A 42,789-nucleotide genomic window follows, 5' to 3' on the forward strand; every position below is an offset into this window, starting at 1 on the left:
GGCCACCTGAACGCGTACGGCCGCACCAAGGCCGCCGGCGAGGCGCTGGCGCTCGCCGCGGGCGCCGTGGTGCTGCGGCCCCGGGCCGTCTACGGCACCGGGGACCCGCACCTGGTGCCCCGGCTGCTGTCCCGTGTCCGCCGCGGACGGCTGATGCTGCCGGGGCCCAGCCTCCGCCTCAGCCTGACCGCCGTCGAGAACCTCGCCGACGCCTGCCTGCTGGCCGCCCGCTGGCCGCCGGGCGCGTACAACATCGCCGACCCGGTGCCGTACGACCGGGACGAGGCGGTCAGGACGGTCCTGGGCGCCCACGGCGTACGGGCGCGCATCGGCCACATCCCGCTGCCGGCGGCCCATGCGGCGGCTGCCGCCGTCCAGGCACTGGCCCGGCTCCGCCCCCACGCGCGGCCGCCGTTCACCCGCTACGCCGTCGACCAGCTGGCCCACTCCGTGGTTCTGGACGTGGCCAGGGCCGAGTCCCGCGGGTGGGTGGCGGGCCGCACGCTCACGGACTACGCGACCGCCCTGCGGACCGGGTGAACCGCCGTGGCACGACGGGGCGGCCGTGTCCTCGCGGTAGCGGGGCCCGCGTGAGGACCGTCTCGGCGAAGCCCGCGCCGCATGAGCGATCGGCCGGTCCGAGAACCCCGCCCATGGATGGGGGTCACGGTCGCGGGAAGCGGGCGCGTACGGCGTCGATGCAGGTCTCACGGGAGGTGGGCCCGCCGAAGCGAAGGCGGTCATAGGCCGTGAACGCCGGTTCCAGTGCGTCGAGTTCGTCGACCAGGGCGTGCAGCCGCTCGGACCACTGCGCCGAGCCGGCGTCCGGCTCGTCCGCCGCGGCGCCGATCGCGGTCGTCAGGTGACTCTTGCGCTGGATGGCCGCCGGAGTCACCGAGTGCAGGCACACGTACTGTCCGCTGAGATACGCCGTCCACTCCGCCTTCCCGGTGACCGGGTCGGCCCAGTGAGCGATGAACCACGCTTCGAGCACCTCCACGCCCCCGGCCTCGTCGGCGAGAGCGAACAGGTCGGCCGGCACCATCTCGGCACCGTCGGAGCGCAGATATCCCGGAAGCGGCAGACGCTGCGCCAGCATCAGCCGGCGGACCGCTTCGGCATCGCGGCCCTGGACGGCGCACAGTTCCTCCAGGGTGACGAACTGCGCGCTGACGTACGCGTCATCGGCATCGGTCATCGGATGGTCGCCGTTGACCTCGCGGAACCGCTCGGCGAGCTGCCGCTTCAGGTCTGCTTCCGGCATCGGTCGCCTCCAGCGTTCACCCGCGCGGACATCTCCCGCGCAGGACTCGGCACGCTACCGGCCGGACGGTTCGGCACCGGCCGAACCATCGATGGATCCACGCCGGCACGGCGGACGGCCGTCCTGTCCGTGGCCACCGAGTCCGCGCTGAGGTTCGGGGGCTTCGATCCGGAAGACCGGGCGGCCGCGCCGGGAACAGCCGTCCGGGCGGCACGGTTGCATCGACCGAGGGCCCGGCACCGGACAGGCGGGGAACACGGACGCCGCGAGGTCGTCCGCCTCACGGGGATCCGGGCCCCAGGATTGTTCACGCCCGCCGCACCATCGGACCAAGACGTGTTCTTTTGCAGGAGGACCTTTCATGACTGACCGTCCCTTGACTCTCATGGCAGTGCACGCCCACCCCGACGACGAGGCCACCGGGACCGGAGGGGTCCTCGCGCGGTACGCGGCGGAAGGCATCCGTACGGTCCTCGTGACGTGTACCGACGGCGGCTGCGGTGACGGACCCGGCGGTGTCAAGCCGGGCGACCCGGGACACGATCCGGCGGCGGTGGCCCTGATGCGCCGTCAGGAACTCGATGCCAGCTGCGAAGTCCTGAAGATCAGCGATCTGGAGATGCTGGACTACGCCGACTCCGGGATGACGGGCTGGCCGACCAACGACGCCCCCGGATCCTTCTGGCAGGCCCCCGTGCAGGAAGGCGCGGCCCGCCTCGCGGAGCTCATGCGGCACTACCGTCCCGATGTGGTCGTCACCTACGACGAGAACGGCTTCTACGGCCACCCCGACCACATCCAGGCCCACCGCATCACGATGGCGGCCCTGGAGATGACGGAGCTGACGCCGAAGGTGTACTGGACCACGATGCCCCGCTCGATGATGCGGCGGTTCGGCGAGATCATGCGCGAGTTCCACGAGGAGATGCCGGAGCCGGATCCCGCCGAGGCCGCCGCGCTGGCCGAGATCGGCCTGCCGGACGACGAGATCACCACGTGGGTGGACACCACCGCGTTCAGCGGCCAGAAGTTCGACGCGCTGGCCGCGCACGCCAGCCAGGGCGAGAACATCTTCTTCCTCAAGATGGGCAAGGAGAGGTTCGCCGAGCTGATGGGCATGGAGACCTTCGTACGCGTTCGGGACACCACCGGCTCGTCCGTGCCCGAGAACGACCTCTTCGCGGGACTGCGCTGATCCGCCCGTAGCCCCGGCCGGGCAGGCGTGCGACACCGCGCTCGTCCCCGGACCCCGTGGACCTGAGGGCGGCTGAGCAGGCGGTGCGCGTCAGCTCAGGTCACGCCCCCGGCGGTCTGCTCCGAGCGGAACGGACCGCCGGGGGCGTGACACGACTGATCATTTGATCGCCGCCACCGGCGGGCTGACCGATACTCGCTGACACCCCCACCGGGCGCCGGCCGCTGACCCGACCCGTCCGCGCTGTCCGCCCTGTCCGCCAGCGCGGACCTTCCCGACGGGATCGCTGTACGGCGACTCGGCCCCGTGAGCGGTCAGTTCGCGCCCATCTTCCGTACGGGCACGAACCGCGCCTTCCTGATGTCCGGACCGCCGGACGTCCCGGGGAAGACCCAATAGCCGTGTTCCTCGCGTGGTGTGGAGAAGCCCCGGTAGCCGACGAGCAGTTCGGCACAACCGTCGCCGTCGAGGTCCTCCGCGGCCACGTCCCAGCCGAAGTTGTCCGCGTCCGCGGCATGCGCGGGACGGGTGGTCAGGTGGAGCGCGTAGCGATCGATGGTGAGCGGGGACGCGTAGCCGCCGTCCGGTCGCGACAGCAGGATACTCACGGTGCCTGCCGGCTTGCCGCGCGAGTCCCGGTTCACGATGTCGTCCTGGCCGTCGCCGTTCAGGTCGGCGAGGGCGGGACCCCCGATGTAGCCGACGGTCCGCAACGTTCCGGGTGGGTCCTGGCCGGATATCCCGGACGTGACGGGAAGCCGACTGGTGCGGGCACCCGGGCCGTTCGGGCCGCCGTGCAGGATCGTGCCGTCGGTCCGGATGACGTCCGTGAACCGGTCACCGTCCAGCCTCCCGGCGCCGAGGAGCGGAGTGCTGCGGTCGCCGCCGCGCGAGGGCAGGGGAAGAGCCTTGCTCACGCCGGTGGGCAGCGCGGCCACCGCCGGCCCTTCGGGCGTCCCCCGGTAGTAGCGGGTGTCCACGAGGTCTCGCGGCAGGCGGTCCTCGTCGTACCAGTCGGATCTGCTCTGATCCTCCGGCGGCTCGGGCAGCCCGCCCCGGGTGAGGACGTCGTCGCGGCCGTCCCCGTCGAAGTCGCCGGTGACGAGGGAGGACACACCCACGGCACCGCCCTGTGCGGCCTCGACGGCGACGGTCCTGCGGGGCTCGCCGGTACGGGTGAACGGCCCGTAGAGGATGGTGAAGCAGGCGGTCCGGCTCCGATCGTGGAAACCCGGAGGCTGTACTTCGTGGCCGTCCCGCAGCCCGACCAGGTCCAGCGTCCCGTCTCCGTCGAAGTCACCTGTCGAGCGGAACAGCGGGTATCCGGCGGGAAGCCGCACGGTGTGCGGAGTGCCCTTCCGGCTGCCCCAGACGATGCTCTGTCCGGTCCAGAAGTGGTCGTTGTTGTGCAGGCTGTTCTGGACGAGGAGGTCCGCCAGGCCGTCGCCGTCCAGGTCGCCGGTGAGGTGGGCGGCGCTGTTCGCCGCCAGCGGGCGGGTGCTGGTGGCCGGGTCGAGTCCAGGGATGCTCAGTGAGACGCCGGCTGCCGGGGCGATGCCTCGCGCCGAACCGGTGACGACGACGCGGTGGTGCAACCAGCCGCCGCCTTCCTTCGGGCGGTACCAGGCGTTGAGGTGGACGTCGGGGAAGCCGTCGCCGTTGAAGTCCGTGCGGTTGATCCTCTGTCGGGGGTCTGCCCGGGCGGTGCGGGCCGGGGCAGCGGGTGCGGCCGCGCACACGGCGGGGGCGACGGCCGGTGCCTTGCCGTCCGACTCGGCCGGCGGTGTGCGCTGCGGCAGGCCGGGGTTGCGGTGACCGCCGGAGGAACCAGAGAGGCGGGCGTGCACCGCCACACCCGCGAGGCTCAGCGCGAGGACGACGACGAGGAGGGCGCTGGCGAGACGGCGGCGGGACATGGTCCGAGTCTGGGGCCGGCTGCCGGGCCCGGCCAGGTCCGGGACGTCCCGAGTCGGCAACGGTCACCGAGCGGTCCTGCGGCAGACGCGCTGCGGCTGACGCGCTGCGCAAGAGCCGGAAATCCGTTTGGCGGGTCACCGCGGGCCCTGCTAGCTTCCTGGGAGCCGTGCGAGAGATTGAGGAGGTGGTACCCGTGTACGCAGAATCGACGTGGGTGCTCCCCTCCGGGGTCACGGTCGGGCGGTAGGTCGTCCGGGAGCGCCGTATGCGCACTCCCGAAAGGCACGACCATGCATGTCACTTCTGAGCAGCGTCTCGACGACGGAGTCCTCGAGCGCGCCTTCACCCTCGGCGAGATCCCGGGCATCCTGTGGACGCCCGCGTCCGCATCCGCGTCCGCACCGGTGCCGCTGATCCTCCTCGGCCACCCCACGCTCGGACTGCGCAGGATGTACCCCCGGCTGGCCGGGCGGGCCCGGCACGCGGCGGCGGACGGCTTCGCCACCGCCACCATCGAACTCCCCGGATGCGGTGACCGCCCCCGTTGGGCGGCCGCCGAGCAGGCCCGCGCCGACCTGCGCCGGGCCATGGAGGCCGACGGGCCGGTCGACGACGAGATCATCGACGCCCTCGTCCTGCCGCTCGTCGAGAAGTCGGTCCCGGAATGGCAGACCGCCCTGGACGCCCTGCTGTCACTGCCCGAGATCGGCGGCCCCGTCGGGTACTCGGGAGGAATCATCTCCTTCGGCGTTCGCCTCGCGGTGGTCGAGCCCCGCATCGTGGCGGCCACCTTGTTCGCCGGGAGCCTCGTGCCTCGCGCCATGTATGAGGAGGCCCGCCGGGTCACCATTCCGCTGCACGTCCTGCTGCAGTGGGACGACGAGGGCAACGACCGGCAGGCGGCCCTGGACCTGTTCGACGCCTTCGGCTCCGAGGAGAAGTCCCTCCACGCCCATATGGGCGGGCACACCGGTGTCCCGCCGTACGCGGGGGACGCCGCGGCCCACTTCTTCACCCGGCATCTGAAGTGAGGCCGGGCGGCCGGAGCACCAGCGGACTGTAAGCCGCGCTGCCAGTACCTTCGCTCGCCGGGCGAAGGTACTGGCACTCCGATCACCACGCAGTAATAGGATTCCGATCGATCACGCCGTCGGTCAGGCGCGCGAGCGGGTCGAGCACGAACAGGGCCGACGGTACGTTCCCGCCCGTGGGCCCAGCCGCGGGCGACCGGCAACGGACGCGTCCCGGGATGCGCGAGCAGGGGCGCAGCATGACGTCCGCTTCGAGCACCGCGTCCTGGTCGTGGGTGAGCAGGAGGACGCGGCATGAGCGAGCGCAAGGAACGCCCACTGCTGTTTCTGGACGTCGACGGCCCTCTCCTGCCGTTCGGTGGTGACTGCCTCCAGCGCAAGCCGTCCGGCACCGCGACGGATGCGCACCTGACACGGCTCGACCCGCGCGTCGGGCCTCGCCTCGCGGCACTGCCGTGCGAGCTGATCTGGGCAACGACCTGGGAGGACGAGGCGAACGCCCACATAGCACCGCGGCTCGGCCTGCCACCCCTGCCGGTCGTGCACTGGCCTGAGCCCTCTGGCGCGCGTGAACGCGAGGACCGGTGGTACGGGCTCCACTGGAAGACCCGAACCCTGGCGGCATGGGCGGACGGACGCCCGTTCGTCTGGGTCCACGACGAGATCACCGACGCCGATCAGGACTGGGTGTCCACCCACCACTGCGCCCCGGCCCTCCTCCGCCGCATCGCGTCGTCCCACGGCCTCACCGACGCGGACTTCGCCGTCCTCGATCGATGGCTGCGAACCATGTGAACGTGCCACGGTGCCCGCAGGAGCCGACGACTGCTACCGAAGGTGGTGTCGCCCACCGGCCTGCGTTCCCCGAACAGTAATCCGGTTGCCTCGACTGTTGCCTGGACTGCCGGGTCCGTCCGCCGACTCGCGATCACGCGCCGGGCCCGCCCGCACCGCGCGGACCTCCTCATCCGGGCCAGACGCTGACCGGGGAGGCAGAAGCCAAGGGCTGTCCGCCTGGGCGAAGCGGTCCAGGCCGAGGACGGCGAGGAGGCGCAGTTTTTCGTAGCCCTCGGTGCGCGGCGGGGCGGTGAGCACGAGGAGTGTCTGGGTCTGGTCCTCGGTGAACAGGGCCTGGCAATCGAGTTCGATCGCGCCGAGTTCGGGATGGACGAGCGTCTTGTGGTCCTCGAAGCGCTGGGCGACCTCGTGCCGGGCCCAGAGTTCGGCGAACTCCTTGCTGGCCTTCTGCAGGGTGCGTACGAGTTCACCGGCCTGCGACCGCGGTCCGCGCAGCCCGTGTGCGGCGCGCAGGTTCGCGACCTGGGCGCGGCTCTGCCGGTCCCGGTCGGCCTCGGGGTAGACCGACCGCTCCGCGGGATCGGTGAACCAGCGGTAGATCGCGCTGCGCGCCAGACCGGTGTGCCGGGACGCGTCTCCGAACAGGGCGGCGGCCATCCTGTTCTGCACCAGCGTCTCGCCCAGGTCGGTCAGGATGAGCGCCGGAGTGTCGTCGAGGCGGTCCAGCACCCGCAGCAGGGCGGGGGCGACGTGAGGCGAGGCCGACAGCGACGCCGGTGCGTTGTGCCCGGCTATCCGGTACAGATAGTCGCGCTCGTCGCTCGTCAGCCGCAACGCCCGGGCGAGCGAGGCCAGCATGTGCTCGCTCGGCTGCGGGCCCCGCCGCTGTTCGAGCCGCGTGTAGTAGTCGGTCGACATCACGGCGAGGGACGCGACTTCCTCACGCCGCAGACCCCTGGTCCGCCGGCGCGCGCCCGGGGGAAGGGCGACGTCCTGCGGCTGCAGTGCCTCGCGGCGACGGCGCAGGAAGTCAGCGAGTGCTGCTCGGTCCATGTGGTCGATTATCGTCCGGTCCCGGTGGGCGAGCCAGGGACCGCCGATCCCCCGATAACCGGTCTCTGCACCCGCGACGGCGGACCGGCGACGATCGAGGCATGAACATCTCCGGAAACACCATTTTCATCCCCGGCTCCACCAGCGGCATCGGTCTCGCCCTCGCCCTCGAACTGCGGGCCAGGGGGAACACGGTCATCGTCGGCGGCCGGCGCGCCGAGCTGCTCGAACAGATCGCGGCCGAGCACCCCGGCATCCACACCGTGCGGATCGACACCACAGACACCGCGAGCATCGCCTCCGCCGCGAAGCAGGTGCTGGCCGACCACCCCGACCTCAACGTCCTGGTCACCATGGCCGGTGTCATGCACGTCGAGGACTGGCACACTCCCGCGTCGTTCCTCGCCACGGCCGAGACCACGGTGACCACGAACGTGCTCGGTCCCATCCGGCTCATCGCCGCGTTCGTCGAGCATCTGCAGGCGCGGCCGGACGCCACGATCATCACCGTCTCCTCCGGCCTGGCCTTCACACCGCTCAGGATGACGCCGAGCTACAACGCCTCGAAGGCCGCGATCCATATGCTCAGCGAGTCCGTCCGGCTCCAGCTCGCCGACACTTCGGTGCGTGTCGTGGAGCTCGAACCGCCGTCCGTGCGCACCGCGCTGCTGCCCGGGCAGGAGGACAACGAACTGGCCATGCCCCTGGACGAGTTCGTCACCGAGGTGGTCGGCCTGCTCGAAGCGCAGCCCGACGCGAAGGAGATCCAGGTCGAGCGCGTGAAGTTCCTGCGCTACGGCGAGGCCCGCGGCGACTACGACCAGGTGGTCGAGACGCTCAACGGCGCGGACCCGCACGGGAAGTAGGCCGGAGCGCGCCGACGCCCGTTGGCACCGCCGACGGCCGTACCGGACGCCCAGGGTGCCGAAGCCCGCGAGGACCGGTCCCGGATGCGGGTGACCGACGGGCCCGGTCTATGCCTGGTCGGTGCTGTGCCCCCGGGGCCAGGGCGTGGTTGATACCGCGTCGTACGAAGGCGCGTGCCCGCATGCCCCGGCGGATGCGCCGGACGGGACCGATCGGCGCGGGTTCCGCATACCGGCGCTCACGAATGTCGCGCACCACGTCCGCGGGCGCGCCCAGTTCCAGCAGTTCCGCCAGGGCCTCGCCCTTCGTGATCAGCCGCCCGTCGCGCAGCGTGACGGTGGCGCGGGCCAGGACCAGCAGGCCGAGGTCCACCCGGACGTCACGGAGCCAGAGCAGGGGTTTTCCCGTGGCAGGAAGCCAGAATCCTGCCAGGTCCCGCCGGATGAAATCCTCCAACTGGCCGTGCGTGAGCGGTGGGAGCAGTTCCGCCGGGGACGGGCCATGAAGGGTGAGCCCGCCGTCCAGCAGCTCCCGGCGGGTGACCGGTGTGACCGGTCGTTCGAGGATCATGCCGTGTGCCCAGGTGAGATGGTCCGCCTCCGCTTCGATGAGCGAGCTGGCCGCCATGTACGAGCAGTGCAGCCGGGCCGCGGCCGGCTCTTCGTCCATCAGCCGCTGGTGCATGGCCGCCAGCCGGTCCCTCCGCCCGTCGTCCAGAGGGCTTTCGACGATCGCGATGAGATCGAGATCGCTGCGTCCCGGCTGGAAATCGCCCAGCGCGAGTGAACCATGCGCCCAGACGGCAACGGTCGGCACCACCGACCGCGTCTCGGAGACGAACCGCTCGAGTACGAGGTCTGTCTCCGTCGCCGCCATACGCGGAATCCTCGCACACCACCCCTGCGCCGGGCCTTGCGTTCGCAGGTCACTGCCGCGCGCCCGCAGCCCCTTCGCCGCTCCCACCCTGCCGCTAAGACTGCCCCGCCGGGACCGTCGCTCCGCGCGTTGTTCGCGACGCCGGATGCCCACCATGGCCTGCATCCGGAAAAGCCGGACGGCACCATGGCCGGCATCCGGAAAAGACAGACCGGCAGCCGGCGTCACGTTCGGCGAACCGGGCAGCAGCACCGCATGAAGCCCCGACCGCGTTTCACGTTCGCCGCGACCACGCTCGACGCGCCGGACGCCCACGAGCTCGCACGGTTCTACCGGGATCTGCTGGGGTGGCCCACGCGGAAGGAGGAGCCGGGCTGGGTCGAGATCGCATCGCCCGACGGCGCTGCCCGACTGTCGTTCCAGACGGAGCCGCTCTTCACCCGCCCGCGGTGGCCTGCCGGCCGGCACGAGCAGCAGATGATGATGCACCTGGACATCGAGGTGGACGATCTGCCGTCTGCCGTCGATCACGCCGTCGCACGGGGAGCGACCGTGGCGGACTTCCAGCCCCAGGCGGACGTACGCGTCCTGTGCGACCCCGCGGGCCACCCGTTCTGTCTCTTCGTGGGCAACGGCCCGGACCCCGTGGAGCGGGCGGCCGACGGACCGTGATCACCGCTGCTCCCACTGCTCCTTGGTGATCTCGTACCGCACGCCGCCGTGTTCGGCGCCCTCGACCATCGCCATGTCGGGAGGAGTGGGGATGCTGTCGGTGAGGGTCATCCGCAGCTTCTCCATGATGTTGCGAGAACCGCGGTTCACGGTCATCGTCTCAGCCCAGACCACGCGCACACCGAGCTCTGTGAACCCCTTGGCCAGCAGGGCACGCGAACCTTCGGTGGCATAGCCCTTGCCCCACGCCGCCTGCCGCAGCCGGTAGCCGAGTTCGGCCTCGTCCAGCGGACCCTGCGGCTCGGGTCGCAGGCAGAACCAGCCGATGAACACGCCGCCTTCCTTCTCGTGCGCGGCGAACAGTCCGAGATCGCCGCGCCACTTCTCGTAGGCGGCGACGATGCTCGGCAGTTGGCGCTCGCGGACGACCTTCGGGGCGGTCGGTGCGCCCCCGCTCAGGTAGCGCATCACCGCGGCGTCGCTGTCCAGCTCGATCAGCAGGTCCGCGTCGTCGAGAGTGAAACGGCGCAGGATCAGCCGCTCGGTTTCCAGATAGGTGTCCACGAAGTGGATCGTGCCCAAGGCGCGCCGGGCGGTTCAACCTCTTTTCCGATGGGGCAGCGGGCTCGGCCGGCCCGTCCCGTTCGGTGCGCCCGTCGACGAATCCGCTTGCCACGATGGCCCCGGCATCCCGTCAGGTCAGCGCCAGGAGTTCCGCGTTGGCGCGCTCGGTGACCAGGGCGAGGACGCGGCCGGCGGCTGCGAGGTCCTCGGCGGGTATCCCGCCCCAGATGCGGGCCGAGACGGGGGCGGTCTCCGCGCCCGCGGCCGTGATCAGCTCGCACCCCGCCTCCGTGGGGTGAAGATGCGTGCCGTCCGCGACGAGGAGCCGCTTGGCCAGCAGTTCGTCGAGAGCGGCGCGAATGTCGCCCGGACCGGTCTTGAGGGAGCCGTGGATCTCGGTGACGAGGTTTCCGGTGTCCGCGGGGCGTCGGCGGTGATGGTCGCGCGCAGGGCCATCTGCTGCAGGAACGTGACACCGTGCCGGGAAAGGACGCGCTCGAGGACGCCTCGGGCGGCGTAGTGGGCCAGGCCGAGGGCGCGGGCGTCGGCGGGTTGCGTGGTGGTCATGGTGTTGCCCCCCGAGTGCCCGACGGTTGGCGGGTGATCGAGCGCGACGCCGACTCCGGAAGCCCTCGCCCAGAGAGAGCGCAAATCTGTAGTCGTGAAGTGAGAATTTGCGGTGAGGCGTGGCGGGTTTTTCTCGCGCGGGCAAAGCGGCGATATTTCCTCACCGGCGGTGATGCTCGCACCGTGCTACTGTCGGTCGAAGTTGCAGTTGTGGTTCCCGAAAATCCAAGTGTCTCGACGGTCATTCCGACCGCGGGAAACACTTGTATCTACCGGTTGTTTTGCATTCCGGAGGGGTGATCATCGCGGCGACGCCGGGTCCGCACAGTGTGGATTCCGGGCACTGCCCCGAAGGAGATTTGACATGGCATCTGGCACCGTGAAGTGGTTCAACGCGGAAAAGGGTTTCGGCTTCATCGAGCAGGACGGCGGCGGCGCTGACGTCTTCGCCCACTACTCGAACATCGCCGCCCAGGGCTTCCGCGAGCTGCTCGAAGGCCAGAAGGTGAACTTCGACATCGCGCAGGGCCAGAAGGGCCCGACGGCGGAGAACATCGTTCCCGCCTGACACACGCGCAACGGCTGGGGCCCGCACCTTCGGGTGCGGGCCCCAGCCCGTAGAATTTCCCTGGCGCGGCACTCCGTCCCGCCCAGCGTCCGAACAGCACATCAGTCGCCCTGTCCGCGCACGTACCGCACGGCCGACGTTCTCATTCCAGCTCCGGACACGTGTTCCGTCTGAGCTTTCGACTCCGGTCCGCGGTCCCGACGAGCCGGCCACTTTCCCGCGATCGCCGGGCATTCCGTCACCGCCCGTTCGGCTCAATTTCAGTTCGTTTTCTTTCCGGCTCGTTCTCGCGATGGTCCGTGCTGTTCATCCGTCGCGGTAATTCCATGGCGCGTGCCGCCCCGAGGAGGGTCCGAGCGGACTGTCACGGTGACGTCGTCACGTCGGTCGCTCCTGGCCGGCAGCGCGCGGCATGACCCACCTCCTGCCGCCGCACCGCCCGACGACGGCCCGACTTCGACGCGAGTGCCCGGACCTTTCCTGATCAGACCACCGGCCCATCCACGCAGGAGGCACCACTTGACACCCGTTCAGACGCAGATCCGACCGATGAGCGCTCTCTCCGAGGCGGAAGTCGCCGTCGACGCCATGGCCTCGCCGGGTCTGAAGGTCTGGGGCGACATGACCGTCGAAGTGGCCCTGTCCATCATGGCCGGCGCGCGCGTCGCGTACCTGCCCGTCTGCGACGAGGACGCCCGGTGCACCGGACTGGTCACGCACGCCCAGCTCACCGCTGTGCGCGACGGCGCCATGTACACGGACCGCCTCCGTCTGCGCGACCTCCCGGACGACACCGAGCCCTGCCCTTCGCCTTCCGCGCGGCGGCCCGCAGCGGAACTCCTGGTGTGCCCCTGACCGGCGCCTTCGCCACCGTGTCAACGCCTCGGGAGAGCCACCCGGCCGTTCGTCACGAACTCCGGGCCGCCGACACGGTGGACCTGGCGGGCGGTACCGCGGGGGTGCGGAATCCTCGGAACGTCACCTGCCTACGGGTTTCGAAGCCGAGCCGCTCGTACAGCGTGATCGCAGCGGTGTTCGTCTCGGCCACGTGCAGAAAGGGACGTTCGTCGCGGGCCGTGATCCGCGCGGCGAGCGCGTTCACGAGCCGCGCCGCATACCCTCGCCCGCGCGCCTCCGGCGCGGTACAGACGGCGCTGATCTCGGTCCAGCCCGGAGGCCGCAACCGCTCCCCCGCCATCGCCACCAGTGTGCCGTTGTCACGGATCCCGAGGTAGGTGCCGAGTTCGTGGGTGCGCGGCCGGAACGGGCCCGGCCGGGTCCGTGCGACGAGGTCCAGCATCTCGGCCGCGTCGTCCGCGCCCAGTTCGACCACGCTGTCCTCCGCCCCGATCGCCGTGGCGCCGTGACCGGGCCCGGCGGTGCCGGACCTGATCATCTGGCGGCCCTCCAGGCGGAAGACCTGCTCCCAGCCCGGCGGCGGAGCGGCCGGACAGCTGAACATGTCGGCGAGTCCACCCGGGCCGAGCAGCTCGGCCAGGTCGTCCCACCCTGCCGCCTCCGGGCCGGCGGACACCGCGGAGAAGGTCGCGACTCCTGGTACGTAGGTGGCAGCCCGGCCGTGCCGGCGGGCGAGACGCTCGTGGTGACCGGCGAGTGACTGACCCACCGGATCGTCGAGTGCCATGCTGCGCTTCCCCATGGTTCCTGGCCTCTCCCGTCCTGCCTCGAAGCCGGGTCCCCGGCCGCTCGGCGCCCTGGAGCGCGGGCTGCCCCGGCTTGTCCCGGCTCCGCGCTCTCGCGAGCCCGCGTCGGACCCGGCCGCCTTTCAGGGCCCGGCGGGCATCGCGATCATAAACAGGCAGTTCATGCCCGCGGACGCGGGGCGTCCGCCTGCTCGTCGTGCGCTGCCTGGGCGGACTCGGTGTGGGAGAGGGCGGCGAGGAGCCGCAGCTTCTCGTCGCTGTCGCTGTCCTTGTCGGGGTAGTAGACGACGAGGATGACGTCGTCGATGGGGAGTTTGTCGCGGTGCAGGCGCAGTTCACCGACGACCTGGTGGTGGACCGTGATTGTGCCTCCGTCGAGACCGCGGACGTCCTGGCGGGCCCACAGGGTGCGAAACCGCTGGCTGGACAGCGCGAGTTCCCCGACGAGTTCCACGAACCGGGGATTGTCGGTGTCGTCGCCGATGGTGCTGCGAAGGGCGGCGACGAAGTCGGCGGTGGCTTGCGTCCAGTCCTGGTGGAAGGCCTGTTCCTCGGGATCGAGGAGGAGAGAGCGCAGTCGGTTCTCGCCCGGCCGCAGACGGGGGGAGAGCGCGACGGCCATCGGGTTGGAGGCCAGGACGTCGAACGCGCGCCCCTCCACGAACGCGGGGATCTGCAGGTGGGCGAGCAGCTCGTGCACACGCGCCGGTACGTGCTCGGGCCGCTTGCGGCGCGGCGCCCGGGGCCGTGCCCCGGCCAGGCCGAGCAGGTAGGTGCGTTCGACGTCGTCGAGCCGCAGGACGCGCGCGAGCGAGCCGAGGACCTGGGGTGAGGGGTTCCTGTCACGCCCCCGTTCCAGGCGCAGGTAGTAGTCGGGACTGATTCCGGCGAGCAGGGCGACTTCCTCACGGCGCAGGCCGGGCACGCGGCGGATGCCGCCGGGCGGGAGCCCTGCCTGGGCCGGGGAGACCAGCTCGCGCCGGGCACGAAGGTAGCTGCCGAGCCTGTTGCCGGATCCCTCGTCTTTCATACCGACACCGTAATGCGGTGCGTGAGTCGCAGCGGGGGCCCTGACAGGACCAGGGAGGAAGAGGGCTCTGTCACACCGCGGCCGATGCCGTCAAGACTGCGGTGACACCGTTTGAGAAGGACAGGGAATCCGACTGTCCGCGCCGCGGGCCTGAACACCGTCGGCGCCCTGAACGAAGGGCAGACCTCATGGATCTCTCCAAGCGCACCGTCCTCGTCGTCGGCGGGACCTCGGGCATCGGGCGGGAGCTGGCCCGCCGGTTCGCCGCGGCGGGCAGCACCGTGGCCGTCGGCGGTCGCAGCCCGCGGGCGCTTACGGAACTCGCCGAAGAAGGGTTCGCCACGTTCCCCGTCGACGTCACCGACGGTGCCTCCGTCACGTCCTTCCGTGACGCCGTGCTCGACCGCTGTCCCGAGGTGGACACCGTGGTGACCATGTCCGGCGTCATGCTTCTGGAGGACCTGCGCGATCCCGCGCACTTCGAGGCGGCAGCGGCGACGATCGACACCAACCTGGTCGGCACGATCCGGGTCATCGACGCCTTCACTCCGCACCTGCTCCGGCGGGGCGCCGGCACCTTCATCACCGTCACCTCCGGCATCGCCTTCCTGCCGTTCCCGCCCATGCCCAGCTACGCCGCCTCGAAGGCCGCTGTCCACGCCTACTCCGAGGCACTGCGGGCGCAGCTCGACGGCACCGGTGTCGGCGTCGTCGAACTCGTCCCCCCTGCCGTCGCCACAGCGGGCCAGGAACGGGTGAACCCGCACGCGCTGCCGCTCGACGACTTCGCCACCGAGGTGACGCACCTGCTCTCGCAGGAGCCCACACCGCACGAGATCCTCGTGAAGGGCGTCCTGATGCACCGCTGGGCCGAGCGCGACGGCACCTACGGCGACCTCGTCGCACAGCGCTCCCGGGCCCTGTCCATGCTCCCCGGCCGCGAGAGCTGACACCGCGCGGTCCGGCCTCCCCGCGCACCCGCCGAGTTCCTTCGCCGCGCCGTCGAGTCACGGGCTGCCGCCGAGCTTGCGGAGGGGATCCACCGGGAGCCCGTCCCGATGATGTCGCGGCGAGGCCGTTCATGCCGCTGCCGACAGGCGTCGTCGTGCGACGGCCGCCTGTTCGACGCCCGTCGCACGACAGGGACTTCCGTCCGGTACTCAGTTCCTCAGGAAGACCGGGAACGACTCCAGGTCGTTCTGTGTCATCACCGGCAGATTCCTGAGCTCCTCCGGCGCCACCGCCAGGCGCAGGTCCGGGAAGCGCTCGAACAGCGCCGGGAGGGCGATGGACGCCTCCAGACGGGAGAGTGCGGCACCCGGACAGATGTGGGGGCCGTGCCCGAACGCCATGTGACGGATGGGAGCCTGACGGGTGATGTCGAACTCTTCGGCGTTGTCACCGTGTTGCCGCGGGTCGCGGCAGATCGCCCGGTACGACATGACCACACCGTCACCCTTGGGCACGGTGACGTCGCCGATCTGGATGTCCTCGGTGGCGAACCGCATCAGCAGGTGGGTGCTCGGCGGGTCCTGGCGCAGCGCCTCCTCGATCACCGTCTCCCAGCTCACCTTCCCGTCGAGGACCAGTTCCAGCTGCTCCGGGTGGGTCAGCAGGCCGCGGGTGGCGCTGAGGACGAGGTTGATGGTGGTCTCGTGGCCGGCCGCGATCAGGGCCTTGAGGTTGCCGAGGATCTCTTCGTCGTCGAGGGGCCGGCCGCCCGCGTCGGCCAGGATCAGGTCGCTCAGTACGTCCTCACCGGGGGCGGCCTTGCGCTCGGCTATGAACTCCATGTACCAGGTGTCGAGTTCCGCGAGCAGGGCGATCCGCTCGTCGTGCGGAGTGATCATGGAGAAGAACTTCTTGTAACTCTCCGCGAGCCACGGCTGCTTGTCGCGCGGGACATGGAGCAGGAAGCTGACCACCTGCATCGGCAGCGGCTGCGCGAAGCAGGTCTTGAGGTCCACGATCGAGTTGTCTCGGCCGGCGGCCTCGACATCGTCGAGGAGTTGCCGGGTGAACGTCTCCACGTCGGCGCGGATGCTCTCGAGCCGGCGCGGGGTCAGTGCCTGCGCCACCTTGGCCCGCAGCCGTCGGTGCTCGGCGCCGTCCACGGTGAACATGGAGCGGCCGGCGTCGATCATGGTGATCAAGGGCCACTCGTAGGTGACGATCCCCTCGGTCCACAGGCGCCAGGCGTTCATGTCCTTCACCAGACGGGTGTCCGTGAGGAGTTCTCGGGCCACCTCGTGATGCGTGACCGACCAGGCGGGTACGCCCAGCAGTTCGACCCGGGCCACGGGGCCCGCCGTCACCAGGCGGCTGGTCTCGCCGTCCAGGTCGCCCACCATCGGGTCGATGACGATGGGTTCGGCACTTGCCGTGGCACCGCTGTAGGGGCATTGCATCAGGAATCTCCAACAGGTCGGACCGGGGTGAAACGCACCGGCAGCGCCGTGAATCCCCGCAGGAAGGGGGAGGCGCGACGCACCAGGGACTCGGCAGGGACCGCCAGTTCGACATCGGGCAGCCGGTCGAGGAGGACCTCGATCCCGGTGCGCGCGATGACCTCGGCGATCTCCTGGGCGGGGAACGGGCACCTGAACTCACCCTGCCCGAACGCGAGATGGGCGCCGTTGGCGGAGGGAGCGTGGCCGCTGCCCAGCGCGGGAAGGCCCTGACGGACGTGCGGGTCCGTGTTGGCGCCGCCGAAGCCCAGCAGGACCAGGTCACCGGCCCTCACCAGGTGTCCGCCCAATGTGGTGTCCCGGGCGGCGAACCGGTTGGCGAGGATCTGAGTGGGCCCGTCCTCCCACAGCACCTCGTTCATGACCTCGGGGATGCTGTGCCGGGCGCCGCCGAGCGCCGCCATGAACCGGTCGTCGGTGAGCATCAGCCGGACGGTGTTGCCGATCCAGTCCGAGGTGTTGAGGTGACCCGCGGCCGTGAGGGCGCACAGGTCCTCGATGATCTCCTCCTCGGTGAACGGCTCGTCCGGCGAGCTGTCATGAGCCAGCATCCGCGAGGCGACGTCGTCGCCCGGCTGGTCCCGCTTGAGGGCCAGCAGGTCCCCCATGCGCCGCACGAAGCCGATGTGCGCCTCCTGGGCATCCGGTCCCCCGTCCGCCAGCGCGGCGATCAGCCGGGCGATCACGGGTCCGTCCCGGTCGGGGAAACCGATGATCTCCGCGAGCACCAGCGTGGGCAGGATCTTCGCGTACTCGGCGACCAGGTCGGCGGTGCCGCGCCCGCAGAAGGTGTCGATCAGGCGGTCCGCGAGCGCCTCGCTGCCGCGGCGCAACGCGTACGGGTCACCGGCCTCCAGCACCGCGCCGACCATGCGCTGATGCCGGCGGTGCTCCTCCCCCACCGTGAAGTAGATGGACGGCGACCGCTGCCCCAGCATGGGACGCAGCGGCCAGTCCGCGGGGACGTTCTCCCACTGATTCCACAGGCCGACGTCGCGCTGGAAGAGTTCCGGGTCCCTGCACACCTGCAGCAGCTCCCGGTACCCGATCACCAGCCAGCCGGGGAACCCCGCCAGGTCGACCGGGACCACCGCCCCGTGCTCCCGGCGCATCTCGGCGTACTGGGCGGGCGGGTCGGTGTGGAAGCGGGGGCTGCCCAGGAGGTCCACAGGGCACACGCCGCGGGCGGCCGACAGCGGGTCGCCCTCACGTGCGGTGCGGGACGTGGTCATCGGAGAACTCCTCGGCGCGATACGACGTTGCGGGGGCAACGGAGCGCGACAGCGTGATCACGCCCCAAGTCCCGGACACTATAAGGAGGTTTCATGACCGGAGTGCACCGCTTACGGACAACCCGGTGCTGAATGTGATCAAGGTTCGCGCAACAGGCCAGGCGCGCGCCCGCCGGGCGCCGGAGGAGATGAGGGTGCGCGGGCCGGTGGCGGTACCACCGACGGGAACGCCTCACAGCCGCACGCGTCCGGGAGCAAGCCTCTTGCGCGCCTCGGCGCCTCGGCACCAACGCCTGGGGCGGAAGGGCGCTGTCGCGCCGCGGAGGACGCCTGGCCGTGGCTGCTGATGGCGCCGGCCGTGTGCGGCGGGCTCGGCATGGTCGCCGTGAATGCGGTCGGGGCCGCCCGGCCCTGCTCGTCCTCACTGCCACGGCGTTGTGGGCGATGGGCGGCGGCTTCTTCGCTCGCGGGTACGGCCCGGCGTGTTCGGCAACGAGCCTAAGCGGCGAGTGTCTCCTCGTCGGAGGAGACGCCGGTGCGGTTCGCGTACTGCTCGAGCAGGGTGTCCGCCGTGAGCAGAGCCTGCTCGGCGGTGCGGGCCCCGGTCATCACGCACAGCGTGTGCGTGGCGGCGTCGAGTGCGATGCTGGTGGAGCCGGTGGGGCGCACATCGTGTTCGATGCGCACCTGGGCGAACCGGGCCAGCGCCTCGCGCAGTTGCTTCTCCGCCGGGGTAATCATGGTGATGCCTCTCCCCTTCTCAAGCCCCTCCCGCGCACGGCTGACCGCACCGCACGCCGAGGAAGTGTCCGTCCGTGGCCTCGACGGCCACGGTTCACGACCGGACCGGGTCACACAGAACGTCGAATGCCCCGCATCGGGAGATTCACGCCATGCCCCTCATGCCCTTCGGCCCTTTTGTCTCCGCGAGCCCGGTGCTCGAAGTGGCAGACGGGCCGGCCGCCACTCCCGCCGTGTCGATGCCGACAAGCGGCGAGCCGTCCCGCAGTGCCCATGGCGTCCTAGCCGCGAGCGGCCTCTTCCACCGTCGCCCCTGTCTTCAGGACGGTGTGGACGCCGGTGAGTTGCAGGAGCCGCCGAAGTTGCCGCGTCGGCGCGGCCACGCGGAAGTCGGTCGCCTGGTGGGTGAGGATCAGCAGGTTCAGCAGCGCCGAGTCCGCGAAGGCGATGCCGGAGGCGTCCAGAACCACCCTCTGGTGTTCCTTGGCCGCCGTACGCAGCGCGTCCGCCAGAGGCGGTACCGTGCACGCGTCGTAGGAGCCTCGTGCGCCGATGATCCAGGCGCCGCACCGTTCATACTGCATCACCGTGGGCTGATACAGATCCCGCGGCCGGTTCCCGTCCGCGCCGCTCGAGCGCCCCACGACCGCTTCATCGAAAGACACCTCGGGTCCCTCCTGCGTAGCCCCCGACCAGACCATGCCATCCATTGCGTGAAAATTATGTCATGTATCTGCTGTCAGGCAAAGATGGTCCCTAGAATGCTGGGCATGGCTGCAGCACCTGAATCCCACACCGGATGGACGTTCCTCACCAACCACGCGCGCGTGCTGGCGGCCATCGCCGACAAACCGAACATCCGGATCCGCGACATCGCCGCACACTGCAGGCTCACCGAGCGCGCCGTCCAGCGGATCATCTCCGACCTCGAGCTGGACGGTTACCTCTCCCACACCCGCGACGGTCGCACCAACACCTACCGCATCCAGGCGGACAAGGTGCTGCGTCACCCGGCGGAAGCTGGCCTCACCGTGGCCGAACTGCTCTACCTGCTCGTCCAGGACGAAACCGACCGCGGCCGGTCCGGCGGCCGGCCGTCCCGCCTCACCGGCACCAGCGGCACGCCGTAGCGGACCGGATCCATGCCGGCCGCCCGCTGGTGACACGGCCGGACGACCGCGCGAGGACTTCCCGTCGCCCTCCCCACTTACCACCGCTCACCCGAGTCGGCGCTCACCCGACGGCTCCGCCTTCCGCCGTCGGGACACGCGTCACGGACTCCTGCGGCCACGGCTGAGTGGCGGCGGCAGTGTCGGGGACGATGGCGAAGATCTGGTCGAGCCCGGCGATGCGCAGCACCCGCAGGGTGCGGTCGGGGACGGAGGCCAGTGCGATGTCGGCCTGGGCGGCCTGGGCGTGGTTGCGAGCGACGATCAGTGCGGTGATGCCGCTGGAGTCACAGAAACCCATCTCGGCCAGGTCCAGGACCAGGCGCTGCCCCGGCCGGAGGCTGAGCTCGGTGAGCTGCTCCCGCAGCCGGCCGGCGGTGGCGTAGTCGAGGTCGCCGAGAATCCGCAGAACGGGGCCGGTGGGGGCGTTCCGGGTGATGATCTTCAACAGTCTCATGCGGTGGCTTCGGTCTCGGTGATGGACAGGGGTACGCCCAGGGCGAGGAGTGCGGTGTCGTCGTCGAGTCCGTCACCGAAGCTGTCCAGCAGGCCGGTCAGAGCCTCGATCAGGTCCGGCGAGGACTTGCCGGCGTGACCGGCGGCGAACTCGAGCAGGGCGTCGTCCCCGAACAGCGTGGCGCGGTCTTCGCCGGTGCGGGCTTCGGTGAGGCCGTCGGTGTACAGCACGAGGGCGTCGCCCTGGCCGAGGACGGTCGTGGCGGTGGCGAAGGTGGCGGTCGGCAGGACACCGACGAGGAGGCCACCGGGTGTGGGCAGGAAGGCGGCCGTGCCGTCGGCACGCAGGACCATGGCCGAGGGGTGGCCGCCCGAGGCGAGGCGGACGGTGACACGGCCGGTGGCGGGGTCCGGGTCGAGGATGCCGAAGATGACGGTGCAGTAGCGCGGGTCGTCGCCGGTGTAGCGCTCGCGGAGCACCTGGTTGAGCGTTGTCAGGGCGGAGACCGGGTCCGTGTCATGCAGGGCGGCGGCGCGCAGGGTGTAGCGGGTCAGTGAGGTGACAGCCGCGGCCTGGGGGCCCTTGCCGCACACGTCGCCGAGGAAGAAGGCGAAGCGCCGCTCGTCGACGGGGAAGAGGTCGTAGAAGTCGCCGCCGAGCCGGTCGGGAGAGGCGGTGCGGTAGTGCACGGCCGCCTCCACCCCCGGTATGGGCGGCAGAGTGGCGGGCAGCAGGGACTGCTGGAGCACGGCCAGGGCGTCCTGCAGCCGGGCACGGTCGGCCTCCGCCTCCGCATGTGCCTCTTCCGCGGCCTTGCGGGCTCGCAGGAGTTCCTGCTCGTAGGAGCGGCGGTCCCGGGCATCGAAGACGGTGGTGCGGATCAGCAGGGGCTCGCCGGTAGCGCCGTGCTTGACGACGGATGAGACCAGTACCGGTATCCGGCCGCCGTCGGCCTGCTTGACCTCCAGCGCTATGCCGCTGATCTCGCCCTGCATGCGCAGCAGCGGCGCGAAGTGTGTCTCGTGGTACAGCTTGCCGCCCACGGTCAGCAGGTCGGTGAAGCGCCTCCGGCCCACCACGGCCTCCCGCCGGAGGCCCAGCCAGTCCAGCAGAGTCGTGTTGATCTTGGCGATGGTGCCGTCCATCAGCGTGGACAGGTAGCCGCAGGGCGCGTTCTCGTAGAGTTCCTCGACGCTGTCCTCCAGCAGCGAGGCGAACGCCGCGGTCGCCTCCGTCTCGCTGCTCTCGTTGTCCGCGTCGCGCGGGTCGGGCTGCTGCCCGGTGGGACACATCACTTCAGGCCGGCCAGGAAGTCGGTGATCGCTTTGTTGGTGGCCTCGGGAGCGGACAGGTGCGGGCAGTGCCCCGTGGCGTCGAGCGTGACCAGGTGGGAGCCGGGGATCGCCCGGTGGACGAAGGCGCCGACCTCGCGCGGGGCGATGGCGTCCTGAGTGCATTCCAGGATCAGCGTCGGCACCGTCACGCTCTCCAGGTCGTTCCGTGTGTCCGACAGGAACGTGGTGCGGGCGAAGACGTGCGCCATGTCCGGATCGGTGGCGCAGAAGCTGTTCTTCAGTTCCTCGCCCAGTTCGGGCCGGTCCCCGTTGCCCATGATCACTGGCGCCATGGCGGCCGACCAGCCCAGGTAGTTCGACTCCAGTGACGCCAGGAGTTCGTCGATGTCCTCGGCGCTGAATCCGCCCCGGTAGCCGTCGTCGTCCATGTAGCGCGGCGACGGCGCCACCATCACCAGCGCCCCGATCCGCTTCGGCGCCGTCCGGGCGGCCAGCACTCCGATCATCGCGCTCACGGAATGCCCCACGAACACCGCGTCACGCAGGTCGAGCGCCTCGCAGACCTCGACCACATCCTGGGCGTAGCCGTCCATGAAGGCGTAGCGGTCCCGCGAGAACGCGGACAGATCCGATCGGCCGGAACCGACGTAGTCGAACAGCACCACCCTGTAGTCCTCGGCCAGGGCGGGCACGGTCAGCCGCCACATGTTCTGATCACAACCGAACCCATGCGCCAGCACCACCGTCCGCCCCTCGGGGTTTCCGGTGACCGTGACATTGTTCCTGCGTTCGACGTCCATACCCCCACTCTCTCAGGCTTCGCCCGGTGCTCCGTCACGGCTCAGGACCACCACGCACCTCCGGTGGCTACGAGGGAGCCGTGAGGTCCGCCGTCCGTACCGCGTGGGAGACCCGCACCGCATGAACCACCCGGTCGGCCCGGCACCGACCGGTTCAACGGGGCGGAGACCGGTCGCCATGGTCGATCGTCCGTTCCCACCAGTGATGGCTGGTGAACCAGCGACCGAACAAGGCGCCCCCGTAGATCACGAATCCCACTCCGATGAGCCACGACTCCACGATCAGGACGACGCCGACGCCGCCGTAGCTGATCGCGTTGCTGACCAACAGCGGCGTGAGGACGATCTGGGAGAAGGCCCGTAGTCCGCCGAGGCCGATCATGGTGAAGACCGCGCCCGGCAGCAGGTCGCGTCGGTGGATCTGCCCACCGAGCAGGAAGTGCTGGCCCCACCAGAAGAACGCCACGCCCGTCAGCGCCGACACAGCGGTCCGGAGCCACCCGTACAGGGCGATCCGCGTCAGTACCTCCTGGTAGAGGTAGGCGGTCAGGGCGGCCAGCCACATCGCCTGCCGCCAGATCCGGTGCCAGGGCCCCGGCGGCAGGCGCCAGATCCGCTCGTAGCCGTTCTGCACGCTGCCGCCGAAGGCGACACCGAACACGGCCAGCGTGACGCCGCCCAGGACACTGGTCGCGCCGATGACGCTCCGGGGCGGGCTGATGATCCGTGTCACTTCGCGCGCGGAGCGCCCGGACAGGCCCATGCCGTCGACGAGCCAGGAGGCGAAGCCGGTCCGCTTCAGCGGGTCGGCGGCGGCCACCACGATCAGCAGGGGGGCGAGGGTGACCAGGGACAGGGTCGCGAAACCCATGGCCCGGTGCATCAGCTCGAACTCACGGCCCTGCCGGATCAGAGGGTGCGCGCCGAGCCGACGCCCCGCGTGAAGAAGCGTGTGCCAGTACCGGTTCACTGGGCTCCTCGGAACTGGCCGGCCGGGCGGACCACCCCCGTCGCCGTGCTGCGCGCGCGACAGCGACCGCAGGCACGACCCAGGGCACGCCACCATGGTTCAGCGGCTCACCCGGCGCCGCCACCGCACACGGCCGGTCGGGGCATTCCTGCGCGCCGCCTCCTCCGTGTCCGCTCGGCCGCCTGCGGCGGCTCACCGGTGAGGGGGTGGAGGGCGTCACTGCTTCCGCCGGTCACCGTCCGCCCGCGCGGAGCGCCGGCAGGTGCCGCCCGGCCGCACCGGCGTCCGCGGGGCCTCGTCGGCGCCGGTCAGCCGGCCGCGTCGAGGAGGTCGAGGGCGCTCTGCTGGCAGCCGTAGTCCGTGCTGCCCGTACCGCCGCCCCAGTGCGGGCCGTACCGGTCGAGGGGGTCGCGGTCGCGGGTGTAGGCGGTGTCGGCCCACCTCGCGAGTGTGGCGGCGTACGGGTGATCGCCGAGCTGGTTGTCAAGTCGGCCCAGGCCGCGGACGTAGGCGCCCTTGAAACTGGGGCCGTCGCCGACGCAGGAGTCGCTCTCCCCCGGCTCGCGCAGCACTCCGGCGGTCTGCAGCCGTACGGTCGACGCGTTCGCCAGCGCGCGGGCTGTGGTCAGCGACGTCGCGTCACCGGTGGCCCGGTACAGCTCGGTCAGGCCCCCCAGGATCACGCCCTGGTTGTACGTCCACGTCGGCTGGCCGTTGTTGGCGCACGCGCCGTCGAGACCGTCGTTGATCATGTTGTCGCCGTTGATCATCCCGCTGTTCCGGAACCACGACCACTCGCTCTTAGCCCGGTCCAGATAGACGGTGTCTCCGGGGATGCGGTTGTGCAGGGCGGCGGTGAGCTGGAGGAACAGCTCGTTGGTGATCGCGTTCTTGTAGTTGCCGTCGGTGCTCCATCGCACTCCGCCGCCGCAGGTGCCGTTCCAGTTGGCGTACATGTGGTCGGCGTCGGCGCGCGCGGTGTTCAGGTAGCGGCTGTCACCGGTCATGTCGTACGCGGCCACCCAGGCCAGTCCCCACCATCCGGTGTCATCCAGGTACTCGTTCCGGAACTGCCCGCCCTGCGCGTCGATGTTTCTGTCGTAGGTCTGGGCGATGGTGTACGTGTAGCTGCCCATGCCGGTGATCCGGGCGTTGTCGATGATCGCGGTGAGCGCGTTCGCTCCGGTCCACCAGCCGTTGCCGCCGAACAGCTTGGTGGTGCGGTCGTACGACATCATCAGCGCGGTCGCCGCCGCGGTCCGCCGGTCGCCCGCGTTCCACGTGGTGCGCGCCCACGGCGTGCACGCGATGGCGCCGGCCACCTGCCCGCAGGCCCGCAGCGCCCCGATGCCCTGGGTGTTCCAGTCGTCCACGTTGTACATCAACGTCCGCCAGCCGCGCCGGCCGGACGGGACCGTCGTGGCGCCGAGCTTGCTGCCGTCGGCCCAGGTACGGCCGCCGTCGAAGCTGCGGTCGAGCCACACCTGGTCGCCGGCGGCGCCATTGTCGATGGAGGCCCAGCCCATGGCGTCGGCGTCGTCGAAGTGCAGCACGACCGACCGGCCCGACAGCCCGCTGGACACCGGTTGGCGGTCCTGGGGACTGAGGCCCGGATCCCGGGCGTCGCAATACCTGTTGCACACCGTCGTGGAGGCGGCGGAAGCGGCGGAGGCGGGTGATTGCGCGACCATCACCGTAGACAACGTTGCCAGAAGAGCGAGGAGAAGACCAAGAACAGGTCTGCTGGGCTTCATGGAGCCTCCTGAACCGATCGGCCGGGGTGGCAGGCGGTAGGGGCGCGTCCCGGAGGAGAAGGCCGCACGCACTTCTGGGACGCTGGGGCCTCTCGTTTGGATCACGCCGGGCTCGCGGGGTCTGGCACCGCACCTCGCCGCGTTGTCGTCGCTTGCCATGGCTCCGCCATGTCGCCCTCCTCCGCCTTGCGATGCACGGCACCAGACCCCGCTCCCTGATCCGGCCTGATCCAAACGAAAGACCCTAGCCATGGCCCAACACCCCGTCAATGGTCCAGACTTGGTCGGCCTGGAGCGGGAGGTGGCCGGCACGGTGCCGTACGACGCCCCGCCCTCGCCCTCGATCCGCCGGGGTCGAGCACCGCGAGCGGCATTCTGGGCGCCGGCGACATCCAGCCCGGCCGGTGTTCCCCGCGTCCCGTCCGACCCGCACAAGGAGAGCACTCGTGACCGACTCGGCGTCCTTCCTGCTCCAACGCCTGCACGCGGCCGGTCTGACCGATGTCGTCGCGGTCGAGCCGGCCACCGGCGGCCTGGCCGCGACCGCGGGACTCGCACGCCGCGGTGACGGCACGTCGGTGTTCGCCAAGGCGTTCGGCGACTCGTCAACCGAGTCGTTCGGCGAGCCGCCCTCGGACGAAGCCTTCGCCACGGAGGCCGAAGGACTCACCGCGCTGCGCGAGGCGGGCATAGTCGCCACGCCCGACATCGTCCTCGCGGACCGCGGCCTTCTCGTGCTGTCCGTGCTGCGGCCCCGACCGGACACCGGGGCCTTCTGGGAGCGGCTCGCGCATGCCCTCGCCCACCTGCACACCACCACGCGGCACCCCCGATTCGGGTGGCACCGGGACAACTGGCTGGGCCGCCGTCGGCAGGTCAACACCTGGAACGACGACGGATTCGCGTTCTTCGCCCAGCACCGCCTGCTGCGCTGGCTCGATGAGCGCCGCGTCCAGGAGACGCTGGACGCCGCTGACCGGGCGGCGCTGGAGCGGCTGTGCGACCGGCTGCCCGAACTGCTGCCGGTCCGACCCGCCTGCCTGACACACGGCGATCTGTGGGTACAGAACGTCATGGCCACCTCTGACGGGCGGCCCGCGCTGATCGACCCGGCCGTCTCGTACACGTGGGCCGAGGTCGACCTGGCGCATCTGTGGACGACGGCACCGCCGCCCGAGGCGCACCGGTTCTTCGAGCTGTACGCCGAGCTGACCGGGCTCGACCGCGACTGGCGCGACCGCATGCCGATTCTCCAGCTGCGCCAGCACCTGGCCGTCATCGCCCAGTTCGACCCCGACCGGGGCGCGGCCGACCTGGTGCGCACGACGCTGGCTCCGTTCCGGCGGCGGCCTTGAGGCAGGCCGGGACGATGGCCCGTACGGACAGGAACGTGGGGGCGTCGGCGAGTTACTCGCGGACCTGAGGCCGACCGGATGACCGGCGGGGACTACGCGGACGTCGCCAAGCCGTGGGAACCGGGCGCGTACCGGGCAGGCCCGCCTTAATCGACGTGCCCGGCGGGCCGGGCCCCGTTAGCATCACCCGCATGAACGTCACCGGCCGAAGCACCACCGCGACCGCGCGAGCGACCAGCTCGCCGGTTGCCGCCGCCTGACCTTCCCTCTCCCCCGGCGACCGGAAACGGTCCGTCGGTGATGCCGTGGCGCTCCGTTCGCGCGGCCGGACGACTGAACGGTCCCGTTCTCCGGTGCCTCCCCGCCCTGACGCGAAGGAGTCGTCCCATGCTCACGGAACAACTGGTCAGTACGTTCGTCGAGTACTTCGAGGAGCGCGGCCATCGCCGGATCACCGGCTCGACGCTGCTGCCGCCACCCGGCGATCCCGTGCTCTTCACCACCTCCGGCATGCACCCGCTCACCCCCTACCTGGAGGGCCGCCCTCATCCCCTGGGCAGCCGGCTGGTCAACGTGCAGCGCTGCCTGCGCACCACGGACCTGGAGGAGGTCGGCGATGCCACGCATCTGACCGTCTTCGAGATGCTCGGGACCTGGTCGCTGGGCGACTACGAAGGCCCGCTCAGTCTCGACTGGGGATACGGGCTCCTCACCGAGGGGCTGGGGATCGATCCCGGCCTGCTGCACGCCACCGTCTTCGCCGGTGACGGCCGCAGCGGGCCGGACACCGCCTCGCTGCGACTGTGGCAGGAGCGCGGCGTCCCCGTCGAACTCACCGTGGAGGACAACTGGTGGTCCAACGGACCGGTGGGCCCGTGCGGTTCGGATTCGGAGATCTTCCTGTGGAGCGGTGACTGCCCACCCCGGTCGACACCCACACGGGACGACCGCTGGGTGGAGGTGTGGAACCACGTGACGATGACTCACCGCCGCCTCGTCGACGGTTCCCTCGTGCCCCTCCCCCAGCGCAACGTCGACACCGGACTCGGTCTGGAGCGGCTGGCCTCACTGCTCCAGGGCAGGCCGTCCGTGTTCGAGTGCGATGTCTTCGATCCCTGGCGCCGCCTCGTGCCGAACCTGTGGCCTCTGGAGGAACCCTCACTGCGTCTGGTCTGCGACCACCTGCGCTCGGCCGTCGTCGTGCTCGGCGACGGCGTCCGTCCGGCCAACTCCGGCCAGGGCTACGTGCTGCGACGCCTGCTGCGGCGGGTCCTCACCGTCCTGTGGCGGGACGATCCCTCGCGTGGTCTCGGGGACCTGCCGGACGAACTGGTCCGGCACACCCTGGACCATTTCCGGCAGGACACGCACCCGGCCGCCGTGCTGCGGATGCTGCTCGAGGAGGAGCGCCGGTTCCAACAGCTCCTGGAACGCGGCAGGCGGCTACTCGCCCGGCCCCGGTACCGGGGTCCGCTGACCGAGGAGGACTTCCACCGTCTTCACGACACCCACGGCCTGCCTCGTGACCTGATCGACGGCCTGCGGCGAGAGTAGCGGCGCAGTGATCCGGCGCGCCCGGCGCCGCATGCCCCGGGCGCGGCGGGGGGCGGACGGTCAGGGGCGGCAGTGTCATGAGACGGACACGAAAGTGGTGTGAAGACTGCCGGGATACGGCAATGAAGGACGTCGGCCCCCGTGGGACCATCCGGCAGGACAGCGACAGAACGCCGGACAGGTGCGGCGTCGGCGGGGAGGCGGGTGCTGTGACTCTGTTTCTTGGTCTCGGCATAGCGGGGGTCGTCCTTTTCGTGCTGTCGCTCGTCCTCGACGGCGTCCTCGAGGGGCTCTTCCATGGCTTCGGCGTACTGGCCGGGTTCTTCGACGGACTGCTGTCGCTGCCGGTGATCGCCGGGTTCGTCTCCATGCTCGGCTTCGGCGGCGCGATCACCCTGGGCACCACCGGCCTCGGCGCGGGCCCGGCGGCCGTCGTGGGAGCCGGCGCGGGCGTCGGAGCGGGCTGGCTGACCCTGAGGTTCAGCCGGGCCCTGATGCGTGATCAGACGTCGCTCACTCCGCGCGGCGAGGACCTCGTCGGCAGTTCCGGCAGCGTGGTCACGGCGATCCCGGCCGACGGCTACGGCGAGGTGCTGGTGCGCCTCGCGGGCCAGCCGGTGAAGCTCGCGGCCAGGAGCGGGACACCGGTGGCGCGGGGAACCGAGATCTGGGTGGAGGCGTCCCTCTCGCCGACCTCGGTCGCCGTACGCCGCGTGGAACGCTGAGCCGCGCGCCGGACACAAGGGCGGCGCCCCTTCTCACCGCACGCACCCCGCACCACATACACAGAAATTCGATCTGCCGTCCCCTGGGAGGGCTGAGGGGAATTCGCCATGAGTTCAGTCGTCATCGCCGTGGCAGGAGTCGTCGTACTCGTCGTCCTGCTCGCGCTGGTCGTCGTCACCCGCTACAAGGTGGCGGGTCCGAGTGAGGCGTTCATCGTCACCGGGCGGCGCGGCAAGAGGGCCACCGATCCCGAGACCGGCCGGGTCTTCACCGACAACAGCGGGCAGAAGGTCGTCGTCGGCGGCGGTGTCTTCGTCGTGCCGTTCGTACAGCAGAAGTTCACGCTCGACCTGTCGTCCCGGCACATCCCCGTCGCGGTGCGCGGCGCGGTCACCCTGCGCGGCGTCAAGGCGCACCTCGAAGGGGTCGCCATCGTGAAGGTCGGTGGCTCCGAGGACTCGATCCGCGCCGCCGCGCAGCGGTTCCTGATGCAGCAGGACGGCATCGTCGGCTTCACCCAGGAGGTGCTGTCCGGCGCACTGCGCGCCATCGTGGGCCGGATGTCGGTGGAGGACATCATCCGCGACCGGGCCGCGTTCGCGGGCCAGGTCGCCGAGGAGGCCGAGGCGAGCCTGTCCGGGCAGGGCCTGGTGCTGGACGCGTTCCAGATCCAGGACATCACCACCGAAGGCTCCTACCTCGAGGACCTCGGCCGCCCCGAGGCCGCCCGTGCCAGGCAGGAGGCGGACATCGCCGAGGCTGTCGCCCGGCGCGCGGCCGAGCAGGCCCGGCTCAAGGCCGAGGAGGAGATCGCGATCGCGCAGCGGACGTTCGCGCTCAAGCAGGCCGAGATCAAGGCGGAGACCGACGAGGCGGCGGCCCGTGCGGCCGCCGCGGGTCCGCTGGCCGAGGCCGCACGGCGCCAGGACGTCCTGTCCGAGCAGGAGAAGGTCGCCGAGCGGCAGGCCGCGCTGACCGACCGCGAGCTCGACACCGAGGTCCGCAAGCCCGCCGACGCCGCCCGGTACCAGGCCGAGCAGGAGGCCGAGGCCCGCCGTATCGCCCTGGTCAAGCAGGCCGAGGCGGATGCCCAGCGGGCCCGGCTCACCGGTGAGGGCGAGAAGGCGCACCGTGCGGCGCTCGCCGACGCCGTCCGCATCGAGGGTGAGGCCGAGGCCGCCGCGATCGCCGCCAAGGGCGCCGCCGAGGCGGAGGCCATGCGCAAGAAGGCCGACGCGTTCACCCAGTACGGCGACGCGGCGATGCTGCAGATGCTCGTCGAGGTCCTGCCGCAGGTGGTCGCCAAGGCCGCCGAGCCGCTCAGCGCCATCGACAAGATGACGGTGATCTCCACGGACGGCGCCGGCCGGCTGCCGCGCGCTGTGGCCGACAACGTCGCCCAGGGCGTCGAACTCCTCAGCTCCACCACGGGAATGGACCTCGCGGCGATGCTGAAGGGGATCACCGGGCGGCAGAGCGTTCCCCAGCCGGTGACCACGACGCCCGCCGAGGCCAACGGGAAGATCACCATCGCCGAGTAGACCGTCCGTACGGTCACCGGGCCCGGCCAGGAGGACGACGGCCGGGCCCCGTCCGTCTCGGCGAGCTCCCGCCTTCGCGTCGTCCCCGCGTACGGAAAGGCGCTCGGTGCTCCTCTCCGTACGCGGACGGGCGTGCGCTCTCAGAAGGGTTCGGCGGCCTGGAGCAGACGCGGGGGCAGGTAGGGGGACTCGACCCGGATCTCCCAGCCCCGGCGGCGGGCGTGGCAGGCCAGGGCGAGGACGTGGAGGTCGACCGCGGCGTCCGGGTCGTCGGCGCGGTCGGCGACGCGGTAGTGATCGCGGTGTGCTTCGAGGGCGTCGGCCAGGGCCAGGTTGAAGCTCTCCTCGTCGCCCTCCACCAGCTGCGACAGCAGCACCGCCGGCCGCGGGAAGAATCCCCAGCCCCTGGCCTTCTCGGCCTCCTTCATCGCCTGCTCCGCCGTCTGCTCGGTGTCCACGCCCGTCAGGTAGGCGTGGAGAGCCTGCCGGTACGCGGTGTAGGCGGAGCCGTCCTCGCCGGCGAACGCGGGGCCGGTGAGGACCAGGGGAGCGAGATCCTCGCGGGCACCGGTGATCAGGGCGAGGGTGGTGGCCTTCTCCCAGTTCGCGGGGCCCGCCTTCTCGCCTCGCGACGCCGGGCAGCGCAGGTTCCGTCCGGCGACGGTCACCTCGGCGTCCGTGCCCGGTTCGGCGAGGGCGACGCGGAACAGGGCCGCCCCCAGCTGCGAGGCCAGCCGCAGATTCGAGAGCTGGGCGTCCGTGACGTCTGCGGAATGGCAGGCACGCCATTTGAAGAGGAGTTCCTGGTACCCCATGGCTCCCGCGAGCTTCCCCGCGGCGAGGGTCTCCCCGTCCTGCGACGTGATCGCCTCCTGGGTGTACCGGTCGAACAGCGCCTCGCTCTCCAGGTCCACGGTCCGGTCGCTCGCCGGCCGCTCGATCGCCAGCGTTCCCGCGGACAGCGCGGCGGCCGCGTCCTGGCGCCGGTCGCGGCCGAACCCGCCGACCCTCGGTCCGGCGTTCTCGAAGCCGGTGACCAGGGCGTGCGGGAGGTAGTCGGTGTGCACCGCCGGCATCCAGCCCAGCGTCCGGTACGCGAACGCGGCCAGGCCGAGCGGTACGAGCGGGAGCAGGCTGCCCGGCGACGCGGCGGGGCCCTGGAGGGCGGCGTGCGCGAGCAGCAGGTCGGCCAGCCCGGAGTCGAAGGCTTCACGGTCCTCGGCGGCCAGGGCGCGCAGCGTCCGCAACGCGATGCCGTGGGGCCGGTCGAGCAGTCCCTCGCCGGTCTCCTCGGCGCGGGTGCGTACGCGGTCCAGGGCCGCGTCGACGGCGACGAGCTTGGCCTGCGCGCTCGGCGGGTACTCCTCGTCGTCACCGGTGTCGTCGAGGACCACGGCCGTCAGTCCCGTGGCGAGTTCACCGGCGGGAGTTCCCTGCGCCTGTCCGGCGAACTTCTGCCGGGCGAAGTCGAAGGCCTCACCGTGCCACTGGGCCTTGTCCCTGAGCACCGCGAGACAGAGCGCGTTGATCCACTCCCCGGGGGTGACGGTCTCGGCGGGGGCGTCCTCGCCACGGTCGTAACTCAGGCCGAAGTTCACGTAGTCCAGGAAGACCTGGAAGCTGGAGTGCGGGTGGTACGCGGCGTAGGCGACGGCGCCGGCCGCCGCCTCGGAGGCGTCCTTCAGGGCTGCCTGGGCCTCCGGGGTGTCGAGACCGGAGGCCGTGAGGGAGAGGGCCCCCAGGTAGTCGAGGAACTCGTCGGCGACCGACTGCCACTCGTAGGTGGCCACCCTGCCGGCTCGCGACATGGAGTGGACCAGCCCTCCGATCCGGTTCGCGAAGTCCTCGCGTGCTGCCGACACGGCAGCCTCACCCACCTGGTGACGTTCTATCCGCACTGCCCTGCTCCTTGATCGCGTCGGTGCGGACAGCCTAACGAGCCCGTGAACGACGTGCGGTGGGACGTGCGCGAACCGGCCGTCCGTCGCCGTGCGGGATCGGGAGCGGAAGCGGGAGCGGTGGGTGCCTGCTGCCCGCCGTCGGTCACGGTGTGCTTCGGCCGTCAGGGGTGGCCGAGGCTGCCGCCGCCCGTGCGCCCGTCCGGCCGCGGACCGCGGAGGCGAGCAGGGTCAGCACCGCGCCCACGACGGCCCAGACCGTCAGGACGAGCCAGGGGACGGTGGTCTTCACCCCGCCGAAGTAGGCGTGATCGCGGTTGAGGCTGGTCGCGGCGCCGTTGGGGAACCAGGGGCCGATGGCCCGCCAGAACGGCGGCATCATGGGCGGCGCGTACACGCCGCCGGCGGAGGGGTTGCCCAGGATGACGAAGAGAAGGACCGCCAGGCCGATGCCGACGACGCCCAGGAAACACTGCAGGGCCATGGTGCACGCGCCGACGGCGAAGACCACGAGGGTCCCGATGCCCCACAGGGCGGGGATGCCGGCCGGAAGCGCCCCCAGGACGGGACCGACGATGACGGCGCCTCCCAGGCCCGCGACGACGGAGTAGAGCGCCAGCACTCCGAGGCGGATCGCCGCCCTGCCGCGGTTGGCCGGGCGGGCACCCGCGCTGATGCCGAGGATGGCGGCGACCAGGTAGCCGCCCACGCACCAGCCGACGGCCAGGTAGAAGGAGCTGAGGCCGTTCTGGTCGCTACGGGAGACGGGGACCACGTCCCGGACGGAGAGGGTGCGGTGCTGCGAGGCCACCACCGCTTCCATGTTCCGCTCGATGGCGGTGGTCAGGGAGGCTCCGGACGCCGAGGCGACCAGCAGCCGGTCCCGTGTCCCCGCCGGATCGGGAACGTACGCGCTGTAGAGCTTCAGCGCCTTGATCCGGGCGACGGCCTCCGCCTCGGACGACACGGGCCTGGCGTCCAGCGGGCGTCCGGGCAGGGCGTTGAGCCGCTCGACCACCTTCGCCCCATCGCCTGCCGGGGCGACGACCCCGATCGAGGCCTTGTGCGGCAGCGGATGGTGCAACGCTCCCACGTAGCTGACGATGAACCCGAACTGCAGCAGCAGCGTGGACAGAACCAGGAGCGCGGCCCGGACACTCACCGCGTCCCGCAGTTCGGCGGTGAAACCACGCGAGGCTCCGCTGGAGTCCTGCAGGCTGGACATGGTCCGAATCCTCCCCTGACAAGGGTCTGACCTCAGGAATGCACCCAAACGGGAGGATTCTCGCATCCGTCACTGCCTGCGGAGCGCGCCCACGCCGACGCCCGCCCGCGCGCCTGGGGGCGCGCTCGCCGGCGCGCGTGCCCGCGTTTCGCCGCCGCCGGGCCGGTCCGGTGCGCGGCCGGGCCCTGTCGCCGACCGCTCCCGCCCGTCCGTGGCGTGCCGGGCGGGGGTCGGTCGCGGGCCGGCTTGTCCGTCAGTCCTTGCCGCGCCCCGACAGGGCGTCCCTGACGCGGTCCACCATGCCCACCCCGGGGGCCAGCAGCTTGTTGGCGGGCGGGGTGTCCGGGGCGGAGGGGTGCGGCCGGGTCGGTGCGGTCTTCTTCGCCTGCCGGATCTTGTCGCCCAGCTTCATCAGCTCCTCCCCGGAGGCCGACGCACGCAGCCGGGGGAAGAGGTTGTCCTCCTCGTCACGGACGTGCGAGCGGATCTCCGTCATCAATTCGCCGATGAGCCGGTCGAACGCGGGGTCGTCCGCGTCGGCGCCCTCCAGTTCCTTCATGGTCCGTTCCGCCGTGGCGTGGTCCCCGAGCTCCCTGTCGGCGATGCTGTCGCCGTCCGGCAGGAACTCGCGGACCGCGGGGTAGAGGTACGCCTCTTCCGCCACCGAGTGCCGTACCAGCTCGATCACGGCCTGGTCGGCGTACTTCTTGCGCCGCTCGTCCCCCGGAGCCAGACTCTCGATCTTCCCGAACAGCTCCTCGACCTCGCGGTGGTCGGTGGTCAGCTCAGCGACAACGTCTCCGCCGTGTCCCATGGGACACTCCTCTCTCCTGTGATGACCGCGGTGCCCCGACCGTGTATCCCCGGCGGACGTCCGCAAACGGCGGCACGGCATCCCGCCGGGCAGGGCCGTCACCCCTGGGAATCCGTGAGGATCCATGAGGATCCGTCACGAGGGCTGCCACGGCCGGAGTTTGTCCGGGTTGCGTACCGCCCAGATGCGCGCGATCCGGTCGTCGTCGGCGACCTCGAAGGCGAACACCGTCTCGACCCGGCCCTCGGCCTCGACCACCAGGCCCGGCCGCCCGTTGACGGTGCGTTCGAGGATCGTGCGGGGCGGCGCGCACCGGGCGATCGTGACGTAGAGGTGGGCGATCCGCTCCGCTCCCTCGATCGGCAGCAGATGGGCGATGGCACGGCCGCCCCCGTCGGCTGTCGCGGTGGCACCCGGGTCGAGCAGGCCGAGCAGGGCGTCGATGTCCTGCGCCTCCCAGGCCGCCTTGAACCGCCGGACGACGCCCGCCTGCCGGGCCATGTCCGGGCCCGCCCCGGTCCGCGCCGCGGTGACGCGGCGGCGGGCCGAGGACGCCAGCTGACGGCACGCCGCCGGACTGCGGCCGACGATCTCGGCCACCTCGGCGAACGGATAGCGGAAGACGTCGTGGAGTACGAACGCGACCCGCTCGGCCGGGGTCATCGACTCGAACACGACCAGGAGGGCCATGGTCACCGACTCGTCGAGGGTGATCCTGTCGGCAGGGTCCCCGCCCGCGCCGTCCGCCGCCCCGGCGATCCACTCCGCGGGGTCCCGCAGCGGCTCCGGGAGCCATTCCCCGACGTACGTCTCCCGCCGATGGCGTGCCGAGCCCAGCTGGGTCAGGCAGATGCGGCCGGCCACCCTGGTCAGCCAGGCACCCGGGGACACGATCGCCTCCCGGCGCGCCCGGGACATCGCGTACCAGCGGGTGTAGGTCTCCTGGACGACGTCCTCCGCGTCCGCCAGGGATCCGAGCAGCCGGTAGGCGAGATTGAGCAGCTGCCGCCGCTCGCTCATGATCGCGCTCAGACCCGGGTCCCGCTGCTCGTCCGCCTGCCGTTGCGCCTGTTCCGACGGGGTGGTCATGCGCTCTCCTGCTCTCTCGTTCAGCTTCCCTCTCCCTTACGACGCGGCAGGGCGGCGAAATGTGAGGTCGGCGGCCGCCTCACATTCGGCGGAGCTGTGTGGTCGGACCGGTGAAGAGGAGTACGCCACCACAGGACAGGACGCTGAGCATGAACGACTTCCAGGAGATCGCCGACCGCGTCGAGATCGAGGCGCTGCGCGGCGAGTTCACCGACGCGGCGATGATGCGCGACCGTGCCCGCTTCGCCGCACTGTTCACCCCCGACGGTGCGCTGCGCATGCCCGACATCCCGGTCGAGCTCATCGGCCGGGAGGAGATCCTGAGCGGCGCCGAGCGCCTGCAGAGCCAGTGGGACTTCTTCGTCCAGAACAGCCACCCCGGCACGATCCGGATCGACGGCGACGACGCCACCGGGCGCACCTACATGCAGGAGGTCGCACGGCTGCTCGACGGCCGCTCGGGCCTGAACTTCGCCATCTACCACGACGCCTACCGGCGTACGCCGGAGGGATGGAGGTTCGCCGAGCGGGTCTACGAGATCCGGTACGCCGACACTTCTCCGCTGGGCGGTTCGGCACCCGGCCCGGATGCCCGGGCCCACGGCTCCGGTGAGGCGCGGGCGCAGGCATCGGCGGAGGAGGAGGCGGCGGTCGCCGGCCCGGCGTACGACTTCGGCGCACCGGCGTCCGCCGAGCGACTGGAACGGACGATCGAGGCGCTGCGGGCGAACGGCTTCACCGCCGAGCTGCTCGACGACGCCGCGGCGGCCCGTGCCCGCGTCAAGGACCTGATACCGGAGGGCGCGAGTGTCTTCACCGGAGCCAGTGAGACGCTTCGGCTCTCCAGGATCGTGGAGGACATCGAGGCGGACGACCGCTGCGAGGCCATCCGGCCGCGCGTGCTGACGATGGACCGTGCCACCGAGTCCGACCGGATCCGCCGGCTGATCGCCACTCCCGACGTCTTCCTCGCCGGAGTCGCGGCCGTCACCGAGACCGGCTCGCTCGTCATCGCCTCGGGCAGCGGCAGCCAGCTGCCCGCCTCCGCGGGCGGCGCCGCGAAGGCGATCTGGGTCGTCGGGGCGCAGAAGGTGGTGCCCGACCTGAGCACCGCGCTGCGCCGGGTCGAGGAGCACGCCCTTGCGCTGGAGACGGCCCGCGCCCAGGCGGTCTACGGGCAGCCGAGCGCGGTCAACCGTCTGCTCGTCCTCAACGCCGAGCCGCAGCCCGGGCGCGGCACCGTCCTGCTGCTGCGCGAGGCCATCGGCTTCTGACCTCCCGCGCCCCGCCGGCGTCGGGGCGACGCGGACGAGGGCGACAGCGAGCGTTTCGGCTCGCCGTCCCCCTCGCCCGCGCGCGGCCGGCGTCGGCGGTCGGCGGTCGGCGGTCGGCGGTCGGGCGGACCTCAGCCCGCGAAGCGCGCCATCCACGCCTCGACCTGGTGCGCGGCGCGCGGCAGACCCGCGGACAGGTTCTCGTGGCCGGCGTCCGTGACGACCAGGTCGTCCTCGATCCGGACACCGATGCCGCGCCACTCCTCGGGCACCGTCAGGTCGTCCGCCTGGAAGTACAGGCCCGGCTCGACGGTCAGGCACATGCCCGGCTCCAGCACCCCGTCGACGTAGCCCTCCGTGCGGGCCTGCGCACAGTCGTGGACGTCCAGGCCGAGCATGTGACCGGTGCCGGCCATGGTGAAGCGGCGCTGGAGGCCGAGTTCGTAGGCGCGGTCGGCGGGACCCTCGATGAAGCCCCACTCGACGAGCCGCGCCGCCAGGTACCGCTGGGCGGCCTCGTGGAAGTCGCGGTACCGGGCGCCCGGCTCGACCGCCGCCATGCCGGCCTCCTGGGCCTCGTACACGGCGTCGTAGATCTCGCGCTGCAGAGGGGTGAAGGTCCCGCTGACCGGCAGTGTGCGGGTGACGTCCGCGGTGTAGAGGGAGTGCGTCTCCACGCCCGCGTCGAGAAGGAGCAGGTCTCCGGGGCGTACCGGGCCGTCGTTGTCCGTCCAGTGCATGATCGTGGCGTGCTCGCCGGCGGCGCAGATCGAGCCGTAGCCCACCGCGTTGCCTTCGAGGCGCGCCCGGCGGAAGAAGGTTCCCTCGATCCAGCGCTCCGACGACGCGATCGCCCGTGAGAGCTCCCCGACGACGTCGGTGAAGCCCCGTACGGTGGAGTCCACCGCCTTGCGCAGTTCCCCGAGCTCCCAGTCGTCCTTGACGAGGCGGAGATCGCTGAGGGCCGCGTCCAGTTCGGCGTCCCGCTCGGCGTCGGTACTGACGGCCACCTCGAGGGAGGGATCGATCCCGCGGACGATCCGGGTCGGTGTGCCGGGGGCGGCGGCCAGGTCGGAGGCGGCGGTGCGGACGTCGCGGCACGGCAGGCCGAGTACGCTCTCGGACTCGGCGAGGGAGCGGCGCCGGCCCGTCCACAGCTCGGCGTGGGGGCCCGTCCAGAACTCGTCGTCGCCCCTGCCGTCCCGCGGCAGCTGGTAGCAGTAGGCGTCGTGGCCGCCGTCCGCGCGGGGTTCGAGGACGAGTGCGCCGTCGCGGACCTGGTCGCCCGCCATGTGCACGTAGCCCGTGTACGGCCGGAAGGGGTAGGTGTCGTCGTTCGAGCGGGTCTTGAGGTTCCCCGAGGGGATCACCAGGCGTTCGCCGGGGAAGCGCGCGGAGAGCGCGGCGCGGCGCCGGGCCGCGTACGGGGCCTGCTCGGCGGGCCGTAGACCGTGCCGTTCGGTGTCCGCCCAGCCCGTCCGCATCAGAGCGGACAGTTCTGCGGATATCTCCGGGTAGAGGCCGTTCTTCCGACGCTTGGCCACGTCGTGCACCATCCTTCGTTCGGCGTCCATGGGGCTTGTCCGGGGCCGTTCGGCGGCGAGGGCGCGGGCAGGCCGCGCGCGGCGTCCCGTTCGGGTGCCGGGCCCCTCGCCGCCCCGGTTCCGCGGCGGCTCCCGGACGGTATCGCCGCGCGAGGGGCGCAGGGGCCCAGCAGTGCCAGTGACCGGAATCGGTCAGGGAGCGCCGAGGGGCTGCGCCGATAATGTGGCCCATGGTGAACGCGAAACCCGCCGAGGCCCTCCGGCATCTGGGACTCGGGGACACGGCCTGCCGTGCCTATGCGGCCCTGCTGGAACTGGCCCCCGCTCCGCTGAACGCGATCGGCACGGCGGCCGGTCTCGGCGGGGCCGAACTGGCCGCGGCGTACGGTGAACTGGCCGACGCCGGTCTGGTCAGCGCCGCCGCCGGGGACGGGGACCTGGTGGCCCCCGTGCCGCCCGCCGCGGGCCTGGAGATCCTCGCCCGGCACCGGGCGGCCGAGCTCGAGGAGTCGCGCATCGCCGTCGGCGGCGCCTTCGAGACGTTCCGGCGCCGGCGGCTCGCCGCGTACAACGACAACCTCGTCGAGGTCGTCACCGGCGAGGCCATCGGTCCGAGGATGCGTCACGCCTGGGCCAGTGCGCGCGAGCAGATCCGGCAGTTCGAGTCCCCGCCGTACGTCGCCCTGTCCACGGCCACCGACGACGCCCTGGCGACCCTCGCCCGCGGGGTGACGCAGCGCGTCGTCTACACACGGGAGACGCTGGAGCGGCCCGGCCATCTGGAGAACGTCGTCGAACCGTGCGTCGAGGCGGGCGAGCAGGCCAGAGTGCTGCCGTCGGTGCCGGTCAAGCTCCTGATCATCGACGAGGCGTACGCGCTGGTGTCCTTGTCGATCAAGGAGGCGGACGTGCACAACACCATGCTGGTGGTGCAGCCGTGCGGTCTGCTGTCCGCGCTGGTCGCCCTCTTCGAGCAGATGTGGCTGAACGCGCTGCCCCTCCACGGTCGCAGCGCCCGCCCCGCCGGCCTCCCGCCCGCCGACCGCCGCCTGCTGCGGCTCCTGGCCGGGGGCGCGGCCGATGACGTCATCGCCCGTGAACTGGGTGTCAGCCGCCGCACCTTGTTCCGGCGCCTGCAGATCCTGATGGCCCGCCTGGGGGCCGCGAACCGTTTCCAGCTGGCGCTGCAGGCACAGCGTTCCGGCTGGCTGTGACGGGCTGGAGGCCAGGAGTGTCGCGCGCTCGTGTCGAGTGACGCAGTGCGGCGTCGCCGTCCTCCTTTCCCCCGGTGAGCCGGCTCCGGGGCACGGCGACGCGTACGTGCTCGCGGTGAGGTTTCGACTACCGGCGGGTGAGCATCACATGCGTGACACCGCTGGGCGAGGAGGTGGACTCGACCTCGTAGTCCGACTCCAGGCCCTCCAGCCCGTCCCACAGCCGTCCGCCTCGGCCGAGCAGGATCGGGGTCACCACGATGTGCAGGTGGTCGATGAGCCGGGCGGCGAGGAAGTCCCGGACCACGGTGGGCCCGCCTCCGATCCGCACGTCCTTGCCCTGAGCGGCCTCACGGGCCGTCTCGAGCGCCTCGGCAGGCGAGGCGTCGAGGAAGTGGAAGGTGGTGCCGCCCTCCATCTCGATCGGCGGACGCGGGTGGTGAGTGAGGACGAAGACCGGTGTGTGAAAGGGCGGGTTGGGTCCCCACCATCCCTTCCACTCCGGGTCCTGATGCCATCCCGGGGGGCCGAATTTCCCGGCGCCCATGATCTCGACGCCGATCTCGGGCGCGAACTGCCGCGCGAAGGTGTCGTCGAGACCGCGGGTCCCGCCGCGGCGGCCTGCCATGTCGTGCCACCACCTGGTGGCGAACATCCACCCGTGCAGCCTCTCACCGGCGTGGCCGAACGGGGCTTCCTGGCTCAGACCTTCACCGGTGCCGAAGCCGTCGAGCGAGACGGAGAAGTTGTGGACGCGGACGAGAGACATGGCCGGTGACTCCTGGGAGTGTACGAGGCGGGAACGGCTCGGCACAGACTTCCTGCGGGGTCCGCCCGGCCCGAGCCGGGGAACCGTGCTGACGGCTTGCTCCCCCTGAGTATTGCTGCTTTCGTCGCCAGTCGCTCGCCTTCCTTCGGCGCTCCCCCGGCCGCGACCCCCTCGGGCGGCCGGAGGTCGGGTGGCCCTCGCCGTACACCAGCCTCGGACTGTTCCTCACCCGCGGTGACCGGGACCTGCCGGCCGGGCCACGGACCCCGTTCAACCTGACGAGTCCTGGCGCGTCACGCGGTAGCGGTGGTGGACGACCTGCGAGCCGAAGGTGCGGGTTTCGACGAGTTCGAGATCCACCCGGCGCTCGCGCCGGGGAAAGTACGGGATGCCGCCGCCGACCAGCACCGGGCAGACCCGGGGGCGGTACTCGTCGATCAGGCCGGACGCGGCAGCCTCGGCGGCGAGAGTGGCGCCACCGATCGCGATCTCGCCCTCCCCCGGCTCGGCTCGCAGCCGCTCGATCTCCTCCGCGACGCTGCCGGAGGCCAGGCGGGCATTGCCCCGTACCGCCGAGAGCGTGGTGGAGAACACCACTTTGGGAAGCCGCTTCCAGATCGCGGTGAACTCGCGCGTCAAGTCGTCGAGCGACGGATCCTGGTCGGCGGTCTCCCAGTACAGCATCGACTCGTACAGCCGCCGCCCCATCAGGTGGACGCCCGCCTTGCGCACCTCGTCGGTGGCGAAGCGGAAGAGTTCCTCGTCGGGCGCGGTCCAGTCGAAGCCGCCGTCCGGCCCGACGATGTAGCCGTCGAGCGAGACGCCCATCGCATAGGTGACGTCGCGCATGAGATCTCCTCCTGTGTCACGGGGTCCGAGGGTACGACTCCCGGGCGCCGCGGAACTCATCGCTGGCTCTGAGATCCCTGGTGCGAGTCACCTGGAGCCGTCGTCCGGATCTTCCTTTCCCCTCGCCCGGAACGGGCACGCGTGGGGCCCACCGGATTCTTCTCCGGTGGGCCCCACGCGTGGAATGCATTTCTCCTACCAGCGATACCAGCGGCCCTTTCGACCGCCGTGCCCCGCGGGCCGGACCAGGAATCCGAGCAACCAGACCACCAGCACGATGACGGCGATCCACCACAGAGCCTTGAGGGCGAATCCAGCGCCGAAAAGGATCAGTGCGAGAAGAAGAACGAGAAGCAGGGGAACCATGATTATCAACCTCCGAGCACTCATGTGCCCGGCCCGAATCGACGCATGCCCCGAAAATCGAAGTGTTTATGTCACTCTTATGCGGGAACCTTCGTCTCTCCGGTCACAGGAACCGGCGGATGGGCTGGACGGCCACCTCACGGGCCCGCTGGGCCAGGGAGCGTCTCTGCCACCGTTCCCTCTTGATCGGTTCACTGGCCGCGACGTCCGCCTCGAAGTGTTCGTCCAGTGTCGCGGTGAACCGCTGGTCCAGTACCGCGAGCATGACTTCCTCGTCGTGATCCATCGAGCGGCGGTTGAAATTGGTCGAGCCGATCAGGGCGGCGATGCGGTCGACGGTGATCACCTTGGCGTGCATCATCGTCGGCTGGTACTGGAAGATCTTCACCCCGCAGGCGGTGAGATCCTCGTAGTAGTGCTGGCCGGCTAGCCGGCAGACCCGCTTGTCGGTGTGCGGGCCGGGCAACAGGATCTCCACCTCGACGCCGCGCCGCGCGGTGGCGCACAGCAGGTCGATGAAGTACGCGTCCGGGGAGAAGTAGGCGGTGGTGAGGCGGAAACGCTCCTCCGCCGACTCCAGCATGACGCGGATCAGGGTCTGCATGTCCTGCCAGCCGAAGCTGGCGGAGCCGCGCACCACCTGCACGACGGCGTCACCCTGGGGCCGGTGCTCGATGAACCGGTCGCGGTCGTCGAAGAGCTCATCGTGGCACTCGGCCCAGTTCTGGGTGAACGCGGCGGCCATGCCGTCCACCGCGGGCCCGCGGACCTCGACGTGGGTGTCACGCCACTCCTGGGGGTTCCGGGCGTCGCCGCACCACTCCTCCGCTATCCCCACCCCGCCCGTGAACGCGATCGCCTCGTCGACCACCAGGACCTTGCGGTGACAGCGATGATTCTGCTTGAACGGCGAGAGGTTCAGGGGCTTGCGGAACCACGCCACCTGCACGCCCGCCCGCTCCATCGCCCGAAGCTGCTCGACCTCGATCAGCCGGCTCCCGAACCCGTCGAGGAGCAGCCGCACGCGCACCCCGGCGCGGGCCCGTTCCGCGAGCGCCTCGGCGAACCGGAGGGCGATCTCACCCTTCCAGTACACGAAGGTCATCATGTCCACCGTGTGCTCGGCCTCGTGGATCCGGGCCAGCATGGCGGCGAAGATCTCGTCCCCGTTCCGCAGCGGGACGAGGGTGTTGCCTTCCGTCGCCGCGATTCCGATCAGCCGCTCCAGACGGCGCCGTATTCGCTCGCTGCGGTCCTCGACGGACCGCTCACCCGCCCCGCCGAGGTCCGTCGGAGCCAGGTCCGGTGTTTCGTGGGTGCTGGTCATGGCGTCACCTGGCCGGAACGCGACGAGGGAACGTCGGGCCGCGGCGCCCGGTCCGGCACGGGCTGAGCGGCGAGCCGACTGTACCTGGCGCCGGACGGTGGACGGCCGCCGTCGGCCCCGCTTCCGACGCGGCACCTGTGCCGGCGACGGAAACGGGGACGACCGGTGGGGGGGGGCCCGCGGCGGGCCCCCCCCCCCCCGGGGGGGGGGGGGGCGGCCCCCCCCCGGGGGGGCGCGGGGGGGGGGCCGCCCCCCCCCCCCCCGCCCCCCGGGTTGCCCCGCCCCCAGAACA

Annotated in this window: 40 protein-coding genes and 2 pseudogenes (1 of these 42 cut by a window edge); 16 read left to right on the forward strand and 26 right to left on the reverse strand. The window is 71.2% G+C overall.

Annotated features, from left to right (window positions below; translation table 11 throughout):
* Positions 1-540, forward strand: the 3' portion of a protein-coding gene (locus ACFY93_RS29225; RefSeq protein WP_391364503.1) for an NAD-dependent epimerase/dehydratase family protein. It extends 372 nt beyond the left edge of the window; the window shows 540 of its 912 coding nt (coding positions 373-912); its start codon lies beyond the left edge, outside the window; its stop codon occupies positions 538-540.
* 124 nt (positions 541-664) lie between these two features.
* On the opposite strand, the gene ACFY93_RS29230 is transcribed toward ACFY93_RS29225, so the two are convergent.
* Positions 665-1,264 (reverse strand): DUF6058 family natural product biosynthesis protein, encoded by a 600-nt coding sequence (locus ACFY93_RS29230; RefSeq protein WP_391364505.1) that lies wholly within the window; start codon positions 1,262-1,264, stop codon positions 665-667.
* A 361-nt stretch (positions 1,265-1,625) separates the two neighbouring features.
* Between ACFY93_RS29230 and ACFY93_RS29235 the strand changes: the two genes are divergently transcribed.
* Complete coding sequence (locus ACFY93_RS29235; RefSeq protein ID WP_391364507.1) at positions 1,626-2,459, forward strand: PIG-L family deacetylase; 834 nt, start codon at positions 1,626-1,628, stop codon at positions 2,457-2,459.
* A 314-nt stretch (positions 2,460-2,773) separates the two neighbouring features.
* On the opposite strand, the gene ACFY93_RS29240 is transcribed toward ACFY93_RS29235, so the two are convergent.
* On the reverse strand, positions 2,774-4,375 hold the full coding sequence (locus ACFY93_RS29240; protein WP_391364508.1) for an FG-GAP-like repeat-containing protein: 1,602 nt from the start codon (positions 4,373-4,375) through the stop codon (positions 2,774-2,776).
* 291 nt (positions 4,376-4,666) lie between these two features.
* Between ACFY93_RS29240 and ACFY93_RS29245 the strand changes: the two genes are divergently transcribed.
* Positions 4,667-5,407: an alpha/beta hydrolase gene (locus ACFY93_RS29245; protein ID WP_391364510.1), complete on the forward strand. Its 741-nt coding sequence runs from the start codon at positions 4,667-4,669 to the stop codon at positions 5,405-5,407.
* A gap of 294 nt (positions 5,408-5,701) precedes the next feature.
* Entirely contained in the window at positions 5,702-6,202 is a 501-nt protein-coding gene (locus ACFY93_RS29250; protein WP_391364512.1) for an HAD domain-containing protein, read from the forward strand.
* A gap of 213 nt (positions 6,203-6,415) precedes the next feature.
* On the opposite strand, the pseudogene ACFY93_RS29255 reads toward ACFY93_RS29250, so the two are convergent.
* Positions 6,416-7,258: pseudogene (locus ACFY93_RS29255) on the reverse strand (helix-turn-helix transcriptional regulator); the annotation flags it as partial.
* A 101-nt stretch (positions 7,259-7,359) separates the two neighbouring features.
* Between ACFY93_RS29255 and ACFY93_RS29260 the strand changes: the two are divergent.
* Positions 7,360-8,124, forward strand: a complete 765-nt coding sequence (locus ACFY93_RS29260; protein ID WP_391364514.1) for an SDR family NAD(P)-dependent oxidoreductase — start codon at positions 7,360-7,362, stop codon at positions 8,122-8,124.
* On the opposite strand, the gene ACFY93_RS29265 is transcribed toward ACFY93_RS29260, so the two are convergent.
* Positions 8,096-9,253 carry a nucleotidyltransferase domain-containing protein gene (locus ACFY93_RS29265; RefSeq protein ID WP_391364516.1) on the reverse strand — a complete coding sequence of 386 codons (1,158 nt, stop codon included), beginning with the start codon at positions 9,251-9,253 and terminating at the stop codon, positions 8,096-8,098. The two genes, ACFY93_RS29260 and ACFY93_RS29265, sit on opposite strands and share 29 nt — an antisense overlap.
* A 3-nt stretch (positions 9,254-9,256) precedes the next feature.
* Here ACFY93_RS29265 and ACFY93_RS29270 point away from each other — a divergent pair, with 3 nt between their 5' ends.
* A complete protein-coding gene (locus ACFY93_RS29270; RefSeq protein ID WP_391364518.1) occupies positions 9,257-9,673 on the forward strand; it encodes a VOC family protein in 417 nt (138 codons plus the stop codon).
* Here the strand turns inward: ACFY93_RS29270 and ACFY93_RS29275 are convergent, their stop codons facing one another.
* Together ACFY93_RS29275 and ACFY93_RS29280 are read right to left on the reverse strand one after the other, a co-directional pair.
* On the reverse strand, positions 9,674-10,237 hold the full coding sequence (locus ACFY93_RS29275; RefSeq protein ID WP_391364520.1) for a GNAT family N-acetyltransferase: 564 nt from the start codon (positions 10,235-10,237) through the stop codon (positions 9,674-9,676). It lies immediately after the preceding gene.
* 130 nt (positions 10,238-10,367) lie between these two features.
* Positions 10,368-10,804 (reverse strand): annotated as a pseudogene (locus tag ACFY93_RS29280) (MarR family transcriptional regulator).
* Between the two features lie 364 nt (positions 10,805-11,168).
* Here ACFY93_RS29280 and ACFY93_RS29285 point away from each other — a divergent pair.
* Both ACFY93_RS29285 and ACFY93_RS29290 read left to right on the forward strand, forming a co-directional pair.
* Entirely contained in the window at positions 11,169-11,372 is a 204-nt protein-coding gene (locus ACFY93_RS29285; RefSeq protein ID WP_028810498.1) for a cold-shock protein, read from the forward strand.
* Positions 11,373-11,921: 549 nt separating this feature from the next.
* Positions 11,922-12,227, forward strand: coding sequence for a CBS domain-containing protein (locus tag ACFY93_RS29290; RefSeq protein WP_391364522.1), 306 nt, complete (start codon positions 11,922-11,924; stop codon positions 12,225-12,227).
* A 52-nt stretch (positions 12,228-12,279) separates the two neighbouring features.
* Here ACFY93_RS29290 and ACFY93_RS29295 read toward each other — a convergent pair whose 3' ends face one another.
* Positions 12,280-13,032 (reverse strand): GNAT family N-acetyltransferase, encoded by a 753-nt coding sequence (locus tag ACFY93_RS29295; protein WP_391364524.1) that lies wholly within the window; start codon positions 13,030-13,032, stop codon positions 12,280-12,282.
* A 164-nt stretch (positions 13,033-13,196) separates the two neighbouring features.
* Positions 13,197-14,066 carry a helix-turn-helix domain-containing protein gene (locus ACFY93_RS29300; RefSeq protein ID WP_391364526.1) on the reverse strand — a complete coding sequence of 290 codons (870 nt, stop codon included), beginning with the start codon at positions 14,064-14,066 and terminating at the stop codon, positions 13,197-13,199.
* A 188-nt stretch (positions 14,067-14,254) separates the two neighbouring features.
* On the opposite strand from ACFY93_RS29300, the gene ACFY93_RS29305 reads away from it, so the two are divergent.
* Positions 14,255-15,016: an SDR family NAD(P)-dependent oxidoreductase gene (locus tag ACFY93_RS29305; protein ID WP_391364528.1), complete on the forward strand. Its 762-nt coding sequence runs from the start codon at positions 14,255-14,257 to the stop codon at positions 15,014-15,016.
* Positions 15,017-15,226: 210 nt separating this feature from the next.
* Here ACFY93_RS29305 and ACFY93_RS29310 read toward each other — a convergent pair whose 3' ends face one another.
* The 4 genes from ACFY93_RS29310 to ACFY93_RS29325 all read right to left on the reverse strand — a co-directional run bounded on the left by ACFY93_RS29310 (position 15,227) and on the right by ACFY93_RS29325 (position 19,091).
* Positions 15,227-16,474: a cytochrome P450 gene (locus ACFY93_RS29310; protein WP_391364530.1), complete on the reverse strand. Its 1,248-nt coding sequence runs from the start codon at positions 16,472-16,474 to the stop codon at positions 15,227-15,229.
* Complete coding sequence (locus tag ACFY93_RS29315; RefSeq protein WP_391364532.1) at positions 16,474-17,766, reverse strand: cytochrome P450; 1,293 nt, start codon at positions 17,764-17,766, stop codon at positions 16,474-16,476. Before ACFY93_RS29315 ends, ACFY93_RS29310 begins: the two co-directional genes overlap by 1 nt.
* A gap of 498 nt (positions 17,767-18,264) precedes the next feature.
* Complete coding sequence (locus ACFY93_RS29320) at positions 18,265-18,507, reverse strand: DUF5133 domain-containing protein (RefSeq protein ID WP_391364534.1); 243 nt, start codon at positions 18,505-18,507, stop codon at positions 18,265-18,267.
* A gap of 281 nt (positions 18,508-18,788) precedes the next feature.
* Entirely contained in the window at positions 18,789-19,091 is a 303-nt protein-coding gene (locus ACFY93_RS29325) for an STAS domain-containing protein (RefSeq protein ID WP_391364536.1), read from the reverse strand.
* Between the two features lie 186 nt (positions 19,092-19,277).
* Here ACFY93_RS29325 and ACFY93_RS29330 point away from each other — a divergent pair, with 186 nt between their 5' ends.
* Positions 19,278-19,637 carry a MarR family transcriptional regulator gene (locus tag ACFY93_RS29330; RefSeq protein ID WP_391364538.1) on the forward strand — a complete coding sequence of 120 codons (360 nt, stop codon included), beginning with the start codon at positions 19,278-19,280 and terminating at the stop codon, positions 19,635-19,637.
* Positions 19,638-19,740: 103 nt separating this feature from the next.
* Here the strand turns inward: ACFY93_RS29330 and ACFY93_RS29335 are convergent, their stop codons facing one another.
* The 5 genes from ACFY93_RS29335 to ACFY93_RS29355 all read right to left on the reverse strand — a co-directional run bounded on the left by ACFY93_RS29335 (position 19,741) and on the right by ACFY93_RS29355 (position 24,889).
* Entirely contained in the window at positions 19,741-20,133 is a 393-nt protein-coding gene (locus tag ACFY93_RS29335; RefSeq protein WP_391364540.1) for an anti-sigma factor antagonist, read from the reverse strand.
* Positions 20,130-21,425 carry a SpoIIE family protein phosphatase gene (locus ACFY93_RS29340; protein ID WP_391364542.1) on the reverse strand — a complete coding sequence of 432 codons (1,296 nt, stop codon included), beginning with the start codon at positions 21,423-21,425 and terminating at the stop codon, positions 20,130-20,132. Before ACFY93_RS29340 ends, ACFY93_RS29335 begins: the two co-directional genes overlap by 4 nt.
* Positions 21,425-22,228, reverse strand: coding sequence for an alpha/beta fold hydrolase (locus ACFY93_RS29345; protein ID WP_391364544.1), 804 nt, complete (start codon positions 22,226-22,228; stop codon positions 21,425-21,427). The genes ACFY93_RS29340 and ACFY93_RS29345 overlap by 1 nt, the downstream gene beginning before the upstream one ends.
* Positions 22,229-22,382: 154 nt before the next feature.
* Complete coding sequence (locus ACFY93_RS29350; RefSeq protein WP_391364546.1) at positions 22,383-23,198, reverse strand: ribonuclease BN; 816 nt, start codon at positions 23,196-23,198, stop codon at positions 22,383-22,385.
* A gap of 308 nt (positions 23,199-23,506) precedes the next feature.
* Positions 23,507-24,889 carry a glycoside hydrolase family 76 protein gene (locus tag ACFY93_RS29355; RefSeq protein WP_391364548.1) on the reverse strand — a complete coding sequence of 461 codons (1,383 nt, stop codon included), beginning with the start codon at positions 24,887-24,889 and terminating at the stop codon, positions 23,507-23,509.
* A gap of 509 nt (positions 24,890-25,398) precedes the next feature.
* Between ACFY93_RS29355 and ACFY93_RS29360 the strand changes: the two genes are divergently transcribed.
* The 4 genes from ACFY93_RS29360 to ACFY93_RS29375 all read left to right on the forward strand — a co-directional run bounded on the left by ACFY93_RS29360 (position 25,399) and on the right by ACFY93_RS29375 (position 30,128).
* On the forward strand, positions 25,399-26,307 hold the full coding sequence (locus ACFY93_RS29360) for a fructosamine kinase family protein (protein WP_391364550.1): 909 nt from the start codon (positions 25,399-25,401) through the stop codon (positions 26,305-26,307).
* 387 nt (positions 26,308-26,694) lie between these two features.
* Complete coding sequence (locus ACFY93_RS29365; RefSeq protein ID WP_391364552.1) at positions 26,695-27,861, forward strand: alanine--tRNA ligase-related protein; 1,167 nt, start codon at positions 26,695-26,697, stop codon at positions 27,859-27,861.
* A 209-nt stretch (positions 27,862-28,070) separates the two neighbouring features.
* Positions 28,071-28,586, forward strand: coding sequence for a hypothetical protein (locus ACFY93_RS29370; protein ID WP_391364554.1), 516 nt, complete (start codon positions 28,071-28,073; stop codon positions 28,584-28,586).
* Positions 28,587-28,694: 108 nt separating this feature from the next.
* On the forward strand, positions 28,695-30,128 hold the full coding sequence (locus ACFY93_RS29375; RefSeq protein WP_391364556.1) for an SPFH domain-containing protein: 1,434 nt from the start codon (positions 28,695-28,697) through the stop codon (positions 30,126-30,128).
* Positions 30,129-30,268: 140 nt separating this feature from the next.
* Here the strand turns inward: ACFY93_RS29375 and ACFY93_RS29380 are convergent, their stop codons facing one another.
* The 4 genes from ACFY93_RS29380 to sigJ form a co-directional block, all read right to left on the reverse strand.
* Complete coding sequence (locus ACFY93_RS29380; RefSeq protein WP_391364597.1) at positions 30,269-32,005, reverse strand: Imm49 family immunity protein; 1,737 nt, start codon at positions 32,003-32,005, stop codon at positions 30,269-30,271.
* Positions 32,006-32,171: 166 nt separating this feature from the next.
* Complete coding sequence (locus ACFY93_RS29385; RefSeq protein ID WP_391364558.1) at positions 32,172-33,251, reverse strand: DUF3533 domain-containing protein; 1,080 nt, start codon at positions 33,249-33,251, stop codon at positions 32,172-32,174.
* Between the two features lie 253 nt (positions 33,252-33,504).
* Positions 33,505-34,065, reverse strand: coding sequence for a hemerythrin domain-containing protein (locus tag ACFY93_RS29390; protein WP_391364560.1), 561 nt, complete (start codon positions 34,063-34,065; stop codon positions 33,505-33,507).
* Positions 34,066-34,200: 135 nt separating this feature from the next.
* Positions 34,201-35,154: an RNA polymerase sigma factor SigJ gene (sigJ, locus tag ACFY93_RS29395; protein WP_391364561.1), complete on the reverse strand. Its 954-nt coding sequence runs from the start codon at positions 35,152-35,154 to the stop codon at positions 34,201-34,203.
* A gap of 149 nt (positions 35,155-35,303) precedes the next feature.
* On the opposite strand from sigJ, the gene ACFY93_RS29400 reads away from it, so the two are divergent.
* Complete coding sequence (locus tag ACFY93_RS29400) at positions 35,304-36,428, forward strand: LUD domain-containing protein (RefSeq protein WP_391364563.1); 1,125 nt, start codon at positions 35,304-35,306, stop codon at positions 36,426-36,428.
* Positions 36,429-36,559: 131 nt separating this feature from the next.
* Here ACFY93_RS29400 and ACFY93_RS29405 read toward each other — a convergent pair whose 3' ends face one another.
* Positions 36,560-37,972, reverse strand: a complete 1,413-nt coding sequence (locus tag ACFY93_RS29405) for an aminopeptidase P N-terminal domain-containing protein (protein WP_391364565.1) — start codon at positions 37,970-37,972, stop codon at positions 36,560-36,562.
* A 230-nt stretch (positions 37,973-38,202) separates the two neighbouring features.
* Here ACFY93_RS29405 and ACFY93_RS29410 point away from each other — a divergent pair, with 230 nt between their 5' ends.
* On the forward strand, positions 38,203-39,186 hold the full coding sequence (locus ACFY93_RS29410) for a LuxR family transcriptional regulator (RefSeq protein WP_391364567.1): 984 nt from the start codon (positions 38,203-38,205) through the stop codon (positions 39,184-39,186).
* Positions 39,187-39,313: 127 nt separating this feature from the next.
* Here the strand turns inward: ACFY93_RS29410 and ACFY93_RS29415 are convergent, their stop codons facing one another.
* From ACFY93_RS29415 to ACFY93_RS29430, 4 genes are all read right to left on the reverse strand, one after another.
* Entirely contained in the window at positions 39,314-39,955 is a 642-nt protein-coding gene (locus ACFY93_RS29415; protein ID WP_391364569.1) for a dihydrofolate reductase family protein, read from the reverse strand.
* A 270-nt stretch (positions 39,956-40,225) separates the two neighbouring features.
* Complete coding sequence (locus ACFY93_RS29420) at positions 40,226-40,804, reverse strand: dihydrofolate reductase family protein (protein WP_391364571.1); 579 nt, start codon at positions 40,802-40,804, stop codon at positions 40,226-40,228.
* A 195-nt stretch (positions 40,805-40,999) separates the two neighbouring features.
* The gene (locus ACFY93_RS29425) at positions 41,000-41,170 is read right to left on the reverse strand and encodes a hydrophobic protein (protein WP_391364573.1); all 171 of its coding nucleotides are present in this window, start codon (positions 41,168-41,170) and stop codon (positions 41,000-41,002) included.
* A gap of 103 nt (positions 41,171-41,273) precedes the next feature.
* On the reverse strand, positions 41,274-42,497 hold the full coding sequence (locus tag ACFY93_RS29430; protein ID WP_391364575.1) for a phospholipase D-like domain-containing protein: 1,224 nt from the start codon (positions 42,495-42,497) through the stop codon (positions 41,274-41,276).
* Positions 42,498-42,789: the final 292 nt, after the last annotated feature.

This window comes from Streptomyces sp. NPDC008313, from assembly GCF_042956125.1.
GTDB lineage: Bacteria > Actinomycetota > Actinomycetes > Streptomycetales > Streptomycetaceae > Streptomyces.

Coding starts and splice junctions, on each gene's coding strand:
- ACFY93_RS29305 (WP_391364528.1), top strand. CDS start 14,255: ATGGATCTCTCCAAGCGCACCGTCCTCGTCGTCGGCGGGACCTCGGGC.
- ACFY93_RS29320 (WP_391364534.1), bottom strand. CDS start 18,507: ATGATTACCCCGGCGGAGAAGCAACTGCGCGAGGCGCTGGCCCGGTTC.
- ACFY93_RS29430 (WP_391364575.1), bottom strand. CDS start 42,497: ATGACCAGCACCCACGAAACACCGGACCTGGCTCCGACGGACCTCGGC.
- ACFY93_RS29415 (WP_391364569.1), bottom strand. CDS start 39,955: ATGTCTCTCGTCCGCGTCCACAACTTCTCCGTCTCGCTCGACGGCTTC.
- ACFY93_RS29335 (WP_391364540.1), bottom strand. CDS start 20,133: ATGAGACTGTTGAAGATCATCACCCGGAACGCCCCCACCGGCCCCGTT.
- ACFY93_RS29285 (WP_028810498.1), top strand. CDS start 11,169: ATGGCATCTGGCACCGTGAAGTGGTTCAACGCGGAAAAGGGTTTCGGC.
- ACFY93_RS29330 (WP_391364538.1), top strand. CDS start 19,278: ATGGCTGCAGCACCTGAATCCCACACCGGATGGACGTTCCTCACCAAC.
- ACFY93_RS29355 (WP_391364548.1), bottom strand. CDS start 24,889: ATGGTCGCGCAATCACCCGCCTCCGCCGCTTCCGCCGCCTCCACGACG.
- ACFY93_RS29290 (WP_391364522.1), top strand. CDS start 11,922: ATGAGCGCTCTCTCCGAGGCGGAAGTCGCCGTCGACGCCATGGCCTCG.
- ACFY93_RS29340 (WP_391364542.1), bottom strand. CDS start 21,425: ATGTGTCCCACCGGGCAGCAGCCCGACCCGCGCGACGCGGACAACGAG.
- ACFY93_RS29420 (WP_391364571.1), bottom strand. CDS start 40,804: ATGCGCGACGTCACCTATGCGATGGGCGTCTCGCTCGACGGCTACATC.
- ACFY93_RS29410 (WP_391364567.1), top strand. CDS start 38,203: ATGGTGAACGCGAAACCCGCCGAGGCCCTCCGGCATCTGGGACTCGGG.
- ACFY93_RS29310 (WP_391364530.1), bottom strand. CDS start 16,474: ATGCAATGCCCCTACAGCGGTGCCACGGCAAGTGCCGAACCCATCGTC.
- ACFY93_RS29345 (WP_391364544.1), bottom strand. CDS start 22,228: ATGGACGTCGAACGCAGGAACAATGTCACGGTCACCGGAAACCCCGAG.
- ACFY93_RS29315 (WP_391364532.1), bottom strand. CDS start 17,766: ATGACCACGTCCCGCACCGCACGTGAGGGCGACCCGCTGTCGGCCGCC.
- ACFY93_RS29250 (WP_391364512.1), top strand. CDS start 5,702: ATGAGCGAGCGCAAGGAACGCCCACTGCTGTTTCTGGACGTCGACGGC.
- ACFY93_RS29270 (WP_391364518.1), top strand. CDS start 9,257: ATGAAGCCCCGACCGCGTTTCACGTTCGCCGCGACCACGCTCGACGCG.
- ACFY93_RS29235 (WP_391364507.1), top strand. CDS start 1,626: ATGACTGACCGTCCCTTGACTCTCATGGCAGTGCACGCCCACCCCGAC.
- ACFY93_RS29325 (WP_391364536.1), bottom strand. CDS start 19,091: ATGCAGTATGAACGGTGCGGCGCCTGGATCATCGGCGCACGAGGCTCC.
- sigJ (WP_391364561.1), bottom strand. CDS start 35,154: ATGACCACCCCGTCGGAACAGGCGCAACGGCAGGCGGACGAGCAGCGG.
- ACFY93_RS29260 (WP_391364514.1), top strand. CDS start 7,360: ATGAACATCTCCGGAAACACCATTTTCATCCCCGGCTCCACCAGCGGC.
- ACFY93_RS29385 (WP_391364558.1), bottom strand. CDS start 33,251: ATGTCCAGCCTGCAGGACTCCAGCGGAGCCTCGCGTGGTTTCACCGCC.
- ACFY93_RS29400 (WP_391364563.1), top strand. CDS start 35,304: ATGAACGACTTCCAGGAGATCGCCGACCGCGTCGAGATCGAGGCGCTG.
- ACFY93_RS29390 (WP_391364560.1), bottom strand. CDS start 34,065: ATGGGACACGGCGGAGACGTTGTCGCTGAGCTGACCACCGACCACCGC.
- ACFY93_RS29295 (WP_391364524.1), bottom strand. CDS start 13,032: ATGGGGAAGCGCAGCATGGCACTCGACGATCCGGTGGGTCAGTCACTC.
- ACFY93_RS29300 (WP_391364526.1), bottom strand. CDS start 14,066: ATGAAAGACGAGGGATCCGGCAACAGGCTCGGCAGCTACCTTCGTGCC.
- ACFY93_RS29230 (WP_391364505.1), bottom strand. CDS start 1,264: ATGCCGGAAGCAGACCTGAAGCGGCAGCTCGCCGAGCGGTTCCGCGAG.
- ACFY93_RS29245 (WP_391364510.1), top strand. CDS start 4,667: ATGCATGTCACTTCTGAGCAGCGTCTCGACGACGGAGTCCTCGAGCGC.
- ACFY93_RS29425 (WP_391364573.1), bottom strand. CDS start 41,170: ATGGTTCCCCTGCTTCTCGTTCTTCTTCTCGCACTGATCCTTTTCGGC.
- ACFY93_RS29240 (WP_391364508.1), bottom strand. CDS start 4,375: ATGTCCCGCCGCCGTCTCGCCAGCGCCCTCCTCGTCGTCGTCCTCGCG.
- ACFY93_RS29375 (WP_391364556.1), top strand. CDS start 28,695: ATGAGTTCAGTCGTCATCGCCGTGGCAGGAGTCGTCGTACTCGTCGTC.
- ACFY93_RS29365 (WP_391364552.1), top strand. CDS start 26,695: ATGCTCACGGAACAACTGGTCAGTACGTTCGTCGAGTACTTCGAGGAG.